The sequence below is a fragment of the Pseudomonas quasicaspiana genome, assembly GCF_021147825.1.
Lineage (GTDB): Bacteria > Pseudomonadota > Gammaproteobacteria > Pseudomonadales > Pseudomonadaceae > Aquipseudomonas > Aquipseudomonas quasicaspiana.
This window is the reverse complement of sequence record NZ_JAGTPI010000005.1, coordinates 1-56537: the sequence shown is the minus strand read 5'-3', so window position 1 is coordinate 56537 and position 56537 is coordinate 1. Positions and strand designations below refer to the sequence as shown.

Here is a 56537-nt window from a genome sequence, read left to right as displayed (position 1 = left end):
TTCTGATGAGTCCGGAAGGCTACATTCTGACCAATAACCACGTCACCACCGGTGCCGATCAAATCGTCGTTGCACTGAAGGACGGTCGGGAAACCATTGCCAGGGTGATCGGCAATGATCCGGAAACCGATCTGGCAGTGTTGAAGATTGATCTCAAGAACATCCCGTCCATCACTATTGGCCGCTCCGACAGCATCCGCATCGGTGACGTTGCACTGGCCATCGGCAACCCTTTCGGCGTCGGCCAGACCGTGACCATGGGTATTATCAGCGCCACCGGCCGCAACCAGCTCGGCCTGAACACTTATGAAGACTTCATTCAGACCGACGCAGCGATCAACCCGGGCAACTCTGGCGGCGCACTGGTTGATGCCAATGGCAACCTGACCGGGATCAACACAGCGATTTTCTCCAAGTCTGGCGGCTCTCAAGGCATCGGTTTCGCGATTCCGACCAAACTGGCCATGGAGGTCATGAAATCGATCATCGAGCATGGTCAGGTGATTCGTGGCTGGCTGGGTATTGAAGTGCAGCCGCTGACACAGGATCTGGCCGAGTCATTCGGGTTGAAAGACAGACCAGGCATCGTCGTCGCAGGTATCTTCCGCGATGGACCTGCACAGAAAGCAGGTTTGCAATTGGGTGACGTGATTTTGAGCATCAACGGCGAGCCCGCGGGTGATGGTCGTCGCTCGATGAATCAGGTGGCACGCACCAAGCCCGGCGACAAGATCGCCATCGAGGTGATGCGCAACGGGAAAGAAGTGAAGCTCAACGCTGAAGTTGGCCTGCGCCCACCGCCTCCACCGTCGGCTACGCCGGTTGAAGAGCAGTGATCACTGAGTTGCGTAGATACCTGTGGGAGCGAGGCTTGCCCGCGATAAGGCCGCCTCGTTTATCAGACAGACCTCAGTGCTTTTATCGCGGGCAAGCCTCGCTCCCACAAGTGTGATGCAATCCGCGATTGCGGCGATACTGCGATGGGGGTCTTACAGACCCGCCAAGCCATCCAGCAACGCCTGGTTCTGCTCCGGCGTACCAATGCTGATCCGCAGGAACTGGGCAATCCGCTCCTGTTTGAAGTGCCGAACGATGACACCCTGCTCGCGCAGCTTCGCCGCAATGCCCGCTCCGTCGTGTTGCGGGTGACGGGCAAAGATGAAGTTGGCCGCAGATGGCAGTACTTCAAAACCAAGGGCTTGCAGCTCAGCGGTCAATAATTCCCGGCTGGCGATCACCTTGTTACGGGTGGAATCGAAGTGCTCGCGGTCCTCGAACGCTGCAGCGGCACCGACGATTGCCAGACGATCCAGCGGATACGAGTTGAAGCTGTTCTTGACCCGCTCCAGCGCCTCGATCAGATCAGGATGTCCAATCGCCAGACCGACCCGCAAACCCGCCAGCGAGCGGGACTTGGACAACGTCTGCGTCACCAGCAGGTTCGGATAACGCTCCACCAGCGAGATCGCCGTCTCGCCACCAAAATCGATGTACGCCTCATCCACCACAACCACTGAATCAGGGCTCGCCTTCAGCATCTGCTCAACAGCATCCAGCCCCACTACGCAACCGGTTGGCGCGTTAGGATTCGGGAAAATGATCCCGCCATTAGGTTTGGCGTAATCCGACACACGAATCTGGAACTGCTCATCCAGCGCGATGGCGTCGAACTCGATGCCGTACAGGCCACAGTAAACCGGATAAAAGCTGTAGCTGATGTCCGGAAACAGCAAAGGCTTGCCGTGCTGGAAAAACGCATTGAACACGTGTGCCAGCACTTCATCGGAACCATTGCCCAAAAATACATGGCTGGTCTGCACGCCGTAATAGGTCGCTACAGCCTGCTTGAGCAGGTCGCTGTTCGGATCGGGATAAAGACGCAAGTCATCAGTCAGCTCGGCGCGCATCGCGGCCAGAGCTTTAGGCGAAGGGCCATAAGGATTTTCATTGGTGTTGAGCTTGACCAGTTTGGTCAGCTTGGGTTGTTCACCCGGCACATACGGCACCAGGCTGTTGACGAAAGGACTCCAGAATTTACTCATGCTCAACTCCCCTGCCCTTCGCTATCAATGATCCGGTACTCGGCGCTGCGGGCGTGTGCAGTCAATGATTCACCACGCGCCAGTACCGATGCGGTCTTGCCAAGTTCGGATGCACCTTGCTGCGAGCAGTAGATGATCGACGAACGCTTCTGAAAATCGTAAACACCCAGCGGCGATGAAAAACGCGCTGTGCCGGAGGTTGGCAACACGTGGTTTGGACCGGCGCAATAGTCGCCCAGCGCCTCGGAGGTGTGACGCCCCATAAAGATCGCACCCGCGTGACGAATCTGCGGCAACCAGGCTTCAGGGTCTGCCACCGACAACTCAAGGTGTTCCGGAGCAATACGGTTGGCGACTTCAATGGCCTGCTGCATATCAGCGACCTTGATCAACGCACCACGGCCATTGATCGACTTATCGATGATGTCCGCACGTTCAAGGGTCGGCATCAATTTGGCAATGCTCGCTGCCACCTGATCCAGAAAATCTGCATCCGGACTTACCAGAATGGCCTGGGCATCCTCATCGTGCTCGGCCTGAGAGAACAGGTCCATGGCAATCCAGTCCGGGTCTGTCTGACCGTCGCAGACCACGAGGATCTCGGAAGGACCAGCGATCATGTCGATCCCGACCTGACCAAAAACATGGCGTTTGGCTGTAGCAACGTAAATGTTACCCGGGCCGACGACCTTGTCGACGCGCGGTACGCTTTCAGTGCCGTACGCCAGTGCCGCAACCGCCTGAGCTCCACCGATGGTGAACACCCGGTCGACTCCGGCAATACAGGCCGCGGCCAGTACCAGCTCGTTGATTTCCCCGCGCGGGGTCGGCACGACCATGACGACTTCAGCAACACCCGCAACCTTGGCAGGAATAGCGTTCATCAATACCGACGACGGATACGACGCCTTGCCACCGGGCACATACAGACCGGCGCGATCCAGCGGAGTAACTTTCTGGCCAAGTACCGTGCCGTCGGCCTCGGTGTAGGCCCAGGAGTCCTGCTTCTGTTTTTCGTGGTACATGCGTACACGATCTGCGGCTTTTTCCAACGCTGTGCGCTGGGCTGGAGTGATGCGGGTCAGTGCCAGCTCAAGACGCTCGCGAGGCAGAATCAGATCAGCCATGGAGGCCACCTGCAAACCGTCGAAGCGCTCGGTGAATTCGACCAGCGCGGCATCGCCTCGCTCACGCACGGCTTTGATGATGTCGAGGACACGCTGGTTGACCGAATCGTCAGACACACTTTCCCAGCTCAGCAGATGATCCAGATGATGCGCGAAATCCGGGTCAGCAGCATTGAGTCGGCGAATTGCAGTCGGTGCGGTCATAGCGAGAGCCTCATAGGAATGGCAAAAACTCAGGCGCCCTAAACTAGCAGTCGTTCCGCTTGGGCACCTGAGAATTCTGGCTATGAGGCGGATAGACGGGCGCAACTCAAGGTTGCGCGAGTAAGTCAGCCGCGGTGTCGCGATTCCACTGCATTGCGCAGGGTATCGATAAGCGACTGAATACGGGCGTGCTGCATTTTCATGGAAGCCTTGTTGACCACCAGACGGGAACTGATCGTCGCGATCAACTCCTGAGGCTCCAGGCCATTGGCCCGCAGCGTGTTGCCAGTGTCAACAACGTCGATGATCTTGTCAGCCAGGCCAATCAGCGGTGCCAGCTCCATGGAGCCGTACAGCTTGATGATGTCGACCTGACGACCTTGCTCGGCGTAATAACGCTTGGCAACGTTGACGAACTTGGTTGCCACGCGCAGACGGCCTTTGGGCTCAGGAGCACCGATGGCGCCTGCTGTCATCAAACGGCACTTGGCAATCTGCAGGTCCAATGGCTCATACAGGCCTTGGCCGGTGTATTCCATCAGCACATCTTTACCGGCAACGCCAAGATCAGCAGCGCCATGCTCGACGTAGGTCGGCACATCGGTAGCACGCACGATCAACAGGCGCACATCGGCCTGGGTCGTGGGGATGATCAGCTTGCGGCTCTTGTCCGGATTCTCGGTCGGCACAATGCCTGCTTCAGCAAGAAGCGGCAGGGTGTCATCAAGAATGCGGCCCTTGGACAATGCGATGGTCAACATGGGAAACGTCAGTCCTTATCAGGAAGCTTTTGCCCGGACGCAATCGACGCCGGGCAAATCCTCATGCCGCATAAAAACGGGCATGGGGTGAAACGAATCAGAATTCACACGCCGCGAAGCGCGCAAGACTGACGTCCGAGGCCACAAATGGCCTCAGACGCCAGTTATATGACTGCTAGCCCGGAACGCGACGAATCTTCGCGCCCAGCATCTGCAGTTTCTCTTCAATGCACTCGTAACCGCGGTCTATGTGGTAGATGCGGTCGATCAGCGTATCGCCCTGGGCAACCAGTGCAGAGATAACCAGGCTGGCCGATGCACGAAGATCGGTAGCCATGACTGGCGCGCCTTTGAGCACTTCGGTACCGGTCACGATGGCCGTGTTGCCTTCGACCTGAATCTGCGCGCCCATGCGGTGCATTTCGTACACGTGCATGAAACGGTTTTCGAAGATGGTCTCGATTACTGCACCCGTGCCTTCAGCGATGGCGTTGAGCGAGATGAACTGCGCCTGCATGTCAGTCGGAAACGCAGGATACGGAGCAGTACGCACATTGACGGCTTTAGGACGCTTGCCGTGCATGTTCAGCTCGATCCAGTCCACGCCGCTGGTCACTTCAGCGCCCGCTTCCTGAAGCTTCAGCAACACTGCTTCGAGGATGGTCGGATCGGTGTCCTTGACCTTGACGCGGCCACCGGTAGCGGCAGCAGCAACCAGATAAGTGCCGGTCTCGATGCGGTCAGGCATGACTTTGTAGGTTGCCGAGTGCAGACGCTTCACGCCATCAATAGTGATGGTGTCAGTACCAGCGCCTTGAATTTTCGCACCCATGGCAATCAGGAAGTTTGCCAGGTCAACGACTTCAGGTTCACGGGCGGCGTTCTGCAGAACGCTGCGGCCGTTGGCCAGGCTCGCGGCCATCATGATGTTTTCGGTACCGGTCACGCTGACGGTATCAAAGAAGAAGTTAGCACCGCGCAGACCGCCTTCAGGGGCTTTGGCCTTGATGTAGCCGCCCTCGACGTCAATGATCGCGCCCATGGCTTCGAGGCCACGAATGTGCAGATCCACTGGACGCGAGCCGATGGCGCAACCGCCTGGCAACGCGACTTCAGCTTCGCCGAAACGGGCGACCATAGGGCCGAGCACCAGAATCGAAGCGCGCATGGTCTTCACCAGCTCGTACGGGGCAATCAGCGTCTTGATCGTGCGCGGATCGATTTCCACGCTGAGTTTTTCGTCGATCACCGGCTCGATACCCATACGACCGAACAGTTCGATCATGGTGGTGATGTCGTGCAAGTGCGGCAGGTTCTGGACGGTTACCGGGCCATCGGCCAACAGGGTCGCGGCAAGAATCGGCAGGGCAGAGTTTTTCGCCCCGGAAATGCGGATTTCGCCATCAAGACGAACGCCGCCAGTAATAATCAATTTATCCATTAGAGTCTCGACGCCAAGTGGCTCAGGTGCGCTCGGCCCACGCAGCGCGGCTGAAAAATTTCATGGTGACCGCATGGATGCTGCCATCGGCAATCCAAGGGTTCAAATGCGTGTAGATCTGCTGCTGACGCTTGACCGGGCTCAGCGTAGCCAACTCGTCATTGATCACGTTCAGCTGGAAGTTGCAGCCTTCGCCTTCAACTTCGACCTGTACCTCGGGCAGCTTCCCTTCAAGGAAGCTCTTAACTTCTACGGCGTGCATGCAAAACCTCGATTGGCGACCTACGCGCGCGGGTCGGCCATCATACAAAAAAGCCCACTCAATGCGAACCCCGCAACGCAGGACCCGGACGAGGGGCTTTCATAAAGGACAATCAATGATTGTGAAGCAGTTCAGTCAACTCGGACACCTGGGCGATCTTGCGCATGTCTTCCGGCATGGAACGAATGCTTACATCTTTGCCCGCGTCACGCGCATCACGCATGAACGCGAGCAGCAAGGCCAGACCAACGCTGCTGGACTTCTCGACACCGGAGCAGTCCAGAACAACGGTCGACAACTCGCTCGACTTGATCAGCGCGGCACCCTGCTTGCGCAAGGCCGGACCGGTCGAATAGTCGAGCGTACCGGTTAACTGCAGCTCGCCCGGCGCAACGAGCTTGACGGCTGACTCGGTCATTGCGGAGCAGCTTCAGGCGCTTTCTCTTTAGCCTTGGCAACTTCACCCGCCCAGTTGTTGATCGTCTGGTCGAGGTTGTTGCCGTTACGCTGCATTGCATCGGCGAATTGATCACGGAACAGCTTGCCGATGTTAATCCCGTTAATGATCACGTTCCGTACCTTCCACTCGCCGCCAATCTTGACGAGTGTGTAGGAGACCGGATACATCGCGCCGTTGGTACCCTTGACCTGCATTTCAACGCTGGTGCGATCGGCGCCTTCAGGTTTTTCAGGCGAAACGGTGATGCCCTGGTTGTTGTATTCAAGCAGTGCGTTGCCATAGAACTGCATCAGGCTGCGCTTGAAGTTTTCCTGGAAGCGCTGAATCTGCTCTGGAGAAGCGTTGCGCGAGTACTTCACGGTCATGATGCTTTTGGAAATGCCATCGGCATCTACCACCGGACCGACAATGCGGTTCAGCGCGTCGTAAAACGCGCCCGGATTACTTTTGTACTGTTCTTTGTTGGCTGCCAGATCACTCAGCAATTCCTTGGTGGTGCGATCCACCAGATCATGAGCGGACGGTGTGGCGGCGGCATTCCCCAGCATTGGCAACAATGCCAGCAACACCAACAGACCACGGCGCACGATAGAGATCATGTAAAAGCTCCTCATTTAGCGTCTTTACTCACGGTATTGAGCAGGAATTTTCCGATAAGGTCTTCCAGCACAAGCGACGACTGCGTGTCATGGATGGTACTGCCATCCTTAAGCAACCCATCGTCGCCACCTACGCTGATACCCACATATTTCTCACCGAGCAAGCCAGCGGTCAAAATCGATGCAGTGGAATCGAGAGGCAGGTTATTCACCTTCTTCTGGACTTCCATGGTCACCCGACCTGTGAAGGTGTCGCGATCAAGATCAATCGCCGTGACCTTGCCAATTGTGACGCCAGCCATGCTCACCTTGGCTCTGACAGTCAAACCGGCAATATTGTCGAAATTTGCATAAAGTTTATAAGTATCAGTGCTGGCGCTGGAGCTCAGACCGCTGACGCGCAGGGCAAGCAGGAGCAAAGCCAGAATCCCGGCCAGCAGGAACAGGCCTACACCTGTTTCGATGGTGCGGTTTTGCATCAGAAATCTCCAAACATCAAGGCGGTCAGAATAAAGTCCAGGCCCAGTACGGCCAAGGAGGCATACACGACTGTTTTCGTCGTGGCACGACTGATCCCTTCTGAGGTGGGTTCGCAGTCGTAACCCTGGAAAACGGCAATCCAGGTCACAACGAACGCAAATACGACGCTCTTGATGACGCCGTTAATCACATCATCAACGAAAGAAACGCTGTTCTGCATGTTTGACCAGAAAGAGCCTTCATAGACACCCAGCCAGTCGATCGCTACCCAGGAGCCTCCCCAGATACCCACTACGCTGAAGATCATGGCCAGCAGCGGCAGGGAAATGAACCCGGCCCACAGACGTGGCGCAACGATGTACTTGAGCGGGTCAACACCGATCATTTCCAGACTGGACAACTGCTCGGTCGATTTCATGTTGCCGATCTCGGCGGTCAATGCCGAACCTGCACGGCCAGCAAACAGCAACGCCGTAACCACAGGCCCCAACTCTCGCAAAAGCGTAAGGGCAACCATTTGCCCGACTGCCTGCTCCGAACCGTACTTGGTCAGGATGCTGAAACCCTGAAGCGACAGCACCATGCCGATAAACATGCCCGATACGACGATGATCGCCAGGGACATGACACCGACCGAGTAGAGCTGCCTGACCAGCAACTGAAAGCTGCCGCCAATCGAGCTCCGCCCCAGCAAGGCGTGAACCAGAAAAATCGCCGAACGCCCGAGCACCGCCAGGATATCGATTGCGGCACGGCCGAGAAGGCGTACTCGCTCCATTAATGACTTCTTGCGCATCAGCGCTTCCCCAAAAGATCTTCGCGGTAATCCGGCGCAGGATAGTGAAACGGCACCGGGCCGTCCGGGTTGCCGGTCATGAATTGACGAATGCGCGGATTGTCCGAGCCCATCAGTTCTTCGGGTGTCCCCTGCCCCAGCACCTGACCGTCGCCGACAAGATAGAGGTAGTCAGCAATACTCGCCGTTTCGTCCAGATCATGGGAGACCACAACACTGGTGATACCGAGCGCATCATTGAGCAGCTTGATCAGACGAACCAGCACACCCATTGCAATGGGGTCTTGCCCCACGAATGGCTCGTCGTACATGAGTATCTGGGGATCGAGGGCAATCGCACGAGCCAGCGCCACGCGACGCTTCATGCCACCTGACAGTTCGTCGGGCATCAACTCGATGGCACCGCGCAGTCCCACTGCCTGTAACTTGAGCAGGACAATGTCACGAATCATTTCTTCCGGCAGCTCTGTATGGACCCGCAACGGGAAGGCAACGTTCTCGAACACATCCAGGTCCGTAAACAGTGCACCGCTCTGGAACAAAACGCCCATGTGCTTGCGCGCATCGAACAAATCGCTGCGCGACAAGGCGGGCAGGTTCTGACCGTTGACCCACACTTCGCCAGCAGAAGGCCGTAGCTGGGCCCCCATCAAACGCAGCAAAGTAGTTTTGCCACTGCCCGAAGGTCCCATGATGCCGGTGACTTTGCCGCGGGGAATACGAATATCAACATTATCGAAAATGCTGCGCGTACCGCGCCTGAAGGAAACGCCCTTCAGCTCGATCGCGTAGGCGTTATCGGCGCTCATCTAAACTCCTTGCGATACAGCCTCACGTTCAGCTGCCGAGTCCCTGTCGGGAGACATGCTGTCTCGGTGGGCGGAACAAGCCGCGAACTATACCACTGCGACAAGGCGTCGCCAAAGCGCCAAAACGATCAATCAATATCGCCATACACAATTTGCGACACTTCCTGCAAATGAGCTCGACCTATCGTCATACAGAACGTTTAAACGCAAAGCTCGACGATCAGACGTGAGGGAATCGCGCATTACCGCTATAATCGCCGCCTTTTAACCGGCCAACCGATTTTCACATGAACCAATCCAGCGACCTGATCCAGTCAGCACAACGCACCATCCGCCTTGAAATCGAAGCCGTGGAGGGGTTGTTACCTAATATCGACGCGGATTTCATCAAGGCCTGCGAGATGATTCTCGCGAGCAAAGGACGCGTTGTTGTGGTGGGCATGGGAAAATCAGGCCACATCGGAAAAAAGATCGCCGCCACTCTGGCGAGCACCGGCACCACTTCGTTTTTTGTTCACCCAGCCGAAGCCAGCCACGGCGACATGGGCATGATCACTTCCGGTGACATCATCCTCGCCCTGTCAAACTCGGGAACAACGGCTGAAATCGTTACATTGCTGCCCCTGATCAAACGCCTTGGCATCAAGATGATCAGCCTGACGGGCAATCCGGAGTCAACCCTGGCTGAAGCTGCCGACGTTAACCTTAATGCTCGTGTGGAACATGAGGCCTGCCCACTGAATCTGGCGCCTACCTCTTCGACAACTGCAGCACTGGTCATGGGCGATGCTCTCGCAGTAGCACTGCTGGAAGCCCGCGGTTTCACGGCTGAAGACTTCGCGTTCTCGCATCCCGGTGGTGCTTTAGGCAGACGCTTGCTGCTCAAGGTCGAGCACGTCATGCACAGCGGCGAACAACTGCCACAAGTACAGCGCGGCACTCTGCTGCGCGACGCGCTGATGGAAATGACCCGCAAGGGACTGGGCATGACCGCAGTTATCGAGGCCGATGGACGACTGGCCGGGATATTCACTGACGGCGACCTGCGCCGCACTCTGGATCGTCCGATTGATATTCGCCTGGCAACCATCGATGACGTGATGACCGTTCACGGCAAGACAGCCCGCCCTGAAATGCTCGCGGCTGAAGCATTGAAAATCATGGAAGATCACAAGATCGGTTCACTCATCGTCGTTGACGAAAATGATCATCCGGTCGGAGCTTTCAACCTGCAGGACCTGCTGCGCGCAGGCGTCATGTAATGGAGATGCGCAAATGACTACCGATCTGCTGCAACGCGGCAAAAATATCAAACTGGCCATCTTCGACGTCGACGGCGTACTGACCGACGGTCGCCTGTACTTCCTTGAGGACGGTAGCGAATTCAAGACTTTCAACACGCTGGACGGCCAAGGCATTAAAATGCTGATCGCCTCTGGCGTGGCAACGGCCATTATCAGCGGCCGCAAGACCCCAGTGGTTGAACGTCGGGCAAAGAACCTCGGTATTGAACATCTTTATCAGGGCCGTGAAGACAAGCTGGTGGTTCTCGACGAACTACTCGGCCAACTCGGTCTGAATTACGAACAGGTCGCCTATCTGGGTGATGATCTGCCAGACTTGCCAGTCATTCGGCGTGTCGGCCTGGGCATGGCGGTGGCCAATGCCGCTACTTTTGTCCGGCAACATGCCCATGGCATTACCCTGGCGCGCGGTGGCGAAGGCGCAGCGCGCGAGTTCTGTGAATTGATCATGAGCGCCCAAGGCAGTCTTGAAGCCGCCCACGCAGCCTACTTATAGACAGAAGCCATTTATGCTTAGCAAACGAATTCGAACGTTTCTGATCCTCGGTGTGCTGGCATTTTTGCTGGCCGCCGCAGGCTATTGGAACATCAGCCCGGAAAGCTTCATGGAGCAACCGGCTGCTACGGTGGACGAAAGCGCCATCGACTTTTACGCAATCAATGCTCACAGCGTGCAGTATCTGCCGGATGGCAAGTTGCAGTACGAAATGACGGCCGACAAGGTCGAGCATATCAAGGCCACCGATGTGACAATGCTGACCACGCCAGACTTGCAGATGTACCGTGGCACCCTGTTTCCCTGGCATATCCAGAGCAAAACGGGTGAGGTTTCCCCTGGTGGTGAGCAAGTCGAACTGATTGACTCGGTTCGCATAGCAAGAACCGACGAGAAAAAACGTACGACCATAATTACCAGCAGTCGAATGACCGTATTCCCGCAGAAGCAATATGCGCAGACCGAGCAAGCCGTTAGAATCGACGGCGCGGGCGGTGTGACTACGGCCAAGGGAATGAAAGCGTATTTGAACGACGGCAGGATGGACCTGCTATCTAATGTAAGAGGACAGTATGAGGCTCGTTAAAACCCTTCCTTTTTTGCTTGGCCTGGGTGCAGCACTGGGAAGCGCGAGCGCCTGGTCCCTGCCGACTGATCGCGATCAGCCGATCCACATTCAGTCCGACGACGCACAACTCGACGACAAGAAAGGCGTTGCTACCTACAAAGGCAACGTAATCATCACCCAGGGCTCGATGAAGATCACCGGCAACACAGTGACCATCACACGTAATGCCCAAGGCGAAGTCGACGTGTTCACATCGGTCGGCAACCTGGCCTACTACGAGCAGAAGCCGTCTGTAGACAAGCCTATCGTTCAAGCCTACGCGATCACCATCCAGTACTACGCTGCGCAGGATCGTATCGTACTGATCGACAAGGCCAAGGTCATCAATGATGGCAACACGTCCGAAGGCGAGAAGATCGTGTATGACACGGTCAAGCAGATCGTCAGTGCTGGTCGTGCCAATGGCGGCAGCAAGGTGACCACGCCACGTCCGCGTATTGACATGGTTATCCAGCCGAAAAAGAAAACCGACCAGCAGAAGGCCCAGTAAATGGCGACGCTGAAAGCCCAGCATTTGGCTAAGAGCTACAAGGGCCGTCAGGTCGTTCGCGATGTGAGCCTGTCCATCGAAAGCGGCCAGATCGTTGGATTGCTGGGGCCTAACGGCGCTGGCAAGACCACTTGCTTTTACATGATTGTCGGCCTGGTTCAGGCGGATCAGGGGCGAGTGTTGATCGACGACCTGGATGTAAGCCACCAGCCCATGCACGGCCGTGCACGTGCCGGTATTGGCTACCTGCCACAGGAAGCCTCGATCTTTCGCAAGTTGTCGGTAGCCGACAACATCATGGCGATTCTCGAGACCCGTCAGGAACTGGACCGGGATGGACGCCGCAAGGAGCTGGAAAGCCTGCTGCAGGAGTTCCACATCACCCATATCCGCGACAATATGGGCATGAGCCTGTCTGGTGGTGAGCGCCGCCGCGTAGAAATCGCACGCGCACTTGCTACCTCACCGAAATTCATTCTGCTCGACGAACCATTCGCAGGTGTGGACCCGATTTCCGTAGGCGATATCAAACAGATCATCCACCATCTGAAAGCCAAGGGCATCGGCGTGCTTATCACTGATCACAACGTTCGTGAAACTCTGGACATCTGCGAGACAGCCTACATCGTCAATGACGGGCAGCTAATTGCCGAAGGCGACTCGGAAACCATTCTCGCAAATCAGCTGGTGAAAGAGGTCTACCTCGGTCACGAGTTCCGCCTGTAAAAAGAACTGCGGTGCCCGGCTTTAAAGGCGGGCATGCCTGGTTGTTGGTGCTGATGGTTATTAAATGCCAGCATCCCCTAGGCAAACACTTCAGTTTCAGGCATATAATTTGCTTATGTACGCGCCCAGGCGCTCGGTAGTGGATGGCGCATGTGCGCCGGCGAATAAGGTGTTAAGCCCCAGCCATGAAACCATCGCTAGTCTTGAGAATGGGCCAGCAGCTGACGATGACGCCGCAGCTGCAACAGGCCATCCGCTTACTCCAATTGTCGACACTGGACCTCCAACAGGAGATCCAGGAGGCACTGGAGTCGAACCCTATGCTGGAACGCCAGGAAGAAGGCGACGATTTCGACAACGCTGATCCACTGGCTGACAACGTCGAGCAGAAACCTAATCCTGATGTCCAGGAGCCGACTTATCAGGAGCCGGCGCCTACTGTGGACAACCTTGAAGAGGGCGACTGGAGCGAGCGCATCCCCAACGAGCTGCCCGTCGACACCGCGTGGGAAGACGTCTACCAAACCAGCGCCAGCAGCCTGCCCAGCAACGACGATGACGAATGGGACTTCACCACTCGCACCTCTGCCGGTGAGAGCCTGCAAAGCCATTTGCTCTGGCAGTTGAATCTGGCGCCGATGTCCGACACCGATCGCCTGATCGCCGTGACGCTGATCGACTGCATCAACAATCAGGGTTATCTGGACGAGACGCTGGAAGAAATCCTCGACGCCTTCGATCCCGAGCTTGATATCGAGCTCGACGAGATTGAAGCCGTGCTCCACCGCATCCAGCAGTTTGAACCCGCCGGCATCGGCGCGCGCAACCTTAGCGAATGCCTGCTGCTGCAACTGCGTCAGCTACCTGCAAAAACCCGTTGGCTCAACGAAGCACAGCGCCTGGTCAGTGACTACATCGACCTGCTGGGGAGCCGCGACTACTCGCAGCTCATGCGCCGCATGAAGCTCAAGGAAGATGAACTGCGCCAGGTCATCGAACTGGTGCAAAGCCTCAACCCTCGCCCGGGTTCGCAAATCGAGTCCACCGAAGCTGAGTATGTGGTACCGGACGTCATTGTGCGCAAGGACAACGAGCGGTGGCTGGTTGAGCTCAATCAGGAATCGGTCCCACGCCTGCGTGTGAATCCGCAATACGCCGGGTTTGTCCGCCGCGCTGATACCAGCGCCGATAACACCTTCATGCGCAATCAGCTGCAAGAAGCACGCTGGTTCATCAAAAGCCTGCAGAGCCGCAATGAAACCCTGATGAAAGTGGCGACACAGATCGTCGAGCACCAGCGCGGCTTTCTTGAGTATGGCGATGAGGCGATGAAGCCACTGGTCCTGCATGACATTGCAGAGGCCGTAGGCATGCATGAGTCGACCATTTCTCGTGTAACCACGCAGAAATTCATGCATACCCCCCGTGGTATTTACGAGTTGAAATATTTCTTCTCGAGCCATGTAAGCACCTCCGAGGGCGGTGAATGTTCATCCACAGCCATTCGGGCGATCATCAAAAAACTGGTTGCAGCGGAAAATCAGAAAAAGCCGTTGAGTGACAGCAAGATCGCTGGTTTACTGGAGGCACAAGGCATTCAAGTAGCCCGTCGCACAGTAGCCAAATACCGCGAATCTCTTGGCATTGCGCCGTCGAGTGAACGCAAGCGACTGATGTGACGAGAGGTACCGTAGCAACCGTGCGAGCGTTGGCCCGAGGCGGTTTCTACACAACCCGGTTGCTAGCCACAGCGTTCCAGTGGCAGGCAAACGCCTGCCTCTTTATGCACTGGCAATAAGGAGAAAGCGGTATGCAAGTCAACATCAGTGGACATCAACTGGATGTGACCGACGCCCTACGCGACTACATCACCGAAAAACTCGGACGACTGGAGCGCCACTTCGACAAGATCACTAATGTGCAGGTCATCATGGAGGTCGAGAAGCTCAAGCAGAAAATCGAAGCCACCCTGCACATCCCCGGCTCAAAGGTCGTCGCCAATGCGGAACATGATGACATGTACGCGGCAATCGACCTTTTGACCGACAAGCTGGATAGACAACTGCTCAAGCATAAGGAAAAACAGCTAAGCCTCCTTCAGGGTGCAACGGCTCGCTGATACCCCCAAAACATGATCCGACTAGAAAATATCCTGACCCCCGGCCGTTCACTCGTGAACGTGCCGGGCGGCAGCAAGAAAAAAGTCCTCGAACAAATTGCCAACCTGATCGGCAAAGAAGTGCCTGATCTGGATTCGGACGACGTGTTTTCGAGTCTTATCGCCCGTGAAAAGCTAGGTTCTACCGGCTTTGGTAATGGCATCGCCATTCCGCATTGTCGCTTGAAGGGGTGTGAATCTCCTATCAGCGCGTTGTTGCACCTGAACGCTCCTGTAGATTTCGACGCTATCGATGGCGCCCCCGTTGACCTGCTGTTTGTTCTGCTGGTCCCGGAAGCGGCTACCGATGCACACCTGGAATTGCTGCGCCAGATAGCCAGCATGCTAGACCGCAAAGAAGTGCGTGAACGCCTGCGTAGTGCCCCGAGCAATGAAGCCCTTTATCAGGTAGTACTGGACGAGCAAAACGGTCATTAATCATGCGCATGATCATTGTGAGCGGTCGCTCAGGCTCCGGCAAAAGCACAGCGCTGGACGTCCTGGAAGACAGCGGTTTTTACTGCGTTGATAACCTCCCGGCGGGCCTGCTGCCCGAGTTGGCCGAACGCGCGCTGATCAACACCGAGCTGGCTGACCCACTGCTGGCGGTGTCTATTGACGCACGTAACCTGCCCAGCCACCTGACCCGCTTCCCACAGATGCTGGAAGAGGTCCGTTCACGCAATATCCAGTGCGACGTGCTTTACCTGGATGCGGATGAATCAACGCTCTTCAAGCGGTTCTCGGAAACCCGTCGCCGTCATCCTCTGAGCAACGCAGACCGCTCGCTGGCCGAGGCCATTCGGGACGAGACCACATTGCTGGGGCCGATCATTGATCTTGCCGACCTGAAGATCAACACCACCCACCTGAATCTCTACCAGTTGCGCGACACCCTCAAGCTTCGCCTGCTGAACAAGCCGGAGCCGGGTACCGCGTTCCTGCTCGAGTCTTTCGGTTTCAAGCGCGGTATGCCCGTGGATGCCGATCTGGTATTCGACGTACGCTGCCTACCTAATCCTTACTGGAAGCCAGAGCTGCGAGAACAATCGGGAAAAGATCAGCCTGTTATCGACTATCTAGCTGCACAGCCTGATGTGGAGGAGATGTTTCAGGACATCTTCGCGTATCTAAACAAGTGGTTGCCGCGCTTTGCTGCCAGCAACCGCTCGTATGTAACCATTGCCATTGGCTGCACTGGCGGCCATCACCGCTCGGTGTACCTGACCGAGCGCCTGGGTCAGGTCCTGCAACAATCCCTCAAAAACGTTCAGGTTCGCCACCGCGACATAAGCTGAAAGGACTTCCCCTGCGATGCCCGCTCTTCAAATCACCATTATCAACAAGCTGGGCCTGCACGCCCGCGCAGCCGCCAAATTCGTCGGAGTCGCCGGCAAGTACCCCTGCCAGATCCGCGTGGGTCGCTCACCGGAAAGCATGGTGGATGGCAAAAGCATCATGGCAGTGATGATGCTCGCCGCTGGCAAAGGCACGGATATTCACCTTTCGACCGAGGGCGAGCAGGAGCAGGCTGCGCTGGATGGTCTGGTTGAGTTGATCAATAACAAGTTTGATGAAGGGGAATAGTCGTTGAACTCGGCGCGCCACAGCCTTTTACACTAACGCCCTCAACTCGCGAAATTTTCGATCTTGACCTGCCCATCCGGGAAAGTAGCGACAATCTCCAACTCTCCGCCCATCGCACGGATGTAATTGCGCAAAGTGCTGATGTACATATCCGTACGACGTTCCATTTTCGAAATAGCCGCCTGATTGACGTGCAAAGTCTTGGCTAGAGTCGCTTGGCTCAAGGCTTTTGCTTGACGCAATTCGTGAAGCGGCATTTGCTCCAGGTGCTCTTGATACAACCGATCAGCAGCGGCCCGGGACTCAGGCGACATACGCGCTTGCAGTTCGGAGAATTTTTTAGCCATCTGTAAGACCCTCTGTACGCAATGTTTCAAGGTGCTCGCGGTAAAGACGCTCAGCTAAAGGCACATGCTCATCGTACCAGCGGTTCTGCCCGGTTTTGTCCCCACCAATCAGCAATAAAGCGCAACGCCTGGGATCAAAGGCATAAAGAACCCGGTAAGGCCGACCGGCGTGCTGAACGCGAAGCTCTCTCAGAATGCCAAGACGCGCCCCGCTGATCCCACTGCTGTGTGGGAATCGTAGAGAGGGACCGAATTGCCCTAGCAGCCTGACGCTTGATTCAACACTGGCCTGTTCGTCCTCCCCCAAACCGTCCCACCAACATTCAAACTCATCTGTGTATTCAATTTCCCAATTCATAGAAGAACTATGAAACGGTGAAAATATAACCTCAACGGAATATATCAGCGAACGCTAACAGAAACCTCCGTAATTCATGTAGGAATTGTTCGTATATCTATACGGCACCTAAAAAAAATCCGGTCCCTTTCGGGTCCGGACTCTTCATCATTAACAGGGCTTACTCGAAACACTTACCCCTTCTTCACAAACTCCGACTTCAGCTTCATCGCGCCAATGCCGTCGATCTTGCAATCGATGTCGTGATCGCCATCCACCAGACGGATGTTCTTCACCTTGGTGCCAACCTTCACGACCAGCGAGGAGCCTTTGACTTTGAGGTCCTTGATGACGGTGACGGTATCGCCGTCTTGCAGGGTATTGCCTACCGAATCCTTGATGACTTTGACGTCATCAGCCGCTTCGCTGCTGCCGTCGGCAGACCATTCATGCGCGCATTCCGGGCAGATCAGTTGAGTACCGTCTTCGTAGGTGTATTCGGAATTGCATTTCGGGCAGGCAGGTAAGCTCACGGACATTCTCGCGTCGAAGGGTAAAAACCATGGATTATAAGTGGTTTTAGACGTAGGCAGGAGGCGAATGTCACTTCGCCGCCTCGCCCACCCTTCAAGCCAGGGCTGTGTCCATCACCATCATCAGGCAGAACCCCGCGATCAGGCCAAGGCTGGCGACCTTGTCGTGCCCATTGCGACGTGATTCGGGGATGATCTCTTGAGTAACCACCAGCAACATGGCACCGGCAGCAAATGCTAGTCCTAGCGGCAACAGCAACTCGGCGATTGCTACGAGCCAGGCGCACAGCAGTGCGAAAACCGGCTCAACCAGACCTGACGCAGCGCCGATCAGAAATGCCTTGAAGCGCGACATCCCGGCCCCCGCCAGCACCAACGCAATGACCAGTCCCTCGGGCACATCCTGTATCGCGATGCCCATGGCGAGACTGTCCGCGTCGGGCAAACCGCCGCCAGCGGACACACCAATAGCCATGCCTTCAGGGATGTTGTGGGCAATGATCGCGATGACGAACAACCAGATCCGCGGCGCAATTGCAGGAAGTTCTCCACCGCTCAGAGGCGAACCTTTGGAGACGATATGGTCAACCACAAACAAGCCGACAGCCCCGAGAAAAATACCAAGGCTGACAAGCCCGCCAGCACCCCACGGGGAAAATCCAAGGCTTTCAGCCGCCGCAAGGCCAGGCACGATCAGGGAGAACGCGGTCGCCGCCAACATCACTCCTGCACCGAAGCCGAGCAAACCATCGGACACCGATGCAGGCATGCCCCTGATGACCAGCACGGGAACGGCACCTAACGCGGTGCCCAGAGCACAAATCGCTCCGCCCTCAAGTGCCCGCATCAGGCGCGGTTCAAGATTCAGCCACTCAAGCGCATGAGCGACCAGAAGCGCCATACCTGCCAACAGCAGAACCGATCCCAGTGCCAGGCGAAACAACCGCCCGCTGCTGACGGTGAGTATTTCCGTGCGCATAAACTGCCCTGGATCTGATTATTGGGAGATCAGACCAGAGCGGCCTGGTAACGACGAGCGACTTCAGCCCAGTTGACGACGTTGTAAAACGCGTTGATGTATTCCGGGCGACGGTTCTGGTAACGCAGGTAATACGCGTGCTCCCAGACGTCCAGCCCCAGAATTGGCGTGTTGCCGTTCATAAGCGGACTGTCCTGGTTACCGCTGCTCTCAACCACCAGTTTTTTCTCCGGGGTCACGCTCAGCCAGGCCCAGCCACTGCCGAAACGTGTCAGTGCTGCCTTGGTGAAAGCATCCTTGAATTGCTCGAAGCCACCCAGTTGCTCATCAATCGCTTTTGCCAGTGCACCGTCAGGCGAGCCGCCACCGGTTGGGGTCATGACATCCCAGAACAACGAATGGTTGGCGTGCCCCCCACCCTGGTTGATGACCGCAGGGCGCAGCTTCTCCGGGAGTTGAGCGACAGATGCCACCAGCTTCTCGATTGGCCACTCAGCCCACTCAGTACCTTCAACCGCCGCGTTCAGGTTATTGATGTAAGTCTGGTGGTGCTTGCTGTAGTGAATCTCCATGGTCTGCGCATCGATGTGCGGTTCCAGGGCATCGTAAGCGTATGGCAAGGCAGGCAAAGTAAACGGCATATCAATGTACTCCGTAGAAAAGGCCGGAAGTGGCTGCGGCATTGCGTTGTAATGACGAGCGCGAATGCTCGCCGCCACTGTTCAACAGGCGATGGGTGCGCGGGTATTCACCGTGCTCGCTGATAAAACTCAGCAGCTCGGCGTAGGTTTTGCTGCTATGGCGCAACGCAGCCTGACGCAAAGCTGGCGGCAGACGTTGCTCTTGCATGACCCGCAACAGGTGCTGATGGATCGCGCACAGGTACTCCGCGCTCTCCTCCGGCTGGCCCAGACTCAAATGCAGGTCGGCAAGGTTGTGATGGGAAATGACGCAAGCGGCCACCGCTTCATCAGGGTTGGGCCAGCGCTCGAACAACACCTGAGCCAGCGCCAGCGCCTGCAGATACAACTCGCGGGCGTCAACCAGCTCACCGAGATTGAAACAGCGATTGGCTTTTTCGATTGTGCGTTTCCAATGCTCCATGGCGCGACTCCTCAAGCGATGGCCGACGGGTCAGATCCCGCCAGCAGTGAGTTTTTCCGGATCCAGCAATGCCTCCAGCTGGCTGCGCTGCAGGTCGGTGTGTTCAAGGGCGACGTCGATGATCGGACGCCCCTGCTTGTAGGCCGTCTTGGCAATTTCGGCGGCCTTCTGGTAACCAATGATCGGGTTCAGGGCAGTGACCAGAATCGGGTTGCGCGACAAGGCTTCCTTTAGCTTCGCTTCATTGACCTTGAAGGTCGCGATGGCCTTGTTGGCCAGCAGTCGGCTGGAGTTGGCCAGTAGCTCGATGCTGCTCAGCAGGTTTTGCGCAATGATCGGCAGCATCACGTTCAACTCGAAGTTACCTGACTGCCCGGCGACCGTGATCGCCGCGTCATTGCCAATGACCTGTGCCGCCACCATGGCTGTGGCTTCCGGGATCACCGGGTTAACCTTGCCCGGCATGATCGACGAACCCGGCTGCAAAGCTTCCAGTTCAATCTCTCCCAGCCCGGCCAGCGGACCGGAATTCATCCAGCGCAGGTCATTGGCGATTTTCATCAGCGAAACCGCAGTTCCCTTTAGCTGGCCAGACACAGCAACGGCCGTGTCCTGGGAGCCGATCAACGCAAACAAATCCTTGCCGGGCACAAAAGCCACGTTGCTCAAACGGCTCAAATGACTGCTGAAACGCTTGGCAAACTCCGGATGCGCATTGATTCCGGTACCCACGGCGGTGCCGCCCTGAGCCAACGCCTGCAGGCTTGGCAGCAAGGCCTGGAGATGTTCGATATTGGCGCGAATCTGCTGAGCCCAACCGTTCAGCACCTGACTCATGCGCACAGGCATGGCGTCCATCAAGTGTGTGCGGCCGGTCTTGATGAAGGGGTGCACCTCATCAGCCTTGCGCTCGATCACGTCGACCAGATGGGTCAACGCCGGTAATAGCTGCTCGTGCAACGCCAGGGCGGCACTGACGTGAATAGTGGTCGGGATAATGTCGTTGCTGCTCTGGCCACAATTCACGTGGTCGTTGGCGTTGACCTTGTCGCCCAGTACGCGGCTGGCAATGGTAGCGATGACTTCGTTGGCGTTCATGTTGGTGCTGGTGCCGGAACCGGTCTGAAACACGTCCACCGGAAAGTGCGCCATGTAATCGCCGCTCAGCAATTCCTGACAGGCACTGACAATCGCTTCGCTCTGCGCGGCCGTTATCTGCTCCAGCTCAAGGTTCGCGTGCGCGGCGGCAGCCTTGGCGAGCAATAGTGCACGGATGAACTGCGTTGGCATGCGCAGGTTACTGATAGGGAAGTTATTCACCGCACGCTGGGTCTGAGCGCCATACAGGGCCTCGGCCGGGACCTGCAATTCGCCCATGCTGTCGCGTTCGATACGGGTATTACTCATCGGAATTTCCTTGCACCAGTTCAGTAGGAGAGATCGAGGGCTGCAGCAGGCATGTCGCCAACTGCCAGCTGTAGGCCTGCCAGCGTTGTTGGTCGGCCGGGGAGTTGATGAGGGCCTTGAGATCGCGCAGCGGACGCCAGGCCTGATCGACGCATAGACAGCGCCAATGCCAGGGCAAAACCGTATCGCGAGCTGTGTCGATAAGCAGCCGGAAGGAGGTTTCAGCAATCATTCGCTGAGGCGTAGCGGTGAAGCGCGCCAGATACCGGCCTTCGGCGAGGTAGTGATCGATCAGCCGTGGTTCGTCAGGCTCAAGGGCACAACGAATTCTAAAACTCATCCCGCGCCAGTTTTCCAGGTGTGCAGGAAGTGCGTGCAAGACAGGACCCATAACCACGGCTCATCCAGATAATGATATTCATTATTAAATGATATTGAGAATCAAAACAACCGTAGAGGGTGAAGGGATTTAGAGGGGGAGGAGAATAATCGTCGGAACGGCATGTTTTTTTGTGGGAGCTGAGCTTGCTCGCGATAAGGCTGGACACGGTTCACTTCAGATCGCATCCAGCCTTATCGCGAGCAAGCTCAGCTCCCACAGAGACAAAGGTGGGTGCGGACAACTTTTGTATCAGCTACCGGCGACGGTCATCCGCTCGATCAATACAGAGCCCGTGCGGATGTTACTGCGTAGCTCGAGATCGCTGCCAACGGCAACGATTTGCTTGAACATGTCACGCATGTTGCCGGCGATGGTCACTTCCTGCACCGCGAACTGGATTTCGCCGTTCTCGACCCAGAAACCGGCCGCGCCGCGGGAATAATCACCGGTCACCATGTTCAGGCCACTGCCCATCAACTCGGTGACCAGCAGCCCGCGGCCCATGCGGCGGATCAGCGCTGCCTGGTCTTCAGTCCCGTGGGTGACGAACAGGTTATGCACGCCGCCCGCGTTTGCGGTGCTTGGCAAGCCCAGCTTACGGCCAGAGTAGGTGCTAAGAATGTAAGAAACCAACTCGCCATTTTCGACGAACGGTTTGGCATACGTTGCCAGACCATCACCGTCGAACGCCGAACTGCCCATGGCGCGCATCAAGTGCGGCCGTTCGTCAATGGTCAGCCATTCAGGAAACAGTCGCTGACCGATGGAGCCCTCGAGGAACGACGACTTGCGATAAAGATTGCCGCCAGAAATTGCCCCGAGGAAACTGCCGAACAGTCCACCGGCCAGCTCGGCCGAAAACAACACCGGCACTTCGCACGTCGGCACTGGACGCGCGCCCAGGCGGCTGGCTGCACGCTCGGCAGCTTTGCGACCGATGCTCTGCGGATCAGCCAGCAACTCACCCTGGCGACTCACGTCATACCAGTAATCGCGCTGCATCTGGCCATCGCCTTCAGCGATCATCACGCAGCTCAGGCTGTGGCGGGTCGAGGCATAACCGCCAATAAAGCCGTGGCTGTTGCCGTACACGCGGCAGCCCTGGTGGGTATTAAGCGTCGTGCCGTCGGCATTCTTGATCCGGCTATCGGCGTCAAAAGCTGCTGCTTCGCAGATCAAGGCTTTCTCGATGGCCTGTTCAGGCGTGATATCCCAAGCATGAAACAGGTCAAAATCCTGCTGTTCCCTGGCCATCAGCGCAGCGTCAGCCAGGCCTGACGCCTCATCCTCAGATGTATGTTTAGCGATGGCGAGCGCGGCGGCGACAGTCTCACGAACTGCATCAGCACCACTGGCTGAGGTACTGGCCGAGCCTTTACGCTGGCCTACGTACAAGGTAATGCCGAAACCCTGGTCACGATTGAATTCGACGGTTTCCACTTCGCGCTGACGAACCGAGGTCGACAGGCCCTGCTCCAGCGACACAGCGACTTCGCAGGCACTGGCACCCTGACGCCTGGCTTCGGCAATGATTTGCTCGACTTGTTCCTGCAGTGCGGGCAAGGCCTGTGGGCCGACGCTTTGTGATGCACTCATGACTTTCTCCATCAAATTCTGCTTTCGGCACGAGCCGAATACCGAGCGGGCCGGACAAGAGGCCCATGACTGGTTATCATGGCGGCGTTTATTTGCGGACTGCCCCCATGGTTGATTCTTACGACGACTCCCTCGACGGGGAGAAAAGCAAAACCCAGGTCAAACGCGAGCTGCATGCTCTGGTTGAACTTGGCGAGCGTCTTGTGTCGCTCAAACCTGATTTGCTGAACAAGCTGCCTTTGACCGATCCGCTGCGCAGAGCCTTGGCCGATGCGCCCAAGCACACGGCTCATATCGCACGCAAACGGCATATTCAGTTCATCGGCAAGCTGATGCGCGATCAGGATCTGGACGCCATTCTGGTGCTTCTCGATCAACTCGATGCCTCCACTCGCCAATACAACGAACGTTTTCACGGACTGGAACGCTGGCGTGATCGACTGATCGCCGGTGATGACGGTCTGCTCGAAATGTTCGTTGCTGAATATCCGGAAGCGGACCGTCAGCAGCTGCGTTCGCTGATCCGTCAGGCCCAACACGAGCTGGCCCATAACAAGGCGCCTGCGTCGAGCCGGAAAATCTTCAAGTACATCCGTGAGCTGGACGAGAAACAACGCGGTTTGCGTTAACACTCGACCATGGGGCGGACTGTTCATCAGTCTGCCCCGGCCTCACACCCTCAACCGCCCGTGCCGCCTACCGTGATCGCATCGATCTTCAGGGTCGGCTGACCCACACCTACCGGAACCGACTGACCATCCTTGCCGCAGGTACCGACACCGCTGTCCAGCGACAGATCGTTACCGACCATCGACACCTTGCTCATGGCCTCCGGGCCGTTACCGATCAACGTCGCACCTTTGACCGGCGCAGTAATTTTGCCGTCTTCGATCAAATAGGCTTCGCTGGTGGAGAAAACGAACTTGCCGCTGGTGATATCTACCTGACCGCCACCCAGGTTGGCGCAGTAGATACCGCGCTTGACCGACGCAATGATTTCCTGCGGATCGCTCTGCCCACCCAACATGTAGGTATTGGTCATCCGTGGCATCGGCAGGTGCGCATAGGACTCACGACGACCATTACCGGTGCGCGCTACGCCCATCAGGCGTGCATTGAGTTTGTCCTGCATGTAGCCCTTGAGCACACCGTTTTCGATCAGGGTCGTGCATTCAGTCGGTGTGCCTTCGTCATCGACGCTCAACGAGCCGCGACGTCCAGCCAGGGTGCCGTCATCGACAATGGTGCAAAGCTTTGAAGCAACCATCTCGCCCATACGGCCACTGTAGGCCGAACTGCCTTTGCGATTGAAATCGCCTTCCAGGCCGTGACCAACCGCCTCGTGCAGCAAGACACCGGACCAGCCGGAGCCGAGAACAACGGGCAGCGTGCCCGCCGGGGCAGGAATCGCTTCGAGGTTGACCAACGCCTGACGCAACGCTTCACGGGCATAACCCATGGCGCGGTCGTCGCTGAGGAAATAACGGTAATCGGTACGCCCGCCGCCGCCATGACCGCCACGCTCGCGACGGCCGTTCTGCTCGACGATGACGCTGACGTTGAAACGCACCAGAGGGCGCACATCGGCCGCCAGACTGCCATCAGTAGAAGCGACGAGAATACGTTCCCAAACGCCCGCCATGCTCACCGTGACCTGCTGAATACGCGTATCCAGTGCACGGGTGGCAACGTCAACCCGCTTGAGCAGTTCGACTTTCTCCGCGCGGGTCATCACTTCCAGTGGGTTATCCGGCGCATACAACTGGGCCACGTCCTGTGCAGTGAAAGCCTGCACGGTGCCATTCTGACCGGCGCGGGAAATCGAGCGCGCAGCGCGAGCTGCCGTGGTCAGGGCTTCGTGAGTGATTGCATTGCTGTAGGCAAAACCGGTTTTCTCACCCGATTGGGCACGCACGCCAACTCCCTGATCGAGGTTGAAGCTGCCCTCTTTGACGATGCCGTCTTCCAGCGACCAGGACTCAGAAATCTGCCCCTGGAAATACAGGTCAGCGGCATCAATGCCTGGACCGGCCAGCTCGCCCAACACCGATTGAAGGCTGTCGAGGTTCAAGCCACCAGGTGCCAGAAGGTGTTCGCTGACAGAGGACAAGTCGCTCATATTCACTCCGAGGTCTGCACAGGCCGCACGGCGTCCTGCGTAAAAAATCGCCGGTGACTGGACACCGGCATCCGCGCCCTGATGGACGCCTGTTCTTCGTTGTCCCGTTCGGCCAGCAGCACCGCCTCGCCCTGCGCCTGTTCGGCCAGGACTCGCCCCCAGGGGTCGACGATCGCTGCATGCCCATATGTTTCCCGAGGTCCCGGATGAACTCCGCCCTGCGCGGCCGCCAGCAGATAGCACTGGGTTTCAATGGCTCGCGCACGGATCAGAATGTCCCAGTGCGCTGCGCCGGTAACGGCGGTAAAGGCCGACGGCGCAGTAATCAATTCAGCCCCTGCCTTTCGCAGAGCGGTGTACAGCTCAGGGAAGCGCAAGTCGTAGCATACGGTCAAACCGAGACGCCCCACTGGCGTGTCGGCAACCACCACATTGCTGCCATGAGCATAGTCGTCGGATTCCCGATAACGTCCACGACTGTCTGACACGTCCACATCAAACAAGTGCAGCTTGTCGTAACGCGCCACGTGCTCGCCATGCTCATCAATCAACAATGAACACGCGGTAATCTTGCCTTCAGGATTATCAATCGGCGGTAAAGGTATGGTTCCGGCAACTATCCATAACTTGAGGTCGCGAGCGGCCAGTTTCAACCATGGCAGGATTGGCCCCTGGCCTAAAGCTTCCGCCCGGCCGATATCCGCGACATCGCGACGGCCCATGGCAGCAAAGTTTTCCGGCAGTACCGCCAGGCGCGCTCCAGAAGCAGCAGCTTGTTCCAGCAGTCGCCGGGCCTGAGTCAGATTGCCCGGCACGTCGCTCTGGCTAACCATTTGAATCACGGCAAAAGACATGGCGGCCTCTCCTCAAACAACGCGCGAACCTCTGAATTGGAATGCATTTTTCTGTAGGAGCTGACGAGCATCGCGAGGCCGCGATAGCGATTCACCTGATACAACGCCATCGCGGCATCGCGGTGCTCGTCAGTTCCTACAGGGTCTCGCGGCGTCTGGGCGATGGACCCCATATAGCTTCCACTGTACTCCATGACAAACTATTGAGGTTTTTCAAACGGCTTGTCGAACGTGATCTTTGGCTCTTTCCAGGGCCCTTCGACCTTGTACTGAACGCTGGCGAATCGTGCGACACGATCGCCCAGCAGCTTATCGACCAGGAACAACGCCCCGCCAATAGCGGGCGCACCGACAATCAAAGCAGCGATCGGAAGGTTATTAGTGACCGGCAGCGTCACCAGCAGCTTGGCATCGACTCGATCCTTGACCATGTCCAGCGTCCCGTTCAACTCCAGATTGCTCGAAGGCCCGGTCAGGGTAATCGGCGTGCGCGTGACATAAACACCATCGCTCGCGATCAGCAGGCCTTTAACCCTATCGTAGCTCAACCCTTTGCCCAGCAAGTCGGAGAAATCAAGACGCAAACGACGGCCGATGGAGTTGAAGTTGAGCAGACCAAACACTCGCAATGCCTGTGCTCCGCCTTCCACCTCGACAAACTGGCCTTTTTCAAGCTTGGCATCCAGGCTGCCGGAGAAACGCTTGAGCGCCACCCAGGCCGGTGATCCGGGCCAACGACCATCGGCGTTCAATTCGAGTTTTTCGGCAGTGACCGTTGGGGCAAACCCCCATGCCTTGAGGATATCCCCGAGGTTCTTGCCTTCAACATTGCCCCGGTACCAACTGCTGGTTGAACCCGGCGTGCCTTCCCAGCCACCCTCGCCTTTCAAACGTATGCCCTTGAGACCCAGGTCCATGTCAGACAGACGAATACCTGTGGGCGTAGGACGAATCTTGAGGGCCCATGCGCCCAATAACTGCTCGCCCTGAAACAGCTGCGTGACCTTCACATCAAGCGCCGGAATCTGGCTCGGATCGATATCGGCCAGTGGGTCTGGTGCATTCTCTACAACTACTGCGGCTGGATCAGGCGCAGGCAGTCGGACATAAAGCATGTCAATACCAATAGGTGCGGTCTTCACGTCAGGAAGCGTCGCAGTACCCTTGGCAAGCTGGCTATCCAGCGAAAGCGCCCAGTTGTCGGTGTTGCGTTTGAGTTGAACACTGGCGTTGTCCAGCGTGGTGCCCATGGCGGTCAGCTTGCCAATCTGCAGGTCGACGTTATTGACCAATTGCTTGGCGCTACTACCGGGATTATCACCGGCGTAACGTTTAACCATTGCTTGCCAGGGCGCGACATCGAGTTCCGAAAGTGAGCCTCTGACACGCAGGCCTTTGGCGTCCGGGACAATGGCGCCGCCGTCGCCGAGAAACACCTCGCCACGCCCGTCGCCCAGTTTGTCCGGTGTCGCGGCGTAAGCCAGATTGGCCAGCTTGCCGGAGGCAAAACCAAAGCGCCGTTCAGCGCCCTGAAGGGTCATGCGGAATTCGCTGTCCAGGCTACTTTCAGCCGACTTGCCGAACGGTGCGGGCAAATCCACTGCTACGCCTTTCAGGCTGGAGTTGATCCGCAACGAGCTATCTGCGCCCAGAGTCAGTTGCAGCTGATACGGAATATCGCCAGAAACAGGTAACGGCTGGGTAACGCCCAACCATTCAGTCAGACGTTTTACCGTGACCTGACCGTTGGCAACCACACGAGTAAGATTGGCGCCGGGCTTGCCTTCCGCTGCGATTTCCGCAGTGACAGGGCGATCAAACGCCTGCGCCTGAACACCCTTACCACTTAACCCCTTGGCATTATCAAAGCGAAACTCGCCTTTCAATTGGGTCAGATCCAGCGCCGGGTCAGCCAGTTTCAAACGTGCGCCCTGGGTGCTGAAGTCCACAGCGATTTTCGGCTCCTGCCCTTTGACCAATGGGATATCCAGCTTCAGCTTGCCATCCAGCGGACCCGTGCCCTGCCAGCCCGCGAAGGTACTGGCAGTACCAATAGGCGCCTCCTGCAAAATCTTCACGCCATCGGCCAGTTGACCGGAAAAGTTGCCGTCTACCAGCAAATGGCTGGGTTGTCCGGCTGGAGTGTGGGGAATATTGACCTGTACCTTGCTGATATCGGTATTGAGCAGCTTGCCCTTGCTGGCTTTGACACGCACGCCACTGTTCTCGACATACACCTTGCCGTCCACGCCAGTCAGCTGCGGCCAGCCGGGTTCGAAGTCCAGCGTCGCGTCACGCACCTTGAAAAACAAACTGATGACCCGGGCGGTGTCAGCCGCGTTCTTGCTCAGCGACCCCTGGTACTGGAAGAAACCCTGATCAACCTTGCCGCCGATGATCGCCGTACGCAGCCACTTGTCCAGGTCCGGGCTGAGGACAGCCGGCAGATACTTGCTGGTGTAACTGCCGTCGCCATCGACCATGCCCACGCGCAGGTCCATGTAGTCCTCATCCGCCCGCTCATGCTCCAGATGCAGTCGAATCAGGAAGTCCGCAGCGATCTTGCCCTCGTCGCCCAGCACTTTGATGTAGGGCGCGATCAGCGTGAAAGTCTCGTCATCCAGACGCCAGGTCAGGCGAGCATTGGCTTTGGGATAGGTCCACTCGTTTTTGAAAATCGGATACAGGTGCAGCATGAAGTTGTCGCTGTCGAGGCGCAGTTCACCCTGCCCCAGATCACCACTGATCGCGCCGCTGACATTTCCCGCCCCAGGAGCACCGTGATAAGCATTAAACCCGATGCTTTCCAGATTGGCGGCGAAGCTCAGGCGCTTGTCACCCACCGCTTGCGGGCGGTAATCCACCAGTGCGTTACGCAGTGCACCCGTCACCTTGAGGTTATCAACGACCTGCATGAAGGTGTCCGGCAACGGAGCCAGAGACTTCAACAGAGGCGTCACCGGAGTCAGATCAAGCCGGTCAGCCTGAACATGCCAGGTTTCTTCCTGATCGCTGGTGGCGATCTTCTGCTCAAGCTGAATGCGGCTTTCCCAGCGCTGGCCGTTCAGGTCCATGGCCAGAGAGCCAAGGTTCACTTCAAAGCCGCTATCGTTTCGTTCAAGCCACGCGTTGAGCGCCAGATTGTCGATCTTCGACGATTTTCGCTCGGCATAAGCCGCTTTCAGCGTCGGCGCATTGAGGCGTGCGACAGCACTTTGCACAGTGCCCTTGCCCCAGCTCAGCCAGAACTCGCCACCCGCCTTCAGGGTCGATACTTTCCATTCGCGGGTCAGGGTTTTGGGCAGCCACTTCGCCCAGTCGCTTTGTGGCAGGCTCAGGTAGATATCGGCTTCACCCTCCTTCCACGCGCTGGCCTGAATCCGCGAGCGAACGTTAAGGGCAAGTGGTTGACCATCCGGGAGTGTCAACCGCGCATCAAGACGCTGATGGGTGCTGCCCGTCGCCAGACTGATGTTCACATAAGTCAGGGTCAGCGGTGCTTGCTCAAAAGGCTGCAGGGTGAGCTGACTGTTGAGCAGAGAGAGGCGCGATACAACCTGCATCTGGTTGAGAATCTGCTCGGGATCAAGCGTTTTATCATCCTGGACCGGCAAACCTTGCAGCGCCCAATGACCGTCCTGATCCTCCTTGAGGATCACCTGCAATCCGTTGACTTCGACGTGGGAAAGTCGCACATCCCATGCCAGCAAGCTGGCCCAGAGATCGGGTTCTGCGCGCACTTCATCAAGACGCACAGCGTTTGCGCCCTCGCCGACCATTACATCGTTGGCGACGAAAACCGGTGAAAAGCCACGCCAGCTGCCTTCAAGGCTGCCGATAGCCAAGGGCATGCCGACTGCAGCCTGCGCCTTGCTCTGGACTTCAACACGGTAACCCGCGACCAGTGGCGTCAGCTCACGACCGACGCTGACATACAGAGCCGCCAGGATCAGAACCAATGCGCAGAGACTCAGACCCCAGCGCGTCAGGAGCGAGGCCAAACGTGTCAGACGCCCCATTTCAGCGAGCCTCCGGACCGGTATGCGCGCCAATCGGCTTGCGTGAAATGGCCCCACTCAATGGTGCAGCTACTGCCAGGGGTTAGCTCATTTACCACGCATAGTTCTCTGCTTGTGACGGCATGCATGCCGCTGGCCCTGAGGCACCGTTAACAATTCAATCTATAAGGTGCACTGTCAGAGCAGCACGACGTCGTATTGTTCCTGTGAATACATGGTTTCTACCTGAAAACGAATAGTGCGGCCGATGAACGCTTCCAGTTCCGCCACATTACCCGACTCTTCGTCCAGAAGGCGGTCTACAACCCGCTGATTGGCCAGTACCCGGTAGCCCACCGCCTGATAGGCACGGGCCTCACGCAGAATTTCCCGGAATATCTCGTAGCAGACGGTTTCCGGCGTCTTCAGCTTGCCGCGCCCCTGGCAAGCATGACAAGGCTCGCACAGCACCTGCTCAAGGCTTTCACGGGTTCGCTTGCGGGTCATCTGCACAAGCCCCAACTCGGTGATCCCGATGATGTTGGTCTTGGCGTGATCGCGCTCCAGTTGTTTCTCCAGGGTACGCAGGACCTGACGCTGGTGCTCACCGTCTTCCATGTCAATGAAGTCGATGATGATGATGCCGCCCAGATTACGCAGGCGCAGTTGACGGGCAATGGCCGTTGCCGCCTCCAGATTGGTCTTGAAGATGGTTTCTTCGAGGTTGCGATGCCCGACGAAGGCGCCAGTGTTGACGTCGATGGTGCTCATTGCTTCGGCCGGATCGATCACCAGATAGCCGCCGGACTTGAGAGGAACCTTGCGCTCAAGCGCCTTCTGGATCTCATCCTCAACGCCGTAGAGGTCGAAGATAGGCCGCTCGCCAGGGTAATGCTCCAGGCGGTCAGCGATCTCAGGCATCAGCTCAGCCACGAATTGCGTGGTTTTCTGGAAGGTTTCCCGGGAGTCGATGCGGATCTTCTCGATACGCGGGCTGACCAGATCACGCAACGTGCGCAGCGCCAGACCAAGATCTTCGTAGATCACATTGGGCGGGCTGACGGTCTTGATCTGCTCACCGATCTGATCCCAGAGGCGGCGCAGATAACGAATGTCCATAAGGATTTCGTCAGCCCCGGCACCTTCGGCCGCAGTACGCAGGATAAAGCCGCCAACCTCTTTGATGCCTTCGAGGGCAACGCAATCGCTGACCACTTTTTTCAGTCGCTCACGCTCGCCCTCGTCCTCGATCTTCAGAGAAATCCCGACGTGCGCCGTCTTGGGCATGTACACCAGATAGCGCGAAGGAATTGACAGCTGCGTCGTTAGTCGCGCGCCTTTGCTGCCAATCGGATCCTTCGTGACTTGAACGACGAGGCTCTGACCTTCGTGCACCAACGCGCTGATGGTTTCGACGGCAGAGCCTTCACGCATGGAGATTTCCGAGGCGTGAATGAACGCTGCACGGTCCAGCCCGATATCAATGAACGCGGCCTGCATGCCGGGCAACACCCTGACAACCTTGCCTTTATAAATGTTGCCCACGATGCCGCGACGCTGGGTCCGCTCGACGTGAACCTCTTGCAGAACACCGTTTTCCACCACTGCCACGCGTGATTCCATTGGCGTGATGTTGATCAGAATCTCTTCACTCATGACTTGTCACCTTCCTGGCCTTGCCAACAGGGTATGCCGAAACGGCTCAGCAGTTCTGCGGTTTCGCATAGCGGCAAGCCCACCACTGCGGAATAACTACCGTGCAAACCCTCGACGAAAATCGCCGCCAGGCCCTGAATAGCGTAGCTGCCTGCCTTGTCCTGAGGCTCGCCACTGGCCCAGTAAGTCTGGATTTCTGCAGTAGAGATCGAGCGAAAACGCACCCGACTGGAGACGACGCGGGTTTCGCAACGCTGTTGACTGACCAGCGCAATCGCCGTCAACACCTCGTGTTCACGCCCCGACAACGCCGTCAGCATGCTCTGGGCATCCGCTTCATCCCGAGGCTTGCCGAGGATATGACCGTCGAGCACCACAGCAGTGTCAGCCCCCAACACGCAGCCCTGATCATCGGTCAGCAACGCCAATCCGGCTTGCGCTTTGCCACGGGCAAGACGCTCGACATAGGCCGTCGGGGTTTCTTCGCTGTGGGGAGTTTCGTCAATCTGTGCGCTGAGCACCGTGAAGCGAACGCCAATCTGGGTCAGTAATTCCCGACGGCGCGGCGAGCCAGAGGCCAGAAAAAGCGGGGGCATTGGGACATCTCCGTGTCAAAGATCGTGATGCGGCCCCGAGCCAGAGATGCTTACCCGGGGCTACATGCTGCGTCAGTTGATTTTCAAACGCTTGCTCAAGCCTCGCAGGCCATAGCTGACCCAAGGCCATAACAACGCACTGACCAAAGCAGGCAACACCAACGCCAGTGTCGGCTGTCGATTGCCGGTCAGAGCGCTGAGCCAGAGCTGGGCCAACTGGGCCAGCCCATAGATAACCAACAGAATCAGACACTGTTGCCACATGGGGAACATGCGCAAACGCTGCTGCAGGGACATCACCAGGAAGGTGATCAGACACAACGTCAGGGCGTTCTGCCCCAGCAGTGTGCCGTACAATACGTCCTCCATCAGACCCAACAGCCATGCGGTGGTCATGCCGACCTTATGGGGCAGATACAGCGCCCAGAAGGTCACGAGCAGCGCCAGCCAGAGCGGACGAAAAATTTCCATGAACTGCGGCAGCGGCGAAACGCTCAACAGCAAACCGACGACGAAAGTGAACCACACGACCCACCCGTTACGTTCCGGGGCATGACTAGCCATCGATTCTCTCCCGAGTGGCGGCAGGCGCGGTGGCCGGTGGCTTGGTCGCCGCAGGCTTTACAGGCGGCTTGCTGGCGGGCTTGGGTGCTGGCGTGGCCGGCGTTGCGGCAGGTGTTGCAGCTGGCGCGGCGGACGGAGCAGCAGCCGGAGCAGCAGCACCGTGGGCGGCAGGCGCGGCGTGTGTCGTCCCGGCAGGAGCGGCTGCGTTATTGACAGGAACAGTCGCCGGGACGGCTGCCGGATCAACACCTTTCTCGATGGACTCCTGGGCACGTGCGGCATCGGCGGCGCGCTCTTCCGGCGAGCGGCCGTCGGAGAACACCAGCAGCAGGTAACGGCTGCGGTTCAATGCGGCTGTCGGCACGGCGCGAACGATAGCAAACGGTTGTCCGGAGTCATGGATGACTTCTTTAACGGTTGCGACCGGATATCCGGCAGGAAAACGCTGACCCAGACCGGAACTGACCAGCAGGTCGCCTTCCTTGATGTCAGCGGTGTCCGCGACATGGCGCAGCTCTAGACGTTCCGGGTTACCCGTGCCGCTGGCAATCGCACGAAGCCCGTTGCGGTTGACCTGCACTGGAATGCTGTGAGTCGTGTCGGTCAGCAGCAGTACACGCGAGGTGTAAGGCATCAACTCGACCACTTGCCCCATCAGGCCACGTGCGTCGAGCACTGGCTGACCCAGGACAACGCCATCGCGCTCGCCTTTGTTGATAATGATTCGATGGGTAAACGGATTGGGATCCATGCCGATCAGTTCGGCCACTTCAACCTTCTCGTTGACCAGTGCCGACGAGTTGAGCAACTCGCGCAGGCGCACGTTCTGCTCGGTCAGGGCCGCGAGCTTTTGCAGGCGCCCTTGAAGGAGCAAGGCTTCAGTCTTGAGTTTTTCGTTTTCAGCGATGAGCTCGGTACGGCTGCCAAACTGGCTGGCCACACCCTGTATCAAACGCTGCGGCAGATCGACGATCCAGTACGACTGCATCAGTACCAGCGACATCTGGCTGCGCACGGGCTTGAGCACGGTGAACCGCGCATCAACGACCATCAGCGCCACCGATAAAACGACCAGCACCAACAGGCGCACGCCCAATGAGGGGCCTTTTGCGAAAAGCGGTTTAATAGGCCGCTCCTCCGAAGCAGGATTTCAATCGGCTGTTGTTATTCATGAGATATGCAACCGGCTTGAACAGGTAGAAAAAGTAACGCCATATTTTGGCGTCAGCCTAACGCATACAGGTAGCCAAATCGCTACCTGTACACATAAGGATGCATGATAGGTCCTGCCGGCGAGTTACTCGCTGGAGAGCAGATCCATCGTGTGCTTATCCATCATTTCCAGCGCACGGCCACCACCACGCGCTACGCAGGTCAGTGGATCTTCGGCAACGATTACCGGCAAACCTGTTTCCTGAGCCAGCAATTTGTCCAGATCACGCAGCAAGGCACCACCACCGGTCAACACCAGACCACGCTCGGCGATGTCGGATGCCAGTTCCGGAGGCGACTGCTCCAGCGCGCTTTTCACGGCCTGAACGATAGTTGCCAGAGATTCCTGCAACGCTTCCAGCACTTCGTTGGAGTTCAGGGTGAAAGCACGTGGAACGCCTTCAGCCAGGTTACGGCCACGCACGTCGACTTCACGCACTTCACCACCTGGGTAGGCAGTACCGATTTCCTGCTTGATGCGCTCGGCGGTGGATTCGCCGATCAGGCTGCCGTAGTTACGACGCACGTAGGTGATGATCGCTTCGTCGAAGCGGTCGCCGCCAACCCGTACGGATTCGGCATAAACCACGCCATTGAGCGAGATCAGAGCGATTTCAGTAGTACCACCACCGATGTCGACAACCATCGAACCGCGTGCTTCTTCGACCGGCAGACCGGCACCGATGGCAGCAGCCATTGGCTCTTCGATCAGGAATACTTCACGGGCACCAGCACCCAGGGCCGACTCGCGAATCGCGCGTCGCTCAACCTGTGTGGATTTGCACGGTACGCAGATCAACACCCGAGGGCTTGGCTGCAGGAAGCTGTTTTCGTGAACCTTGTTGATGAAGTACTGCAGCATTTTTTCGCAAACGCTGAAGTCGGCGATAACGCCGTCTTTCATTGGGCGAATAGCGGCGATGTTGCCTGGGGTACGGCCGAGCATGCGCTTGGCTTCCATCCCGACAGCAACGACGCTTTTCTGGTTTCCGTGGGTCCGAATGGCCACAACTGATGGTTCATTCAGAACGATGCCGCGCTCACGCACGTAAATAAGGGTGTTGGCAGTGCCCAGGTCGATAGACAGATCGCTGGAAAACATGCCACGCAGTTTCTTGAACATGGGAAAGGGACCCTAGGGAACGCGTGGGTAAAAAAGTGCGGCAAACTCTAACAACGACAGGGATTTTGGGCAAGGAGCCAATATGCTAAATTAGCGGTTTTTCCGAGCACGACCCTCGACGTTCGCGGCCTTCTGACCGTAGAAATGCGATAGTGTTCCTCAATCTACCACACGGATCCAATCCGTAGGCATTCCACTGGAGAACCCCATGGCGCTTGATCGCTCCGACGTGGAAAAGATCGCTCATCTGGCGCGAATTCGCCTGAATGACGCCGATGTCCCACGTACTACCGAAGCACTTAATAGCATTCTTGGGCTGGTTGACCAGATGCAAGCGGTCGATACCACCGGTATTGAACCCCTTGCCCACCCCCTCGAAGCGTCCCAACGCCTGCGCGAAGATGTGGTTACCGAGCGAAATCGTCGGGATACCTATCAAGCCATCGCACCAGCGGTCCAAGACGGCCTTTATCTGGTTCCAAAAGTCATCGACTAAGGGAATGTGCCTTCAATGCATCAAATGACTCTGGCCGAGATCGCCCGCGGACTCGCCGATAAAAAGTTTTCTTCCGAAGAATTGACCCGTGTCCTGCTGGCGCGTATCACGCAGCTCGATCCACAGCTCAACAGCTTCATTACCCTCACCGAAGACCTGGCCATCACTCAGGCGCAGGCCGCTGACGCACGTCGCGCTGCCGGTGAAAACAATCCATTGTTGGGCGCACCACTGGCTCACAAGGACCTGTTCTGCACGCAAGGTATCCGTACGAGCTGCGCGTCGAAGATGCTCGATAACTTCAAGGCGCCATATGACGCCACCGTTGTTGCCAAGCTGGCCGCAGCGGGCACCGTGACCCTTGGCAAGACCAACATGGACGAATTCGCCATGGGATCGGCCAACGAGTCCAGCCACTACGGCGCGGTGAAAAACCCGTGGAATCTTGACCATGTGCCGGGCGGCTCCTCAGGGGGTTCGGCTGCTGCAGTAGCTGCGCGCCTGCTGCCTGCCGCCACCGGCACCGATACCGGCGGCTCGATTCGCCAACCGGCCGCACTGACCAACCTGACCGGCTTGAAACCGACCTACGGTCGTGTTTCCCGCTGGGGCATGATCGCTTATGCGTCGAGCCTCGATCAGGCGGGTCCGTTGGCACGCAGCGCTGAAGACTGTGCGCTGCTGCTGCAAGGCATGGCCGGTTTCGACCCACTGGACTCCACCAGCATCGACGAACCCGTTCCAGATTACAGCGCCAGCCTCAACGGCTCGCTGCAGGGACTGCGCATCGGTCTTCCAAAGGAGTATTTCAGTGCCGGTCTCGATCCGCGCATTGCAGATATGGTCATGGCCAGCGTCGAAGAGCTGAAAAAGCTCGGTGCCGTGGTCAAGGAAATCAGCCTGCCGAACCTGCAACACGGCATCCCGGCTTATTACGTGATCGCTCCGGCTGAAGCCTCTTCCAACCTGTCGCGCTTTGACGGCGTGCGTTTCGGCCATCGCTGCGAAGAGCCAAAAGACCTCACCGACCTGTACGAGCGCTCCCGCGCCGAAGGCTTTGGCCCGGAAGTACAACGCCGGATTCTGGTGGGTGCCTACGCGCTGTCCGCCGGTTACTACGACGCTTACTACTTGCAGGCGCAAAAAATCCGTCGCCTGATCAAGAACGATTTCATGAGCGCTTTTGCCGAAGTCGATGTGATCCTCGGGCCGACCACGCCTAACCCGGCCTGGAAAATCGGCGCCAAGACCAACGATCCGGTCGCCGAGTATCTGGAAGACTTCTACACCATCACCGCCAACCTCGCGGGTCTGCCGGGCTTGTCCATGCCTGCGGGCTTTGCCGACGGGCTGCCGGTAGGCGTGCAATTGCTCGCCCCGTATTTCCAGGAAGGCCGCCTGCTGAACGTTGCCCATCAATATCAGCAAGTCACCGATTGGCATCTGCGCACGCCTGACGGCTTCTAAGGAGAAAACACAATGCAATGGGAAGTCGTTATCGGGCTGGAGATTCACACCCAGCTTTCGACCCAATCAAAGATTTTCTCTGGCAGCGCCATCGCGTTTGGCTCCGAGCCCAACACGCAGGCCAGCCTGGTTGATCTGGGCATGCCGGGTGTTTTGCCGGTGCTCAACAAAGAAGCCGTGCGCATGGCTGTCAAATTCGGTCTGGCGGTAGATGCCGAGATCGGCCAGCACAACGTGTTTGCCCGCAAAAACTACTTCTACCCTGACCTGCCCAAGGGCTATCAGATCAGCCAGATGGAATTGCCGATTGTTGGCAAAGGCCACCTGGACATCACCCTTGAAGACGGCACTGTGAAACGCGTCGGCATCACCCGCGCCCACCTTGAAGAAGACGCCGGCAAAAGCCTGCACGAAGACTTCAGCGGCATGACCGGTATCGACCTGAACCGCGCTGGCACTCCGCTGCTGGAAATCGTTTCCGAGCCGGACATGCGTTCGGCCAAGGAAGCAGTGGCTTACGTTAAAGCCATGCACGCACTGGTTCGTTATCTGGGCATCTGCGACGGCAACATGGCGGAAGGCTCGCTGCGTTGCGACTGTAACGTTTCGATCCGTCCCAAGGGCCAGGTTGAATTCGGTACGCGCTGCGAGATCAAGAACGTCAACTCGTTCCGCTTCATCGAGAAGGCGATCAACAGCGAAATCCAGCGTCAGATCGACTTGATCGAAGATGGCGGCAAGGTCATTCAACAGACCCGTCTATACGACCCGAACAAAGACGAAACCCGCGCCATGCGCAGCAAAGAGGAAGCCAACGATTACCGTTACTTCCCCGATCCGGACCTGCTGCCAGTAGTGATCGAAGATTCATTCATCGAAGAAACCCGCGCCACGCTCCCGGAGTTGCCTCCGCAGAAGCGCGAGCGCTTCCAGAGTCAGTTCAGCCTGTCGGCCTATGACGCTAGCGTGCTGGCCTCCAGCCGCGAGCAGGCGGACTACTTCGAGCAAGTGGTCAGCATCAGCGGCGACGCGAAGCTGGCCGCCAACTGGGTCATGGTCGAGCTGGGCAGCCTGCTGAACAAGCAAGGCCTGGAAATCGAAGAATCGCCGGTCAGTGCCGAGCAATTGGGCGGCATGCTCAAGCGCATCACCGACAACACCATTTCCGGCAAAATCGCGAAAATGGTTTTCGAGGCAATGGCCAATGGTGAAGGCAGCGCCGATGAGATCATCGAAAAACGCGGCTTGAAGCAAGTGACTGACAGCGGTGCCATCGAGTCAATGCTCGACGAGATGCTCGCAGCCAACGCCGAACAGGTCGAACAGTACCGCGCTGCTGATGAAGCCAAACGCGGCAAGATGTTTGGCTTCTTCGTCGGTCAGGCCATGAAGGTCTCGAAAGGCAAGGCCAACCCGCAGCAGGTCAATGAACTGCTGAAGAAAAAGCTGGAAGGTTAAAACGTATTGATTGGCAGCGGTTGTGGGAGCGAATTGATTCGCGAATGACGGTGTGACTGACACGCCGCTTTCGCGAATAAATTCGCTCCCACAGTGCTCACTCATCGACCTTGCTCAAGGATCGCACCCCATGCTGCGGCTTCTCGGCACCACAGCTCTGTTCACCTTTCTGGTTGGCTGCGCCACCCAGGATCAGACCATCGATGCTCGCGGTTACAACGAAACCGGCAACGCCTCCTATTACGGCGCCCGGCATCACGGCAAGCGTACCGCCAGCGGCGAACCCTTTGACCAGAATGGACTCACTGCGGCCCATCGCCAGTTGCCCTTTGGTACCCGGGTCAGAGTCACCAATCTGGATAACGACAAAAGCGTGATCGTCCGGATCAATGATCGCGGTCCTCACACCCGTGGTCGATTGATTGATTTGTCACGTGCTGCAGCCGAGCAAATCGGTATGCTGCGCAGTGGCACCGCGCCCGTGCGTGTACAAAGTCTGAGCGACTAAGGACGCCCCGAATTCTCGAACTCTCATCCCTGCCGTTTCCCGATGTCCTTCAGTGGATATGCGGCATGCTGTTGCTGTTGATCGGAGCCGAACTCTCAGTGCGTGCCGCGGTGAGTGTGGCAACCACCCTCGGCGTGCGCCCCTTGTTCATCGGTCTGACATTTGTCGCGCTGGGTAGCAGCGCGCCGCAAATGGCAGTCGGCCTGCAAGCAGCCTTTACTTCCAGCGCCGACATCGCCGTGGGCAGCGTGGTGGGCAGCAACATCTTCAATGTACTGGTCACCCTTGGGCTGTGCGCCTTGATCATTCCGCTGCGGGTTACCCGGCAGTTGGTGCGCCTGGAGATCCCGTTGATGGTTGTCGCCAGCGCACTGGTGCTGGCCCTTTCCTGGAACGGCGTGCTGGGCGCGCTCGATGGCGCGATTCTATTACTGGGTTTGCTGGCCTACCTGCTGATCGTTTTGCGCCAATCCGGGCAACGCTTTGCCTATCGCCAGTCAAGCGGATCGGAGCATTCGCGCAAAACCGGCCAGGTGCTGCTGCGTCTCGGAGCGTTGTTTACCGGCATCGCCTGCGTCGTACTGGGCAGTCATCTGCTGGTGGCAGCATCGGTGGTGATCGCGATAGACCTTGGTTTGTCCGAACGGGTGGTCGGCTTGACGGTGATCGCAGTCAGTACGTCCCTGCCCGCCCTGACCACTTCGTTAATCGCGGCGCTCCGTGGCGAGCGTGACATCGCCGTGGGCAACGTGATTGGCAGCAACCTGTTCAATCTGCTGGGCGTGCTGGGCATCACCGCGTTGATCGCACCAGCACCACTTTCTGTTTCACCCAATGCGCTGGATTTTGACTTACCCGTGATGCTCGGGGTAGCGGCGCTGTGCATGCCGCTGTTCTACTCAGGTTACAGGATCACCCGGATTGAAGGGCTAATTCTGCTGTCGCTGTATCTGGCGTATGGGTTGCACATTGTGTCGTTCACCACCGGCATGCCGCTCGCCGATAAACTGGAGCGACTGATGGTGCAATTTGTTCTGCCGGTGTTCGCAGTGATGATTACCTTCAACACCATCCGGGCGTGGCGACGTCAGCACTAGATCCAGCCGCCCCATTGCAGGATAAAAATCCCGACATTGGTGGTCACTGCGGCCGCCAGCGTTGTGATCACGATGATCGCGGCCGCCAGCACGTGATTGCCATTGGCCGCCCGGGCCATGACATAGCTGGACGCAGCGGTCGGGCTGGCGAAGTACAGGAACAGAATCCCCAACTCCGGACCGCGAAAACCACACAGCCAGGCTGCCAGCGTAGACAGCACCGGCAAAGTGACCATTTTCATAACGCTGGCGCTGACGGCCAGCTTGCCACTCTGATGCAGCGAACTCAGCGACAGCGTGCCGCCGATACAGATCAGCGCCAGTGGCAGAGTCATCTGCGCGAGGTAATTGCCCGACGTCTCGATCCAGTGCGGCAGGCCGATCTTGAAGTAGGCGAACGGCGAGGCAAGCATGATGCTGATGATTAGCGGGTTGCCCAGCACGCTTTTGAACAGGCTCCACGGGTCGGATTTGATCACCGGGCTGTAGACCGCGAGCACGATGGTCGAGAGCGCGTTGTAGAACAGAATGACCAGGGCGGCGAGAATCGCCCCCAGAGAGATACCGTAATCGCCGTACATGCTGGCAGCCAGCGCCAGGCCGATCACGCCGTTATTACCACGAAAGGCGCCCTGAACAAAAACGCCACGGTCTGCCAGCGGCACGCGCCAGATCGCCCAGGTCCACGCAAAGGCGAAACCGGCCAGAGTGATGATGGTGAAAAAGACCAGCAGCGAGGGCTGCAACGCTTCACGCAGATCAGCGTGGATAATGCCGAGAAACAACAGCGCGGGCATCGTCACGTTAAACACCAGACTCGACGCAGTCATGATGAAATTGTCGTCAATCCAGTTGATGCGCTTGAGCAGCACACCCAGGAACAGCATGGCGAAAACCGGCGCGGTGATGGCCAGGGTCTGATAGAAAATGTCCAGCATCGTCGAACCCTGCCCCGTCGTTAGGTGGCTAATGATAAGCCAGCATAGACGAGAACGTTACAGGGAATTTCTGGCTGGGCTCCGGACAAAACCCAAACACGGTGATTGTGTGCCTGCCCAAAAGTCGATGTGCGACACAAATCCTGTGGGAGCCAGGCTTGCCGGCGATAAGGCTGGATGCGGTTCACTTTTAGATCGCGCCCGGCCTTATCGCCGGCAAGCCGGGCTCCCACAGAAGATTTCATTACAGATCCAGATGCTGCTTAACTTCATGCATCCCGAGCTGGCACCAGTTTCTTCTCGAACACCGACACCCCGTCCAGATCCCGCAAGGTCACGGTCATCTCCGAGCTTTGGCCGTCGATGTTCACTTCACCAAAAAACTGGAAACCGGCAAATGGAGAGGTATTTTGCGCAGGCGGGGCCTTTTGGAAGACCAGTTCAGGGCCGAAGGTCTTGTCCAGCGCGTTAGGGCCAAAGCTGCCAGCGTTCAACGGCCCGGCAACAAATTCCCAGAACGGGTCGAAGTCCTGAAACACAGCCCGATCCGGTTGGTAGTGATGCGCCGCGCAGTAATGCACATCGGCGGTCAGCCACACGCAGTCGCGGATTTTCTGTGCGCGCAGATAGGTCAACAACTCGGCGACCTCCAGCTCGCGTCCAGCCGCAGGGCCGTCCTGGCCGTTGGCGATGGCTTCCCAGCGCGCGACGCCAGGGCTGACTTCGCCATCCGGTACGCCCAGACCAATCGGCATATCGGCTGCGATAACTTTCCATTGTGCGGTGGAGTTCTTGAGCCCGCTTTTCAGCCAGTCCAGCTGCGTACGCCCCAGGAAAGCCGTGGTAGGCCCCGGTTTATCCGCCAGGTTTGAATCGTTGCCGTCCCGATAACTGCGCATGTCCAGCACGAACACATCCAGCATCGGCCCGTAACTCATCTTGCGATAGATGCGCCCGCCGTTATCCGCTTCCTGCAAACGCATGGGCGCATATTCCAGAAACGCCTGTCGGCCACGGGAAGCCAGCAACTGGATGTCCTTGACCTTGTAGCGATCATCCAGCTGTTTGCTCGACGACCAGTTATTGGTCACTTCGTGGTCGTCCCATTGCCAGATTTGCGGCACTTCCGCGTTGAAGCGGCGCAGGTTCTCATCCATCAGGTTATAGCGATAAGCACCGCGATACTCGTCGAGGGTTTCCGCGACCTTGCTCTTGGCTTCGGTGGTGAGGTTGCGCCAGATGCGTCCGTCTTCCGCGACGATCTGCGCCGGAACCGGGCCGTCCGCATAGATGGTGTCGCCGCTGTGGATAAAGAAATCCGGCAGACGCAGACGCATGGCTTCATAGATACGCATGCCGCCTATGTCCGGGTTGATGCCGAAACCCTGGCCGACCGTGTCGCCGCTCCAGACAAACCTCAGGTCCCGACGCTGTTGCGGGACGCTGCGCAGATGGCCGAACCAGGGTTCACTGGTCACGCCTGATTGCGCATCTTCAAACATTACCCGGTAGAAAATCGCCTGATCGGTCGGCAAACCGCTCAGCTCGACTCGCGCGGTGAAATCGGTGCGTTGGTCAGCGAGGGCTGAGACCGCACGACGCGGGTTGGTGAACATGCTGCGGGTGTCCCACTCCACGACCATGCGCGACGGTCGATCACTGCGACTCCAGACCATCGCCCGATCACCCAACACGTCACCGGACTGCACCCCGTCGGTGATTTTCGGCCGGTCCTGAATCGAAGCGATAACGGCTGGAGCCAGACCGGGCAAAAGCAAGCCTGCGCCAGCTGCCTGAATGATGCGGCGACGTGTCGGGTCGAACTGAGTCATGGAGGGTCCCCTTGTTGAAGGTAAAGGGGAAAGCTAGCAGTGCAAGATTGGGCATTTGTGACAGCGCGGGAATTTCGTCGCCAGAGATGCAGCTTTCGCGAATGAATTCGCTCCCACAGGAGGTATGCGGTTTACCTGTGGGAGCGAATTCATTCGCGAAGAGGCCAGAGAGGCCAGCACATCATGCATTGGCTGGCGCAACCTCCATCTCAGCCACTTCCGGACGCTTGAGCAACGCGTACGTGACGCCTGTGACCACGCTGCCCGCGACAATTGCTACCAGATACAGCAGCGCATGATTAATGGCATTCGGGATCAACATCACGAACAGGCCGCCATGCGGAGCCATCAGCTTGCAGCCGAAGTACATCGACAACGCACCGGTCAGCGCGCCACCGGCAATACTCGCCGGAATCACCCGCAGCGGATCTTTCGCAGCAAATGGAATCGCGCCTTCAGAGATGAAGCATAGCCCCAGAACAAACGCGGCCTTGCCCGCTTCCCGCTCGCTCTGGGCGAATTTATGGCGGGCGATGAAGCTGGCGATGCCCATGCCAATCGGCGGAACCATGCCCGCAGCCATCGCAGCCGCCATAGGCGCGTAGCTCTGGGACGCCAGCAACCCTACCGAGAAGGCATAGGACGCTTTGTTGATCGGGCCACCCAGATCGACACACATCATCGCCCCGAGTAACACGCCCAACAGAATGGCGTTGGTGGTGCCCATGCTGTTGAGGAATACCGTCAGGCTTTCCAGCAGCCCTGCGACAGGCCCGCCCACGGCGTAAATCATCAGCAGGCCGGTGATCAGACTGGCCAGCAACGGAATAATCAGAATCGGTTTGAGCGCCTCAACGCTGGCAGGTAAACGCACGTAGCGATTTATCGCCCAGGCGCTATAGCCCGCGATGAAACCCGCTGCGATCCCGCCAATGAAACCTGCGCCCAGGGTGCTCGCCAACAGACCACCGATCATGCCCGGGGCCAAGCCTGGACGATCGGCGATGGAGTAGGCGATGTACCCGGCCAGCAGCGGCACCATCAACGTAAAGGCAGCGTCACCCACCTGTTTCAGAATCGCAGCCAGTGTGCCTGGCTCCTTGAAAGCTTCAATGCCGAAAACAAACGACAGTGCGATCAGCAAACCGCCCGCCACCACCATCGGCAGCATGTACGACACACCCGTCAGCAAGTGTTTGTAGACACCGGTTTTCTCCTGCTTGGCCGGTGCGGTCGATGCACTGCCAGAAGACTCCACCTGCCCCTCAGCCAGCGCTTTTTTCAGCGTGGCGTCGGATTGCTTCAGGGCAATACCGGTGCCGCAGCGGTAAATACGTTTGCCCGCAAAGCGCTCGGTAGCCACTTCGATATCGGCCGCCAGCAACACCACGTCAGCATCGGCAATCGCCTGGGCACTCAGAGGATTACGTGCGCCCACCGAGCCTTGAGTCTCAACCTGAAGCTCATAACCCAGACGTTTGGCTGCCTGCTGAATGGCCTCAGCGGCCATGAAGGTGTGCGCAACGCCCGTGGGGCATGCGGTAACCGCAACGATGAGCGGTACTGCGCCAGTCGCTGCAGGCGCTACGGCAGCAGATGCCTCGTAGACTTTGGCCTGCTCGGACGCCCGATGCAGGAAACCGTCCACGTTTTGCAGCGCGTGAGCGGGAGAGTCTTGAAAAAGACGCTTGCCCACAAAGCGGGACAGATCGACTTCACCGGTGTTGACCACCAGAATCCAGTCGGCGTCAGCAATTTCCTGAGCAGACAAAACCTGTGTCGGGTTGCGCGGATCAAAGACCTCGACGCAGGTGCTCCAGCCCATACGCTGGGCGGCGGCATCCAGCAGCCTCGCACTGAGAACGCTGCTGACCTTGCCGTTCGGGCAGGCTGTCACAATGGCTAATTTCATTACCTGGCCTCTCTTATTAAACAGCGCATAACCAAGTTGATTGGAATGCATTCTGTAGGAGCTGCCGAAGGCTGCGAAAGCGGCGTGTCTGACACACCTGATCGCAGCCTTCGGCAGCTCCTAAACCGACCATGCAGTGGCCGGTTCCTTTATCTTTCCGCCAAAGTGCGAACGTTCACGCCGCCTTCGAGCTTTTTAAGCTGTGCATTATCAGTAATGCCAAATCCGATCTGGGTTACCGCCATGGCGGCAATTGCCGTAGCAGTGCGCAGGGTTTGCTGAGCCGGATGGCCGCTAAGCAAACCGTGCACCATCCCCGCCAGCAGCGAATCCCCGGCACCTACCGTGCTCGCGACGGTGACTTTCGGCGGCAACGACTGCAACGCGGTCTCGGCGCTGAACCAATGCACACCTTCGGAACCCTGCGAAATCACCACATGCTCAATGCCTCGGGCGCGCAGGCTGGCTGCGGCTTCGGCCTGAGCGGCGATGGAAATGATCGGGGCGTCCAGCGCATCGGCCAGTTCTTCGGTATTGGGTTTGATCAACCACGGACCTGCCGCGAGACCGGCACGCAAGGCCAGACCACTGCTGTCCAGGGCGACTTTCAGACCAAGATCTTTCAGACGGACCAGCAACTTGTGCAGCCATTCCGGGCTGACACCGCGCGGCAGACTGCCCGCAACCACGACGGCATCAAACTGCGTCGCGATCTGCTCAACACGGGCATACAACGCTTGCTGTGCGTCCTCACTGACCATGGGGCCGGGGCCATTCAGGTCGGTGATGCGTCCACTCTGCTCCGCCAGCTTGATGTTGCTGCGGGTTTCCCCCGGCACGCGAACGAACTCATCGACAAAGCCGCGACGCGTAAACAACGCCTCGAACGGTTGCTGATTGTCGACGCCGAGAAAGCCAGCGACGGTTACTTGATGCCCCAGATCAGCCAACACCTGGGCAACGTTCAAACCTTTACCCGCCGCATGGCTGAGCATGGCTTCACTGCGATTGACTTGCCCGAGCTGCAACGGTCCCAACTGCACAGTCAGGTCCAGCGCGGGGTTCATGGTCAGGGTCAGTATCTTGGCCATTACAAAGCCTCCACAAGGGCACGCACTTCGGCGGCGCTGCCCACTGTCAGCGCGTTCTGCGCCAGCTGCTTCACCGTACTCAAATTCAATTCACGCACGCAGGCCTTTACCTCACCGATGCTGCGCGCTGAAACACTCAACTCATCCACGCCAAGGCCGACCAGCACCGGCACTGCCAACGGATCCGCCGCCAGTTCGCCGCAGATACCAACCCACTTGCCATTGGCATGGGCCGCACGCACGGTGATGTCGATCAGTTGCAACACCGCAGGGTGCAGGCCGTCAGCCTGCGCAGACAGGGTCGGGTGACCGCGGTCGATGGCCATGGTGTATTGGGTCAGGTCGTTGGTGCCGACACTGAAGAAGTCCACTTCTTTGGCCAGCACGGGGGCAAGCAACGCGGCCGACGGCACTTCGATCATGATGCCGATCTGCAAGTCCGCAACCGGGATTTCTTCCCGAAGACGCAGCGTCATGTCCCGTGCCTGACGCCATTCTTCAACGGTGCCGACCATAGGGAACATGATGCGCAGCGGACGATTGTCAGCAGCGCGCAACAAGGCGCGCAGCTGGCTTTCCATGACCTGCGGACGTTGCAGGGTCAGACGAATGCCGCGCACACCGAGGAACGGGTTTTCTTCTTTGTCGATGGGCCAGTAAGGCAGTGGTTTATCGCCACCGACGTCCAGCGTACGAACCACCAACGGGCGGCCTTGCAGGTCGTCCAGGACGCGGCGGTATTCAGCTTCCTGAGTGGCCTCGTCCGGTGCCTGCGAGTGAGCCATGAACAGCAACTCGGTGCGCAACAGCCCGATGCCTTCCGCACCCTGCTCTACCGCAGCCGGCGTACCGGCGCTGTCGCCAATATTGGCGAACACTTCAACCGCATGACCGTCAACAGTCAGTGCAGGCTCCATGCGTTTGGCAGCAGCGGCTTGCAGACGCTGTTCGCGGTTGTCGCGATCTTCAGCGGCGCGCTGCAGCGTCTCGGCATCTGGCGCGACAGTCAGACGACCTTTCTGGCCGTCGAGCAACAGCACCGTTCCCGGCTTGAGCAACAGCACGCCATCACCGGCACCTACCAGCGCAGGGATGCCCAAGGCACGGGCCACAATCGCGCTGTGCGCCGTGGCACCGCCACGCGCAGTCAGGATGCCAGCCACTTGAGCGGGATCCAGTCGCGCCACATCAGAGGGGCCGACTTCGTCCATCACCAGAATGTAGGGTTCGTCCGGGGCAGCGACGTTTTCGATACCGCAAATCTGTGCCAGTACGCGACGGCCAACGTCGCGCAAATCCGCTGCCCGCTCAGCCAGAAGCACGTCCTGCAGTTGTTCTTGCTGACGCGCCGCGCTGTCGATCACATTGTCCCAAGCCGCCGCAGCGCTTTCGCCCTGCTTGAGACGCAAGATGACTTCGTTGATCAACTCAGGGTCATCGAGCATTTCGACGTGTGTGATGAAAATCTCGCGAATCGCCTTGGCCTTGCTGCGCTCAATAAGACCCTGAATGTCCTGACGCACTTCGGTCAGGGCTTTCTCCAGACGCTCGCGCTCGATGGCCGCCGACTCGCCCTGCAGCGGGTAATCAAAGGCTTGCAACACCTGAATATGCGCTGGGCCTATGGCGATGCCCGGCGACGCCGGGACCGCAGTGATTTGAGCACCATCCAGCGGCGCTGGTGTTTCCGGAGCGACGACCGCGACAGCCGGTGTCGGCGAAGTTGCGGTCGGTAGCGGTTCGACTTCTTCGCCCAGACCTTGCTCGACGGCAGCCAACAAAGCAGGCAGCGCATCGGCGGCGACACTCGGCTCGGCAATGAACTCCAGCACCTGGCCACGGCGCGCGCCCAGGCTCAGCAGCTTGCTCAAGCTTTTGGCGGAGACCGCACTCTCGCCGGTGTCCAGCACACGAACGCGAATATCGCCTTCAAACTCCTTGGCCAGTTGCGCAAGCATCTTCGCCGGACGCGCATGCAAGCCATGGGCGTTAGCCAGCGTCACGTGCTGTGTCGGCCATTCAACGGGCACTTCACCGCCCAGAGCTTCAAGCACCGCACGGTTGCTGGTGGCCTGGCCCAGCTCGTGGCCTCGACCTTCAATCAGCAGGGAGCACAAACGCTCAAGCAACGTCTGGTGCGCTTCGCCCAGACTGGCGAGGCAGAACAACCCGGTGAGCGGCTGGCCAAGATAACGAATCGGTTTGTCCGGCGTGACGAACGCCAGGCCCGGGCGTTTGACAGTCTGTTCGCTGTGCAACCACCACAAGCCATCACCCAGAGACAGGGCTTCAACCTGCTGGAGCACGGCAGCAAAGCCGTTATCGACACAATCGGCCTTACGTAGCAAACGAGCGCCACGCCAGACCAGTTCCTCGAAATCGTCCGCGGTAACTCCAAGGCTGATCAACTGGCTATCAAGGGCCAGCTCTTGCGGCGCGCCTTGCAACAGTTTGAGCAGCGCTTCAGGGCTCTCGGCCTGACGCAGGGCTTCGCCAATATCGTTTTCGCCAAGGGCACGCGTCAGGAGTTGCAAGAGGCGTAAATGCTCGTCGGATTTGGCAGCGATACCAATGGCCAGATAGACCATGTGGCCGTCGCCCCAATCCACGCCCTCGGGAAACTGCATCAGGCGCACACCGGTGGAAAAGACCTGGTCGCGGGTTTCGGGGGTTCCGTGGGGGATTGCGATGCCCTGACCGAGGAAGGTCGAACCTTGTTTCTCGCGGTTCTGCAAACCGGTCAGGTAGCCGTCGGCAACCAGGCCATCGGCAACCAGAAGGTCAGCAAGCAGTTGCAAAGCGGCGGGTTTATCCACGGCCGTCTGGGCCATGGATATTTGCTCAACAGTGAGCTCGAGCATGCCTGTCTCCTGTACAGCGCGGGCACGCGCCTGATTCTTGTTTTAAGGACGATCACGGTTTGATCGACAGCTTAGGTGATGAAACAGATAAACGATCAAAGGTATGCCTATGACAACAGCAACGAAAAAAGTTGCTGAAACGTTTAATCTAAGTTGCCGCACGTTACTCGATTATCTCTGCAGGTTGAAGAGCACGAGGTCCAATGTAGCCCGGCTAACGCAAATAAACCTGAGAACATTGAGGGTGGACGATGGTCTGCTGTGCAGATCGGCCGCTTTCGGTGAGAATCTTCTCTGATGAGGCATCCATAACAAAAGGAATCACGAGTGAAGCTCAGTGATATTGCACGTCTGGCGGGAGTGTCCGTCACCACGGCCAGTTACGTGATCAACGGAAAGGCCGAACAACAGCGCATCAGCAACGCCACCGTCGAGCGCGTTCAGGCGGTCGTTGAAGAGCACGGCTTTCGCCCCAACCCTCAGGCCGCAGGCTTGCGCAGCCGCCACACCCGCACCTTGGGATTTATCCTGCCCGACCTGGAAAACCCCAGCTACGCGCGGATCGCCAAACTGCTGGAACAGGGCGCTCGGGCGCACGGCTATCAATTGCTGATCGCCAGCTCCGACGACGACCCCGTCAGCGAGCTGCAACTGCTACAGCTATTCCGCGCTCGTCGCTGTGACGCGCTGTTTGTTGCCAGTTGCCTGCCCGCCAGCGATGACAGCTATCGCGAGCTGCAGGATAAAGGCATGCCGGTCATCGCCATCGACCGGGAAATGGACGCCCGACACTTTTGCTCAGTCGTCAGCGACGACCACGACGCCAGCCTGCAACTGACCCGTAGCCTGTTGCAAACGAAACCCCGACACATCGCGCTGATTGGCGCCCGACCCGAGCTGAGCATCAGCCGTGCCCGGGCCAGCGGTTTCGAGGATGCGCTGGCGGGCTTTGAAGGTTCGGTGATCATCGAGCACGGCGAGGCGTTCAGCCGGCAATGCGGTCAGCAATTGATGCAGGATATTTTTGAGCGGCTGGGTGATTTCCCGGACGCGCTAATCACTACCTCATACGTCCTGTTGCAGGGTGTTTTCGATGCGCTGCAAAGTCGCGCCGTTAACCCGGCGCAATTTCATCTGGGCACATTTGGTGATACGCAATTGCTGGACTTCCTGCCGCTGCCGGTCAATGCGATGGCTCAGCAGCACCAGTTGATTGCCAGCGCTGCACTGGATCTGGCTTTGGCTGCGATTGAAAAAAATCAGTACGAACCGGGTGTACATGCCATCGTGCGGACCTTCAAACAGCGCATTCACGAGGACTGAATGTGACGCTCATTGACACCCATACGCATCTGGACTTCGGCGATTTCGATGCAGATCGAGCAGCAGTTCTCGACCACTGCCGACGGCTCGGTGTCGAGCGCATGGTGGTGCTGGGGGTGTATGAGCGCAACTGGCAGCGCATCTGGGACCTGACGCTGGAGAATCCCTCGCTGTACGCCGCATTCGGCCTGCATCCGGTGTACATCGACGAGCATCAGCCGAAACATCTCGATCAACTGGCTGACTGGCTGACTCGCCTGCAAGGTCATCCGCAGTTGTGTGCGGTAGGGGAAATTGGCCTGGATTACTACGTCGAAAGCCTGGACCGTCAGCGTCAGCAGCAGATTTTCGAGGCACAGTTACAACTGGCCGCCGACTTCAACCTGCCCGCACTGCTGCATGTCCGTCGCAGCCACGCCGACGTGATCGCCACCCTCAAACGCTTCAAGCTGAAGCGCAGCGGCATCATTCATGCGTTTGCCGGGAGTCGTGAAGAGGCTCGCGAATACATCAAACTGGGTTTCAAACTCGGCCTCGGCGGCGCCGCGACCTGGCCTCAGGCGTTACGCATGCACCGGGTCATCGCTGATCTGCCGCTGGACAGCATCGTGCTGGAAACCGACTCACCGGACATGGCCCCCGCCATGTATCCGGGTCAGCGCAACAGCCCGGAGCATTTGCCGGATATCTGTGCGGCGCTGGCCGGGTTGATGGGTATTGCGCCTGAGCGATTGGCGGAGGCGAGTACCCTGAATGCTAAAGAGTTATTTGCCTGGACTTGAGTGAAAACGGTCTGCCTGTGGGAGCGAATTCATTCGCGAATACGGTATTTCAGGCAATAAATTATCAGCGTCTGAACCTGCCTCTTCGCGAATGAATTCGCTCCCACAGGCTTGAGCCCGTCGATAAATAATCGTTAAACCAACAACGTCCACAACGCAAACCCGGCGTACCAGACAATCGCGGCGCGGATGAGCAACTCCCAGAGCACGTCCAGGCTGTTGACGCCTTCCGCCCCCACCACCGGAGCAGGAACTTCACCGGCCACGCAGCCGACTTTGGCAATCAGCTGAGCGGCGCTGATATCCCAGTTGAGCAGTTCATGCAGCATCACCCGAGTGACCGCGACAAAGTTACCCACCAGCGCGAAGCTTGCCGCCAGCAGACGTACCGGAATCCAGTCGAAGGCATGGCGCAGTTGTGCAGCGTTTTCTGCCACGCCCGGGGTCTTGCCATGCTCGGCAGCCAAGGCCAGCAAGCGGTAGGCTAATGCGGCTACCGGCCCCAGCAGGAAGTACCAGAAAATCACCGCAAAGAAACTTTGATAGGCCTGCCATAACAAGTGGCCCTGCACGCCTTTGAGCAAATCTTCGCTGTTGTCGGCCAGCACACCCATGTCGCGCTCGGCAACATGTACCGCAGCCTGCTCGTCTCCGCGGCGGCAAGCATCACGAAACGGCCCGAGCGCGGCAATCAGATCGCCACGCCCCAGGCTGTAAATCAACACCAGCAGATGCACCGGCAGTGCCAGCCAGCCATTGGCGACCGAGCCCAGTACCACCACAATCAATGCCACCAGCAGGACCGGCAGCAACACGCTCAGCCCAAGAATCAACCAGGGGTGCGACGCCATCCGCGGACTGGCTTCAAGCCTGGCCAGTTCAGCCCGCCAGATACCATCCCGCTGGACACGCTCACGCAGCGCCGAAAACTTCTCGATCAAGACCGCCAGCAGTAACACCAGAAAACTCATTTACCTGTCCCTCACTTCAAGCCTGCAAGGCCGCTTTGAAACGCGACCAGTCAAAAAACGGCCCCGGATCAGTCTTCCGACCCGGTGCTATGTCGCTATGGCCACAAATGCGCGCGCTGCTGATCGCCGGATACGCTGACTGTAGCTGACGGGTCAAATCAATCAGGGCGGCGTATTGCGCATCGGTGAACGGCTGCTCGTCAGTGCCCTCAAGCTCGATGCCAACGGAAAAGTCGTTGCAGGTTTCCCGCCCCTCGAAAACCGATACGCCTGCGTGCCAGGCCCGATCCAGACAGGAAACGAACTGAGTCACCTCCCCGTCCCGCTCAATCAGAAAATGCGCTGACACGCGCAGATCCGCAATCCCTTCAAAATACGGATGCTCGGTGACATCCAGTTGATTCTGAAAAAAAGCCTGCACCTTGCCGGTCTTGAACTGGGCAGGCGGCAAACTGATGTTGTGAATCACCAATAAAGAGATTTCACCCGCAGGGCGCGCATTGAAGTTGGGCGATGGGCAGTGATGGATGCCATGGCACCAGCCGCTTGCACAATCGAGCTGCATGAATGTTCCTTGCACGGATAAATCGACAGGGACAAGTATGCCCGCTATGAAAAAAATAGGGAGGGTGTAAATGGATGAGGATTGGGTAGGAAGAGTCTGGTGCGGCATGCCCTGAATGCTGTTTATGTAGAAGAGCAATCCAGTGAGACCGAATTTATTCGGGAAGGCGGTATTTCAAACAATACACAGGCTGCGGATGTACCGGCCCCTTCGCGAATAAATTCGCTCCCACCAGAACTCTATGGCAGGCCAACACAGAATCTTCTACAGGGTTGCATTTCTGCCTTACGCGCCCTTGAGCTTGCGCAAGTTACCCATCACCGACTCCAGCGCCCGGTCAAACAGCAGCGCGTCGTCGAGCATGCGGATAGTGCCGCGGCGGAACTCCATGGCCAGACCCACACGGGTCTTTTCCAGGACTTTCATGCCGGTGCGGTTAACGAATACATAACGACCGCTTGGCTCGACGATAGCCGCCAGCTTGCAGCGCAATTTATGTTCTTCGTCTTCCTGAATTTCTACCCAGCCGCCCAGACGCAACTTGTCGACCTGAGCCAGACCCGCATCGTCTTCCGGCAGACGCGACGAAACCGGCTCGTTGAAAACTTGCTCGCCCGGAGCAATCAAAACGATCTCTTCGACCACCTGAATCATCGCCGGGCCGTGCGTTTCCTCGGCTTCAGCAGATGCGGAAGAGCCGTTGGCCGCATCGTCCTGAGCGCGCGAGAAATGCTGAAACGCCTGTACATGCAACACTTCCAGCTGACTGAAAAACTCGCTGGTCGCAAACGGATCGAACGCGGCGCTGGTCAAACCTTCACGCAGCGCCTTGAGCAAGCCAGGCACCAGGTCCAGCAGACGCTGCCTGGCTTCAGACTCTTCATGCAGCTCGACACTCCAGACCAGATCATCCATGGCGGCCAGTCCAGCTTCCCACTCGGGAGAATCATCGCCATGCTTGAGGCAAGTCAGCAACAATACTTTGCTCCAGGCTTCCTGCAGCAAACGCACCACCACTTCAGGCAACACCTTGCCGAGCAGACGTTGATTCAACTCCTGCTGCACCCGCTGACGGGCCAGCTCGGCGCGCGCACGGCCTTCTTCGGCATCACGGGTGCGCTGTTCAAGCAATTCGCTACGGCGACGCTCATCGCTGGTGAAAGCGAGAAAATCCACCAATAGCTCAGAGAAAATCGCCGGATCATCGACAAAGTCATTCAGCAGACGCTGCACGATTTGCTCGACGCGGACATACAGCGAGTCGCGCTGGTAGTCATCACGACCGCCCCAACCCAATGCGGCAGAGGCGATTTCGTTGAGCAGACGCCGCGCTGGATGGCTGCCTCGACTGAAAAAGCTCTTGTCGATCACCGCGACTTTAAGCATCGGGATTTGCAGACGGCCGATCAGCGCACGCAGTGAAGGCGGCAGATTGCGGTCATCGAGAATGAATTCAAACAGCATGGCGATCAGGTTGATGACGTCTTCGTCACCTACGCCCACCACGCGGAATTTGCCGCTCTTGACGCTGACACGAGTCAGCAATTGCTCCAGCTGGTTGCGCAGATCGAAGTCTTCCGGCATCTCCGACGACGGAACATATTGCTGCATGTGCGACAAGAGACGCAGCAGGTCCTGGCTGGAAATCGGCCGGGCTTCCGCACTGGCCTCATGACGCGGCACGAGATTACCGCGCACTTGTAACAACAGCTCCTGCAGTGCAGAGAAAGCGTCCTGCACACCTTTGTCCAGCTTGTCTGCAGTCTGAGCCAGAAGCGGGTCGGCAAACGACTCGACGCTACGGCCAGGACGAGCACTGCGATCAGTGGAGCGACGCGCTGGCACCGCCTTGAGCTCAGGCAAAATGCCGGTAGCGATCAAAAGCTGGTTAGCCTCGCTGTACAGATCATCGGTGTCAGCCAGAACGTACTTCTCAAACAGCTTGAGCACGATCAGCTTGACCTTGATACCCACGCCAAGGCTGCGCCCGGCCTGCAGGAAGTAATCACACAGCATCGCCGGACCCATGGGGTTGGCTTCGTTGGTCAGGGGCTGAGTGACCAATTGGTTCAGACGGGTGGTCAACTGGGCAAGCGCAGTGCCGTCACGGCTGAGCACCTTGGTGACCATCGCATCGACGGCCACAGTCTTTTCCAGGTCGTCGTTATGAACCAGTGACAGTTTGTCGAATGACACCGGCGTCGCGATTACGGGCTCGGAAACCTGATACTGGCCCAGGCGCAAGAAGGCGTCATAAAACTTGTCGAGAAACGCGCGCTCGATGCTTTTGCGCTTGAGACGCAGGTCGCGCATGGCTTCAAAGAAATTGTTCTGTTCGGAATTGCTCTGCGCACGGTCCGCCATGTCAAACAGCGTGTCGTCGGCGTTATCGAACAGTTCCTGCAACGCTTCCTTGAGTTGCTGAGCGGCCTTGTCACGAACCTGCAGCAATACAACAGGCAGGCGCGCAAGGGGCGAATGAGACGCCAGGTCGGGATTAGCTTTAGTTAACGGCACAACATTCTCGTCGTTTTGCATCAAGCCACCTGCCAGGCAACGTCATCGATCCCATCACAAGCCGGGCCATATCCCTGGCATGTGAAGCGACCCCCCGATTCATTTCGCCACATGTCAAACCTGTGACGTCAAATACAAGTCGCAACATTTAAAATATATCCGATCTGCCAGAGATGTCTTGTTCTTTACATTTCGTCTCCGGCTAGCGGATTGACGCGTACAGAGGTAGACCGCGAAAAACGCGTTCTATCGCAATGAAATGTAAAAAACCGACCAACTGTCATCCGTTCATGGACTGGCAAACGCCCGCAGTAGATAGGGTGCAGTGAGTTCCGTGGGCAACGTGCCTTATACTCGGCTCACCTGAATGGAGTCCGCCATGCCGAATCTACAACTCGCCACCCTCACCGCAGAAATCGAAGCCAACGTATGTCGTGCGTTGCTGGAAGACGTCGGCAGTGGCGACATCACCGCCCAATTGATTCCCGCTGAACGCCTGGCCAAAGCCACGGTGATCTCCCGGGACGCTGCGGTTATCGCCGGAACGGCGTGGGTAGATGCGGTATTCCGGCAGCTGGATCCGCGGGTCGCGGTGCACTGGCAGGTGATGGACGGTGATCGGGTGCAGCCCAATCAGGCGCTGTTCCATGTCGAGGGCCCGGCTCGCTCACTGCTGACGGGCGAGCGCAGTGCGCTCAACTTCCTGCAAATGCTCTCAGGAGTTGCGACTAAAGCCCGGCATTACGCTGACATCGTCGCCAATACTCAGGTCAAATTACTCGATACCCGCAAAACCTTGCCAGGCCTGCGCTTCGCACAAAAGTATGCCGTGACCTGCGGCGGTTGCCACAACCACCGCATTGGTTTGTTCGACGCCTTCCTGATCAAGGAAAACCACATCGCAGCCTGTGGCGGCATTGCACAGGCCATCACCGCCGCGCACAAGATCGCGCCGGGTAAACCGGTGGAGATCGAAGTAGAGAGTCTCGACGAGTTACGCGAGGCGCTGGACGCCGGGGCCGACATCGTCATGCTCGACGAACTCAGCCTCGACGACATGCGCGAAGCCGTGCGCCTCAATGCCGGCCGGGCGAAACTGGAGGCCAGCGGCGGTATTAACGACGATACGTTGTTGGTAATTGCCGAAACCGGCGTGGATTACATCTCGATTGGGGCGATGACCAAGGATGTGAAAGCGGTGGATCTGTCTATGCGGTTGAGTCTTTGAGGTAAACCCGGACTCCCACAACGACGCAAAATCTGTAACTCCGTCGCGCAGCAAACACGCCCCCTGTAGGAGTGAGCTTGCTCGCGATGGCGGAGAGTCATTCGCCAACCATCTTTGGGATTCACCCGCCCCTGTAGGAGCTCACCGAGGTTACGAGGCCAGCGATGGCGGAGTGTCAGACAAACCGCTATCGCTGGCCTCGTAACCTCGGTGAGCTCCTTGTATGTTGCTCCTGCACCAAGGAGAAGGGTTAGTCTCTAAGGTGTGACATACGAGAAATACGTTTCTGGGGGAGGCCGATCGCTCCTGAAGGC

At 57.9% G+C, this 56537-nt stretch carries 55 protein-coding genes (1 of these 55 running past the window's edge); 20 read left to right on the top strand and 35 right to left on the bottom strand.

Translation table 11 applies throughout. The features are described 5' to 3' along the window. A protein-coding gene (gene algW / locus KDX30_RS05315) for a Do family serine endopeptidase AlgW (protein WP_027897825.1) crosses the window boundary here: on the top strand, positions 1 to 836 show its 3' portion. The gene continues 328 nt to the left of window position 1, outside the view; the window shows 836 of its 1164 coding nt (coding positions 329-1164); its start codon lies beyond the left edge, outside the window; its stop codon occupies positions 834 to 836. Positions 837 to 989: 153 nt separating this feature from the next. On the opposite strand, the gene hisC is transcribed toward algW, so the two are convergent. From hisC to KDX30_RS05265, 10 genes are all read right to left on the bottom strand, one after another. Next, positions 990 to 2042: a histidinol-phosphate transaminase gene (hisC, locus tag KDX30_RS05310; RefSeq protein ID WP_027897826.1), complete on the bottom strand. Its 1053-nt coding sequence runs from the start codon at positions 2040 to 2042 to the stop codon at positions 990 to 992. Between the two features lie 2 nt (positions 2043 to 2044). Next, complete coding sequence (gene hisD, locus KDX30_RS05305; protein WP_231675189.1) at positions 2045 to 3373, bottom strand: histidinol dehydrogenase; 1329 nt, start codon at positions 3371 to 3373, stop codon at positions 2045 to 2047. A 125-nt stretch (positions 3374 to 3498) separates the two neighbouring features. Then, positions 3499 to 4134 (bottom strand): ATP phosphoribosyltransferase, encoded by a 636-nt coding sequence (gene hisG / locus KDX30_RS05300; protein WP_027897828.1) that lies wholly within the window; start codon positions 4132 to 4134, stop codon positions 3499 to 3501. 175 nt (positions 4135 to 4309) lie between these two features. Beyond that, positions 4310 to 5575: a UDP-N-acetylglucosamine 1-carboxyvinyltransferase gene (gene murA / locus KDX30_RS05295; RefSeq protein ID WP_027897829.1), complete on the bottom strand. Its 1266-nt coding sequence runs from the start codon at positions 5573 to 5575 to the stop codon at positions 4310 to 4312. A 22-nt stretch (positions 5576 to 5597) separates the two neighbouring features. Next, positions 5598 to 5837, bottom strand: a complete 240-nt coding sequence (locus KDX30_RS05290) for a BolA family protein (protein WP_027897830.1) — start codon at positions 5835 to 5837, stop codon at positions 5598 to 5600. A 112-nt stretch (positions 5838 to 5949) separates the two neighbouring features. Next, positions 5950 to 6255 carry an STAS domain-containing protein gene (locus tag KDX30_RS05285; protein ID WP_027897831.1) on the bottom strand — a complete coding sequence of 102 codons (306 nt, stop codon included), beginning with the start codon at positions 6253 to 6255 and terminating at the stop codon, positions 5950 to 5952. After that, positions 6252 to 6896: an MlaC/ttg2D family ABC transporter substrate-binding protein gene (locus KDX30_RS05280; RefSeq protein ID WP_027897832.1), complete on the bottom strand. Its 645-nt coding sequence runs from the start codon at positions 6894 to 6896 to the stop codon at positions 6252 to 6254. The genes KDX30_RS05285 and KDX30_RS05280 overlap by 4 nt, the downstream gene beginning before the upstream one ends. Positions 6897 to 6907: 11 nt before the next feature. Then, positions 6908 to 7375: an outer membrane lipid asymmetry maintenance protein MlaD gene (gene mlaD / locus KDX30_RS05275; protein ID WP_027897833.1), complete on the bottom strand. Its 468-nt coding sequence runs from the start codon at positions 7373 to 7375 to the stop codon at positions 6908 to 6910. Beyond that, positions 7375 to 8172: a lipid asymmetry maintenance ABC transporter permease subunit MlaE gene (gene mlaE / locus KDX30_RS05270; protein WP_027897834.1), complete on the bottom strand. Its 798-nt coding sequence runs from the start codon at positions 8170 to 8172 to the stop codon at positions 7375 to 7377. The genes mlaD and mlaE overlap by 1 nt, the downstream gene beginning before the upstream one ends. Beyond that, on the bottom strand, positions 8172 to 8981 hold the full coding sequence (locus KDX30_RS05265) for an ATP-binding cassette domain-containing protein (protein ID WP_027897835.1): 810 nt from the start codon (positions 8979 to 8981) through the stop codon (positions 8172 to 8174). Before KDX30_RS05265 ends, mlaE begins: the two co-directional genes overlap by 1 nt. A 287-nt stretch (positions 8982 to 9268) precedes the next feature. Here KDX30_RS05265 and KDX30_RS05260 point away from each other — a divergent pair, with 287 nt between their 5' ends. From KDX30_RS05260 to KDX30_RS05215, 10 genes are all read left to right on the top strand, one after another. Next, positions 9269 to 10243 (top strand): KpsF/GutQ family sugar-phosphate isomerase, encoded by a 975-nt coding sequence (locus KDX30_RS05260; RefSeq protein ID WP_231675188.1) that lies wholly within the window; start codon positions 9269 to 9271, stop codon positions 10241 to 10243. Between the two features lie 13 nt (positions 10244 to 10256). Beyond that, entirely contained in the window at positions 10257 to 10781 is a 525-nt protein-coding gene (locus tag KDX30_RS05255) for a KdsC family phosphatase (protein ID WP_231675187.1), read from the top strand. Positions 10782 to 10794: 13 nt separating this feature from the next. After that, positions 10795 to 11367 (top strand): LPS export ABC transporter periplasmic protein LptC, encoded by a 573-nt coding sequence (lptC, locus tag KDX30_RS05250; protein WP_027897838.1) that lies wholly within the window; start codon positions 10795 to 10797, stop codon positions 11365 to 11367. Next, entirely contained in the window at positions 11354 to 11899 is a 546-nt protein-coding gene (gene lptA / locus KDX30_RS05245; protein ID WP_027897839.1) for a lipopolysaccharide transport periplasmic protein LptA, read from the top strand. The genes lptC and lptA overlap by 14 nt, the downstream gene beginning before the upstream one ends. Further along, positions 11900 to 12625: an LPS export ABC transporter ATP-binding protein gene (gene lptB / locus KDX30_RS05240; RefSeq protein WP_027897840.1), complete on the top strand. Its 726-nt coding sequence runs from the start codon at positions 11900 to 11902 to the stop codon at positions 12623 to 12625. It begins immediately after the preceding gene. 185 nt (positions 12626 to 12810) lie between these two features. Further along, on the top strand, positions 12811 to 14304 hold the full coding sequence (locus KDX30_RS05235) for an RNA polymerase factor sigma-54 (RefSeq protein ID WP_231675186.1): 1494 nt from the start codon (positions 12811 to 12813) through the stop codon (positions 14302 to 14304). A 131-nt stretch (positions 14305 to 14435) separates the two neighbouring features. Beyond that, the gene (hpf, locus tag KDX30_RS05230; protein ID WP_027897842.1) at positions 14436 to 14744 is read left to right on the top strand and encodes a ribosome hibernation-promoting factor, HPF/YfiA family; all 309 of its coding nucleotides are present in this window, start codon (positions 14436 to 14438) and stop codon (positions 14742 to 14744) included. A gap of 12 nt (positions 14745 to 14756) precedes the next feature. After that, entirely contained in the window at positions 14757 to 15221 is a 465-nt protein-coding gene (gene ptsN / locus KDX30_RS05225) for a PTS IIA-like nitrogen regulatory protein PtsN (protein ID WP_027897843.1), read from the top strand. Between the two features lie 2 nt (positions 15222 to 15223). Continuing rightward, positions 15224 to 16081: an RNase adapter RapZ gene (rapZ, locus tag KDX30_RS05220; RefSeq protein WP_231675185.1), complete on the top strand. Its 858-nt coding sequence runs from the start codon at positions 15224 to 15226 to the stop codon at positions 16079 to 16081. 16 nt (positions 16082 to 16097) lie between these two features. Further along, the gene (locus KDX30_RS05215) at positions 16098 to 16370 is read left to right on the top strand and encodes an HPr family phosphocarrier protein (protein WP_122394941.1); all 273 of its coding nucleotides are present in this window, start codon (positions 16098 to 16100) and stop codon (positions 16368 to 16370) included. A gap of 41 nt (positions 16371 to 16411) precedes the next feature. Here KDX30_RS05215 and KDX30_RS05210 read toward each other — a convergent pair whose 3' ends face one another. The 9 genes from KDX30_RS05210 to pmbA form a co-directional block, all read right to left on the bottom strand. Then, positions 16412 to 16717: an XRE family transcriptional regulator gene (locus KDX30_RS05210; protein ID WP_122394940.1), complete on the bottom strand. Its 306-nt coding sequence runs from the start codon at positions 16715 to 16717 to the stop codon at positions 16412 to 16414. Further along, complete coding sequence (locus tag KDX30_RS05205; RefSeq protein WP_231675184.1) at positions 16710 to 17075, bottom strand: type II toxin-antitoxin system RelE/ParE family toxin; 366 nt, start codon at positions 17073 to 17075, stop codon at positions 16710 to 16712. Before KDX30_RS05205 ends, KDX30_RS05210 begins: the two co-directional genes overlap by 8 nt. 173 nt (positions 17076 to 17248) lie before the next feature. Beyond that, entirely contained in the window at positions 17249 to 17593 is a 345-nt protein-coding gene (locus KDX30_RS05200; protein ID WP_027897848.1) for a zinc ribbon domain-containing protein YjdM, read from the bottom strand. A gap of 88 nt (positions 17594 to 17681) precedes the next feature. Beyond that, positions 17682 to 18566: a ZIP family metal transporter gene (locus KDX30_RS05195; RefSeq protein WP_122708233.1), complete on the bottom strand. Its 885-nt coding sequence runs from the start codon at positions 18564 to 18566 to the stop codon at positions 17682 to 17684. A 29-nt stretch (positions 18567 to 18595) separates the two neighbouring features. Beyond that, positions 18596 to 19207, bottom strand: a complete 612-nt coding sequence (locus tag KDX30_RS05190) for a superoxide dismutase (protein WP_027897850.1) — start codon at positions 19205 to 19207, stop codon at positions 18596 to 18598. A gap of 1 nt (position 19208) precedes the next feature. Then, complete coding sequence (locus KDX30_RS05185) at positions 19209 to 19670, bottom strand: hypothetical protein (protein ID WP_122662810.1); 462 nt, start codon at positions 19668 to 19670, stop codon at positions 19209 to 19211. 30 nt (positions 19671 to 19700) lie between these two features. Next, positions 19701 to 21077, bottom strand: coding sequence for a class II fumarate hydratase (locus tag KDX30_RS05180; protein WP_099270967.1), 1377 nt, complete (start codon positions 21075 to 21077; stop codon positions 19701 to 19703). After that, positions 21070 to 21468: a hypothetical protein gene (locus tag KDX30_RS05175; protein ID WP_027897853.1), complete on the bottom strand. Its 399-nt coding sequence runs from the start codon at positions 21466 to 21468 to the stop codon at positions 21070 to 21072. Before KDX30_RS05175 ends, KDX30_RS05180 begins: the two co-directional genes overlap by 8 nt. Before the next feature lie 240 nt (positions 21469 to 21708). Next, positions 21709 to 23055, bottom strand: coding sequence for a metalloprotease PmbA (gene pmbA / locus KDX30_RS05170; protein WP_231675183.1), 1347 nt, complete (start codon positions 23053 to 23055; stop codon positions 21709 to 21711). 107 nt (positions 23056 to 23162) lie between these two features. Here pmbA and yjgA point away from each other — a divergent pair, with 107 nt between their 5' ends. Next, on the top strand, positions 23163 to 23684 hold the full coding sequence (gene yjgA / locus KDX30_RS05165) for a ribosome biogenesis factor YjgA (RefSeq protein WP_027898154.1): 522 nt from the start codon (positions 23163 to 23165) through the stop codon (positions 23682 to 23684). Positions 23685 to 23734: 50 nt separating this feature from the next. On the opposite strand, the gene tldD is transcribed toward yjgA, so the two are convergent. The 8 genes from tldD to mreB all read right to left on the bottom strand — a co-directional run bounded on the left by tldD (position 23735) and on the right by mreB (position 35177). Beyond that, positions 23735 to 25174: a metalloprotease TldD gene (gene tldD, locus KDX30_RS05160; RefSeq protein WP_027898155.1), complete on the bottom strand. Its 1440-nt coding sequence runs from the start codon at positions 25172 to 25174 to the stop codon at positions 23735 to 23737. A 2-nt stretch (positions 25175 to 25176) separates the two neighbouring features. Then, the gene (locus tag KDX30_RS05155; protein WP_027898156.1) at positions 25177 to 26028 is read right to left on the bottom strand and encodes a carbon-nitrogen hydrolase family protein; all 852 of its coding nucleotides are present in this window, start codon (positions 26026 to 26028) and stop codon (positions 25177 to 25179) included. Positions 26029 to 26228: 200 nt separating this feature from the next. After that, positions 26229 to 30047, bottom strand: coding sequence for a YhdP family protein (locus KDX30_RS05150; RefSeq protein ID WP_231675182.1), 3819 nt, complete (start codon positions 30045 to 30047; stop codon positions 26229 to 26231). A 177-nt stretch (positions 30048 to 30224) separates the two neighbouring features. Further along, a complete protein-coding gene (rng, locus tag KDX30_RS05145; RefSeq protein WP_027902220.1) occupies positions 30225 to 31682 on the bottom strand; it encodes a ribonuclease G in 1458 nt (485 codons plus the stop codon). Next, complete coding sequence (locus KDX30_RS05140) at positions 31679 to 32278, bottom strand: Maf family protein (protein WP_099270971.1); 600 nt, start codon at positions 32276 to 32278, stop codon at positions 31679 to 31681. Before KDX30_RS05140 ends, rng begins: the two co-directional genes overlap by 4 nt. A 72-nt stretch (positions 32279 to 32350) precedes the next feature. Further along, complete coding sequence (gene mreD, locus KDX30_RS05135) at positions 32351 to 32842, bottom strand: rod shape-determining protein MreD (RefSeq protein WP_027902218.1); 492 nt, start codon at positions 32840 to 32842, stop codon at positions 32351 to 32353. Then, positions 32835 to 33920 carry a rod shape-determining protein MreC gene (mreC, locus tag KDX30_RS05130; protein ID WP_231675241.1) on the bottom strand — a complete coding sequence of 362 codons (1086 nt, stop codon included), beginning with the start codon at positions 33918 to 33920 and terminating at the stop codon, positions 32835 to 32837. The genes mreD and mreC overlap by 8 nt, the downstream gene beginning before the upstream one ends. A gap of 219 nt (positions 33921 to 34139) precedes the next feature. Continuing rightward, complete coding sequence (gene mreB / locus KDX30_RS05125) at positions 34140 to 35177, bottom strand: rod shape-determining protein MreB (protein ID WP_020292894.1); 1038 nt, start codon at positions 35175 to 35177, stop codon at positions 34140 to 34142. A 208-nt stretch (positions 35178 to 35385) separates the two neighbouring features. Here mreB and gatC point away from each other — a divergent pair, with 208 nt between their 5' ends. The 5 genes from gatC (at position 35386) to KDX30_RS05100 (ending at position 40203) form a co-directional block, all read left to right on the top strand. Further along, the gene (gatC, locus tag KDX30_RS05120) at positions 35386 to 35673 is read left to right on the top strand and encodes an Asp-tRNA(Asn)/Glu-tRNA(Gln) amidotransferase subunit GatC (RefSeq protein WP_027902216.1); all 288 of its coding nucleotides are present in this window, start codon (positions 35386 to 35388) and stop codon (positions 35671 to 35673) included. Between the two features lie 15 nt (positions 35674 to 35688). Further along, positions 35689 to 37140, top strand: a complete 1452-nt coding sequence (gene gatA / locus KDX30_RS05115; RefSeq protein WP_027902215.1) for an Asp-tRNA(Asn)/Glu-tRNA(Gln) amidotransferase subunit GatA — start codon at positions 35689 to 35691, stop codon at positions 37138 to 37140. Positions 37141 to 37152: 12 nt separating this feature from the next. Beyond that, positions 37153 to 38598, top strand: coding sequence for an Asp-tRNA(Asn)/Glu-tRNA(Gln) amidotransferase subunit GatB (gene gatB / locus KDX30_RS05110; protein ID WP_027902214.1), 1446 nt, complete (start codon positions 37153 to 37155; stop codon positions 38596 to 38598). A 130-nt stretch (positions 38599 to 38728) separates the two neighbouring features. Next, positions 38729 to 39106: a septal ring lytic transglycosylase RlpA family protein gene (locus KDX30_RS05105; RefSeq protein ID WP_231675181.1), complete on the top strand. Its 378-nt coding sequence runs from the start codon at positions 38729 to 38731 to the stop codon at positions 39104 to 39106. A gap of 65 nt (positions 39107 to 39171) precedes the next feature. Then, the gene (locus KDX30_RS05100) at positions 39172 to 40203 is read left to right on the top strand and encodes a calcium/sodium antiporter (protein ID WP_231675180.1); all 1032 of its coding nucleotides are present in this window, start codon (positions 39172 to 39174) and stop codon (positions 40201 to 40203) included. Here KDX30_RS05100 and KDX30_RS05095 read toward each other — a convergent pair. The 5 genes from KDX30_RS05095 to ptsP form a co-directional block, all read right to left on the bottom strand. Continuing rightward, complete coding sequence (locus KDX30_RS05095; RefSeq protein WP_231675179.1) at positions 40200 to 41141, bottom strand: AEC family transporter; 942 nt, start codon at positions 41139 to 41141, stop codon at positions 40200 to 40202. The genes KDX30_RS05100 and KDX30_RS05095 overlap by 4 nt on opposite strands. 269 nt (positions 41142 to 41410) lie before the next feature. Beyond that, positions 41411 to 42973: an alkaline phosphatase D family protein gene (locus tag KDX30_RS05090; protein WP_231675178.1), complete on the bottom strand. Its 1563-nt coding sequence runs from the start codon at positions 42971 to 42973 to the stop codon at positions 41411 to 41413. A gap of 181 nt (positions 42974 to 43154) precedes the next feature. Then, positions 43155 to 44885: a PTS fructose-like transporter subunit IIB gene (locus KDX30_RS05085; RefSeq protein ID WP_231675177.1), complete on the bottom strand. Its 1731-nt coding sequence runs from the start codon at positions 44883 to 44885 to the stop codon at positions 43155 to 43157. 149 nt (positions 44886 to 45034) lie between these two features. Continuing rightward, positions 45035 to 45976, bottom strand: a complete 942-nt coding sequence (gene pfkB, locus KDX30_RS05080) for a 1-phosphofructokinase (protein WP_027902208.1) — start codon at positions 45974 to 45976, stop codon at positions 45035 to 45037. Beyond that, a complete protein-coding gene (gene ptsP, locus KDX30_RS05075; protein ID WP_231675176.1) occupies positions 45976 to 48837 on the bottom strand; it encodes a phosphoenolpyruvate--protein phosphotransferase in 2862 nt (953 codons plus the stop codon). The genes pfkB and ptsP overlap by 1 nt, the downstream gene beginning before the upstream one ends. A gap of 327 nt (positions 48838 to 49164) precedes the next feature. Between ptsP and cra the strand changes: the two genes are divergently transcribed. Together cra and KDX30_RS05065 are read left to right on the top strand one after the other, a co-directional pair. Further along, a complete protein-coding gene (gene cra, locus KDX30_RS05070; RefSeq protein ID WP_099270980.1) occupies positions 49165 to 50160 on the top strand; it encodes a catabolite repressor/activator in 996 nt (331 codons plus the stop codon). Beyond that, entirely contained in the window at positions 50157 to 50942 is a 786-nt protein-coding gene (locus tag KDX30_RS05065) for a TatD family hydrolase (RefSeq protein WP_231675240.1), read from the top strand. The genes cra and KDX30_RS05065 overlap by 4 nt, the downstream gene beginning before the upstream one ends. A gap of 134 nt (positions 50943 to 51076) precedes the next feature. On the opposite strand, the gene ampE is transcribed toward KDX30_RS05065, so the two are convergent. The 3 genes from ampE to KDX30_RS05050 all read right to left on the bottom strand — a co-directional run bounded on the left by ampE (position 51077) and on the right by KDX30_RS05050 (position 55016). Next, positions 51077 to 51913, bottom strand: coding sequence for a regulatory signaling modulator protein AmpE (gene ampE / locus KDX30_RS05060; RefSeq protein WP_099270982.1), 837 nt, complete (start codon positions 51911 to 51913; stop codon positions 51077 to 51079). A 16-nt stretch (positions 51914 to 51929) separates the two neighbouring features. Beyond that, positions 51930 to 52478, bottom strand: coding sequence for a 1,6-anhydro-N-acetylmuramyl-L-alanine amidase AmpD (gene ampD, locus KDX30_RS05055; protein ID WP_027902203.1), 549 nt, complete (start codon positions 52476 to 52478; stop codon positions 51930 to 51932). 285 nt (positions 52479 to 52763) lie between these two features. Further along, the gene (locus KDX30_RS05050; protein ID WP_231675175.1) at positions 52764 to 55016 is read right to left on the bottom strand and encodes a DUF1631 domain-containing protein; all 2253 of its coding nucleotides are present in this window, start codon (positions 55014 to 55016) and stop codon (positions 52764 to 52766) included. Positions 55017 to 55374: 358 nt separating this feature from the next. Between KDX30_RS05050 and nadC the strand changes: the two genes are divergently transcribed. Next, positions 55375 to 56223: a carboxylating nicotinate-nucleotide diphosphorylase gene (gene nadC / locus KDX30_RS05045; protein ID WP_231675174.1), complete on the top strand. Its 849-nt coding sequence runs from the start codon at positions 55375 to 55377 to the stop codon at positions 56221 to 56223. Positions 56224 to 56537 lie beyond the last annotated feature (314 nt).

What these genes read in the sequence shown, in the direction of transcription:
- KDX30_RS05285 (WP_027897831.1), bottom strand. Translation starts at nt 6,255, where the DNA reads ATGACCGAGTCAGCCGTCAAGCTCGTTGCGCCGGGCGAGCTGCAGTTA.
- rapZ (WP_231675185.1), top strand. Translation starts at nt 15,224, where the DNA reads ATGCGCATGATCATTGTGAGCGGTCGCTCAGGCTCCGGCAAAAGCACA.
- rng (WP_027902220.1), bottom strand. Translation starts at nt 31,682, where the DNA reads ATGAGTGAAGAGATTCTGATCAACATCACGCCAATGGAATCACGCGTG.
- gatA (WP_027902215.1), top strand. Translation starts at nt 35,689, where the DNA reads ATGCATCAAATGACTCTGGCCGAGATCGCCCGCGGACTCGCCGATAAA.
- KDX30_RS05105 (WP_231675181.1), top strand. Translation starts at nt 38,729, where the DNA reads ATGCTGCGGCTTCTCGGCACCACAGCTCTGTTCACCTTTCTGGTTGGC.
- KDX30_RS05290 (WP_027897830.1), bottom strand. Translation starts at nt 5,837, where the DNA reads ATGCACGCCGTAGAAGTTAAGAGCTTCCTTGAAGGGAAGCTGCCCGAG.
- KDX30_RS05085 (WP_231675177.1), bottom strand. Translation starts at nt 44,885, where the DNA reads ATGAAATTAGCCATTGTGACAGCCTGCCCGAACGGCAAGGTCAGCAGC.
- KDX30_RS05175 (WP_027897853.1), bottom strand. Translation starts at nt 21,468, where the DNA reads ATGGGTCCTGTCTTGCACGCACTTCCTGCACACCTGGAAAACTGGCGC.
- KDX30_RS05210 (WP_122394940.1), bottom strand. Translation starts at nt 16,717, where the DNA reads ATGGCTAAAAAATTCTCCGAACTGCAAGCGCGTATGTCGCCTGAGTCC.
- KDX30_RS05095 (WP_231675179.1), bottom strand. Translation starts at nt 41,141, where the DNA reads ATGCTGGACATTTTCTATCAGACCCTGGCCATCACCGCGCCGGTTTTC.
- KDX30_RS05195 (WP_122708233.1), bottom strand. Translation starts at nt 18,566, where the DNA reads ATGCGCACGGAAATACTCACCGTCAGCAGCGGGCGGTTGTTTCGCCTG.
- lptB (WP_027897840.1), top strand. Translation starts at nt 11,900, where the DNA reads ATGGCGACGCTGAAAGCCCAGCATTTGGCTAAGAGCTACAAGGGCCGT.
- ptsN (WP_027897843.1), top strand. Translation starts at nt 14,757, where the DNA reads ATGATCCGACTAGAAAATATCCTGACCCCCGGCCGTTCACTCGTGAAC.
- KDX30_RS05215 (WP_122394941.1), top strand. Translation starts at nt 16,098, where the DNA reads ATGCCCGCTCTTCAAATCACCATTATCAACAAGCTGGGCCTGCACGCC.
- KDX30_RS05180 (WP_099270967.1), bottom strand. Translation starts at nt 21,077, where the DNA reads ATGAGTAATACCCGTATCGAACGCGACAGCATGGGCGAATTGCAGGTC.
- KDX30_RS05185 (WP_122662810.1), bottom strand. Translation starts at nt 19,670, where the DNA reads ATGGAGCATTGGAAACGCACAATCGAAAAAGCCAATCGCTGTTTCAAT.
- KDX30_RS05190 (WP_027897850.1), bottom strand. Translation starts at nt 19,207, where the DNA reads ATGCCGTTTACTTTGCCTGCCTTGCCATACGCTTACGATGCCCTGGAA.
- KDX30_RS05255 (WP_231675187.1), top strand. Translation starts at nt 10,257, where the DNA reads ATGACTACCGATCTGCTGCAACGCGGCAAAAATATCAAACTGGCCATC.
- tldD (WP_027898155.1), bottom strand. Translation starts at nt 25,174, where the DNA reads ATGAGCGACTTGTCCTCTGTCAGCGAACACCTTCTGGCACCTGGTGGC.
- lptC (WP_027897838.1), top strand. Translation starts at nt 10,795, where the DNA reads ATGCTTAGCAAACGAATTCGAACGTTTCTGATCCTCGGTGTGCTGGCA.
- KDX30_RS05200 (WP_027897848.1), bottom strand. Translation starts at nt 17,593, where the DNA reads ATGTCCGTGAGCTTACCTGCCTGCCCGAAATGCAATTCCGAATACACC.
- mreD (WP_027902218.1), bottom strand. Translation starts at nt 32,842, where the DNA reads ATGGCTAGTCATGCCCCGGAACGTAACGGGTGGGTCGTGTGGTTCACT.
- KDX30_RS05090 (WP_231675178.1), bottom strand. Translation starts at nt 42,973, where the DNA reads ATGACTCAGTTCGACCCGACACGTCGCCGCATCATTCAGGCAGCTGGC.
- lptA (WP_027897839.1), top strand. Translation starts at nt 11,354, where the DNA reads ATGAGGCTCGTTAAAACCCTTCCTTTTTTGCTTGGCCTGGGTGCAGCA.
- KDX30_RS05100 (WP_231675180.1), top strand. Translation starts at nt 39,172, where the DNA reads ATGCTGTTGCTGTTGATCGGAGCCGAACTCTCAGTGCGTGCCGCGGTG.
- gatC (WP_027902216.1), top strand. Translation starts at nt 35,386, where the DNA reads ATGGCGCTTGATCGCTCCGACGTGGAAAAGATCGCTCATCTGGCGCGA.
- mreB (WP_020292894.1), bottom strand. Translation starts at nt 35,177, where the DNA reads ATGTTCAAGAAACTGCGTGGCATGTTTTCCAGCGATCTGTCTATCGAC.
- ampE (WP_099270982.1), bottom strand. Translation starts at nt 51,913, where the DNA reads ATGAGTTTTCTGGTGTTACTGCTGGCGGTCTTGATCGAGAAGTTTTCG.
- KDX30_RS05140 (WP_099270971.1), bottom strand. Translation starts at nt 32,278, where the DNA reads ATGCCCCCGCTTTTTCTGGCCTCTGGCTCGCCGCGCCGTCGGGAATTA.
- hpf (WP_027897842.1), top strand. Translation starts at nt 14,436, where the DNA reads ATGCAAGTCAACATCAGTGGACATCAACTGGATGTGACCGACGCCCTA.
- KDX30_RS05050 (WP_231675175.1), bottom strand. Translation starts at nt 55,016, where the DNA reads ATGCAAAACGACGAGAATGTTGTGCCGTTAACTAAAGCTAATCCCGAC.
- pfkB (WP_027902208.1), bottom strand. Translation starts at nt 45,976, where the DNA reads ATGGCCAAGATACTGACCCTGACCATGAACCCCGCGCTGGACCTGACT.
- nadC (WP_231675174.1), top strand. Translation starts at nt 55,375, where the DNA reads ATGCCGAATCTACAACTCGCCACCCTCACCGCAGAAATCGAAGCCAAC.
- hisG (WP_027897828.1), bottom strand. Translation starts at nt 4,134, where the DNA reads ATGTTGACCATCGCATTGTCCAAGGGCCGCATTCTTGATGACACCCTG.
- yjgA (WP_027898154.1), top strand. Translation starts at nt 23,163, where the DNA reads ATGGTTGATTCTTACGACGACTCCCTCGACGGGGAGAAAAGCAAAACC.
- KDX30_RS05235 (WP_231675186.1), top strand. Translation starts at nt 12,811, where the DNA reads ATGAAACCATCGCTAGTCTTGAGAATGGGCCAGCAGCTGACGATGACG.
- ptsP (WP_231675176.1), bottom strand. Translation starts at nt 48,837, where the DNA reads ATGCTCGAGCTCACTGTTGAGCAAATATCCATGGCCCAGACGGCCGTG.
- KDX30_RS05150 (WP_231675182.1), bottom strand. Translation starts at nt 30,047, where the DNA reads ATGGGGCGTCTGACACGTTTGGCCTCGCTCCTGACGCGCTGGGGTCTG.
- pmbA (WP_231675183.1), bottom strand. Translation starts at nt 23,055, where the DNA reads ATGAGTGCATCACAAAGCGTCGGCCCACAGGCCTTGCCCGCACTGCAG.
- mlaE (WP_027897834.1), bottom strand. Translation starts at nt 8,172, where the DNA reads ATGCGCAAGAAGTCATTAATGGAGCGAGTACGCCTTCTCGGCCGTGCC.
- ampD (WP_027902203.1), bottom strand. Translation starts at nt 52,478, where the DNA reads ATGCAGCTCGATTGTGCAAGCGGCTGGTGCCATGGCATCCATCACTGC.
- KDX30_RS05265 (WP_027897835.1), bottom strand. Translation starts at nt 8,981, where the DNA reads ATGAGCGCCGATAACGCCTACGCGATCGAGCTGAAGGGCGTTTCCTTC.
- KDX30_RS05260 (WP_231675188.1), top strand. Translation starts at nt 9,269, where the DNA reads ATGAACCAATCCAGCGACCTGATCCAGTCAGCACAACGCACCATCCGC.
- murA (WP_027897829.1), bottom strand. Translation starts at nt 5,575, where the DNA reads ATGGATAAATTGATTATTACTGGCGGCGTTCGTCTTGATGGCGAAATC.
- hisD (WP_231675189.1), bottom strand. Translation starts at nt 3,373, where the DNA reads ATGACCGCACCGACTGCAATTCGCCGACTCAATGCTGCTGACCCGGAT.
- mlaD (WP_027897833.1), bottom strand. Translation starts at nt 7,375, where the DNA reads ATGCAAAACCGCACCATCGAAACAGGTGTAGGCCTGTTCCTGCTGGCC.
- hisC (WP_027897826.1), bottom strand. Translation starts at nt 2,042, where the DNA reads ATGAGTAAATTCTGGAGTCCTTTCGTCAACAGCCTGGTGCCGTATGTG.
- gatB (WP_027902214.1), top strand. Translation starts at nt 37,153, where the DNA reads ATGCAATGGGAAGTCGTTATCGGGCTGGAGATTCACACCCAGCTTTCG.
- KDX30_RS05205 (WP_231675184.1), bottom strand. Translation starts at nt 17,075, where the DNA reads ATGAATTGGGAAATTGAATACACAGATGAGTTTGAATGTTGGTGGGAC.
- KDX30_RS05280 (WP_027897832.1), bottom strand. Translation starts at nt 6,896, where the DNA reads ATGATCTCTATCGTGCGCCGTGGTCTGTTGGTGTTGCTGGCATTGTTG.
- KDX30_RS05155 (WP_027898156.1), bottom strand. Translation starts at nt 26,028, where the DNA reads ATGTCTTTTGCCGTGATTCAAATGGTTAGCCAGAGCGACGTGCCGGGC.